The organism is Stenotrophomonas sp. Steno-Z4, assembly GCF_056393145.1.
Genome location: NZ_JBWJPC010000003.1, coordinates 276,999 through 333,356, shown reverse-complemented (window position 1 = coordinate 333,356; position 56,358 = coordinate 276,999). Strand labels below are relative to the sequence as shown.

Here is a 56,358-nt window from a genome sequence, read left to right as displayed (position 1 = left end):
GCCGGGGAAACCCTGCGCGCGCATATCGAGGGGCTGTGGCCGGTGCTGACCCGGACCACCGACACCGTGGACCCGCGTGGTTCGCTGCTGCCGCTGCCCAAGCCGTATGTGGTGCCCGGCGGGCGCTTCCGCGAGGTGTACTACTGGGACAGCTACTTCACCCTGCTTGGCCTGGCCTCCAGTGGCCGCTGGCAGCAGGTGCGCGACATGGTGGACAACTTTGCCTGGCAGCTGGACCAGTACGGGCATATTCCCAATGGCAACCGCAGCTATTACCTGAGCCGGTCGCAGCCGCCGTTCTTCAGTTTGATGGTGGATCTGCTGGCTACGCATGAGGGGGATGACGCGTATCGCCGGTATCTGCCGCAGCTGCGCACCGAGCATGCGTTCTGGATGCGTGGGGCGGAGGGTTTGGCGCCCGGTGCGGCCAGTGAGCGGGTGGTGCGGATGAATGATGGGAGCCTGCTCAACCGGTACTGGGATGCGCGGGCAGTGCCGCGTACCGAGTCGTGGACGGATGATCTGGCTACGGCGGCCACGGTGCCGGATCGCGCGCCTTCGCAGGTGTATCGCGATCTGCGGGCCGGGGCGGAATCGGGGTGGGATTTCAGTTCGCGGTGGCTGGTGCATTCGGCGGAGCTGGGGAGCATCCATACCACCGAGATTGTGCCGGTGGATCTGAACAGTCTGCTGTTCCACCTGGAAACCACGATCACGCGCGCCAGCCGTGCGGCGGGTGAGCGTTCTGTGGCGCGCGCTTTCGAACGCCTGGCCGAGCAGCGCAAGCAGGCGATCAACGCGCTGCTGTGGGATGAACGGCAAGGCTGGTATGCCGATCGTGATCTGGAGCGCGGCACGCCCCGCCCTGCCCTGACGGCAGCGGCGTTGTTCCCGTTGTGGCTGCAGGTGGCTAGCCCAGCGCAGGCAAAGCGGACCGCAAAGGCGGTGGAGGTGCAGCTGGTGCGTGCGGGCGGGTTGTTGACCACCACCGAGAACACCGGGCAGCAGTGGGATGCGCCGAACGGGTGGGCGCCGTTGCAGTGGGTGGCCGTGGATGGGTTGCAGCGATACCGGCAGGATGCGTTGGCGCAGCAGATTGGCGTGCGGTTCCTGCGAACGGTGCAGACGGTGTATGACCGTGAGGGGAAGCTGGTGGAGAAGTATGTGGTGGATGGGTCGGCTGGGGGTGGTGGTGGCGGTGAGTACCCGTTGCAGGATGGGTTTGGGTGGAGCAACGGGGTGGCGTTGGCGTTGTTGGATCGGTTGTGTGATGAAGGGAAGCGGTGTGAGTCGGCGGGCGATGTCGGGGAGTGATCACGCGAAGAGCGCATCTCCGGCCGGGGTCATGCGTTACAGCAGTGATTGGCGAAGTCGGCAGTCGTTTGGGAACCGACCCTACCAGAGCCGTGCCGTGCCGTGCCGTGCCGGCAGCACAGGTAAAGCCGCCACCACGGCCGCGTCATGCAGGCAGTAATGCCAGTCGTCCAACCCCGGTCATGCCAACAGGTGCGTGCGAGCCGTTATGGGACCGAGCGGGCTATGCAGTATTGCGCTGCGTAGTAGGTGCTTAGTACGCACAGGGTTGCGGCTGGGAGGCCGCCGCCGAAGCGGTCCCAAGCCAGTACGGAGTCGCTGATGACGAACAGCACTGCGCCGATTGCGGCCCAGCGGATGCTTGTGGGTGCCGATGGTGTTGCCGCGTTCTTTGTCCATGCGCGCGCCAGGGCGAGTGTGGCCATCAGCGCGAGCACTACCACGTAAACCACTACCGGGATGCGCAGGTCGTTGGGGAGCAACGGCCATAGGCCGGCCAGGTTGATGCCGGCGAATACGGCCAGCAATGCGGCTGCAAACAGCATGCCCCGCCCTGCCCTGAAGCCTTCGCGGAAGGCGACGATGTAGCAGACGTGCGCGAGCAGGAAGGCGATCAGGCCCGGCACGAAGGCGTCGAACGGCAGCATCAGGGCGATGTCGCCGATGCAGGAAAACGCCATGCCGAGCAGGATCGCGCGGCGGTAGCCAGGCGGTGCGGCATCGGCGCGCCAGACAATGGAGGCGATGAGCAGCGTGGCCAGCGGTTTGGCGATCCAGTGCAGCCAGCGGCCGTCGCCGTCGAGCGACGCGCCGACGATAGCGGCAGTTGCCGCCAGCATAATCGGCACGTCGCGGCGCAGGTTCATCGCGCTTTCCAGAGCTCGGCCAGGCGGTCGGGCTTGCCGGCGATGCGCTGCAGCGAGGGGTACTGCAGGCCGCCGTGGTAATCGAGCTTGACGGTGTCGATGCGGTCGAAGTTGCGCACCAGCAGGGTGAGCGGTGCCTTGTCGGTCTTGGCGGCAGCCACGGCGTCCTTCAGGTCCTCGCCCTTGAACACGCGGCCGTTTAGCGCGAGCACACTCATGCCCGGGGCCAGGCCGGCGTTGAAGGCGGGGCTGTCCCACAGCACGTCGGTGATGGCGCCGCCGTCGGTGACGGCCACGCCCAGCGAGTACAGCAGGTTGGTGTTCTTGGCGCGGGTTTCCTGCGCCTTGTAGGCATCGTTCGGGGTGTCGGTGTAGACCAGCTTCCAACCGGCGGCTTCCAGCCCGCCGGTGAGCGGGCCGTGGCCGTCCAGGCGCTCGCGCAGGAAGCTGGCCCAGTCGTAGGGGGCGATGCCGTTCAAGGTGCTGACCACTTCATCGAAGGTGTACGGATTCACGTTCCAGTCGCCGTCGTGCATGCCGAAGAAGGCCTTGGCGAAATCATCAATGCTGCGCTTGTTGCCGGTCAAGGCGCGCAACTTGCCTTCGACGTCCAGCCACACCATCTGCCCGCCGGAGTAGTAGTCCTCGCTCATCTGGTAATTGCGGAACGCCAGGGCGCGGCGCTGGGCGATGGTGGGGTCGTTGGTGGTGTCCTGCAGGTTGCGCCAGGCCAAGCCGGGGCGGCCGCGGTCATAGGTCGCCGCTACGTTCGCCAGCATGTCGCGGGTCTGGTCGGTGCTCCACAGGCCCGAACGTGCGGCCAGCACGTGGCCCCAGAACTGGGTCTGCCCTTCGTACAGCCACAGCAGGCTGTCGCCCATGGGCACGTTGAAGTTGGCGGTGGTCAGGTCGGCGCCACGGCGGTACTTGCCGTTCCAGGAGTGGTTGAATTCGTGCGGCAGCAGGTCGCGGCCGAGCCAGGTCTTGTCCCACTCGGTGAAGTAGCCGGTATCGCCGCTGTTCTCGCTGGAGCGCTGGTGCTCCAGGCCGATGCCGCCGAGCTTGCTGGTGAGCGCGAGCAGGAATTCGTAGCGGTCGAAGTGGCGTGCGCCGTAGAGCTTGTAAATCTGCTGCACGAGTGCCCGGTGCGCCTGCAGCTGTTCGGGCTTGGCCACCAGCGATTTGGCGTCGTCGGCGAACACGTTGAGGTGCACGGGCACCTTGGCGCCGGGGTCGAGGTCGAACTGCTGGTAGTGGCGCCCGGCGAACAGCGGCGAGTCCACCAGGTGGTCGTAGCTGATCGGCTTGAACACCACGGTGTCGCCATCGCGGCGCTCGGTGTCCAGCGCGGTGGCGTAGGCCCAGCCCGGCGGCAGGGTGACGCTGGCCTGGGCCTGGATGTTGCGGGTGATCACGCCGGCCGGGTACAGCGAGTTGGCGTTCCACTGCAGGTTGAGCATTTCCGGGGTCATCACCACGCGGCCCTGCCCTGCGCCCTGCGAGGAGAGGAAGTTGAAGTTGGCCACGACTTCACTGGCGCCCTGCGGCACGTCCACGGTGAAGGCGTACACGTTGTACGGGTCGCGCTTCCACGCCAGCGGTTTGCCGTTGGCGGTGACCATCAGGCCGGCGAGCTTGTCGATGGGGCCGCTGGGGGAATGCGCGCCGGGCAGCCATTGCGGGTACAGCAGGGTCAGCGGGCCCGGTTGCGCCGGCACGGTGGCCTTGACCTTGAAGATGCGGCGGCCGATGTCGCGTGCGTCCACGTCGATGCGCAGCGTGCCCGGGAAGGCGACGTCCTGCGGCGGGGGTGTCTGCGCGTGCACGTCGGTGGTGGTGGCGGCGAGAAGCACGGAGAGGACGGCGGCACGCAGTTTCATGAAGACGGTTCCGGCATACGAAAGGATCGATGCTAGACCTGCGGGGAGGTGCAGCCCCATGGCCAAAGGTCATGTCTTCGGTGCGAAAGAGCGTACCGACCAACGGTCGGTATCTACCGGGCGATTTCCGCCACGAACGGCAAAGGCACGCACCGTTCGGTAGGTGACGACCGTTGGTCGTCACGCCAGGAACGGTAGGTGACGACCGTTGGTCGTCACGCCAGGAAAGGTAGGTGACGACCGTTGGTCGTCACACCGATCAGGAAATGAGGCGCAGCCTCAATTCCTTCGGCAACGCAAACACCATCGATTCGGGTTCGCCTTCAAGCTCGCCGACGCCGGTGGCACCCAGCTCCTTCAGCCGCTCGATCACGCCATCCACCAGCACCTGCGGTGCGGAGGCACCCGCGGTGAGGCCGATGTGCTTCTTGCCCAGCACCCAGGCCGGGTCGATCTCGTCGGCGCCGTCAATCAGGTAGCTTTCCACGCCATCGCGGCGCGCCAGTTCGCTGAGGCGGTTGGAGTTGGAGCTGTTCGGCGAGCCCACCACCAGCACCAGGTCGCAGCGCTTGGCCAGGTCGCGCACGGCGTCCTGGCGGTTCTGGGTGGCGTAGCAGATGTCGTCGTTCTTCGGGCCCTGCATCGCCGGGAAGCGGGTGCGCAGGGCTTCGATGATGCCGCGGGTGTCGTCCACCGACAGCGTGGTCTGGGTGGTGTAGGCGAAGTTTTCCGGCTGCTTGAGTTCCAGCGTGGCCACCTGCTCCACATCTTCCACCAGGTAGATGGTGCCGCTGCCGGCTTCCTGCTTCCACTGGCCCATGGTGCCTTCCACTTCCGGGTGCCCGGCGTGGCCGATCAGCACCACGTCGCGGCCGGCGCGGCAGTGGCGCGCCACTTCGAAGTGGACCTTGGTCACCAACGGGCAGGTGGCGTCGAACACCTTCAGGCCACGACGGTCCGCTTCCTGGCGCACGGCCTGGGAAACGCCGTGGGCGCTGAAGATCACCGTGTTGCCGTCGGGTACTTCGTCGAGTTCTTCGACGAAGATCGCGCCACGCTGCTTGAGGTCGTCCACCACGAAGCGGTTGTGCACCACTTCATGGCGCACGTAGATGGGCGCGCCCAGCGTTTCGATCGCGCGCTTGACGATCTCGATCGCACGATCGACACCGGCACAGAATCCACGCGGGTTGGCGAGCAGCACATCCATCAGACAGGTCTCCCGGCAGCGGCCGGCGGTGGGTTACGGGTTGGCATTATCCGCCTTTTTGGCGGCCTTGCCGTCGAACAGGCCGAACACCGCGATGCCGATGGCACCGACCACGATGGCGGCGTCGGCGATGTTGAACGAGGGCCAGTAGTGCTCACCCACGTACCACTGGATGAAATCGACCACGTGGCCGTGCACCTGGCGGTCGATGACGTTGCCGATGGCCCCGCCGATCACCAGCGCGTACGGCACGGCGCTGCGCCAGTGCGCACGCGGGGTGCGCGACAGCCAGAACGCCATCAGGCCGCTGATGCCCACCGCCAGCGCGGTGAAGAACCAGAGCTGCCAGCCACCGGCGTCGCTCAGGAAACTGAACGCTGCGCCGGTGTTGTAGGTGCGGTACCAGTTCCAGAAGCCGTCGATGACGGCCACCGGCTGGTACTCGGGCAGGCTGGAGAGGACCCAGGCCTTGCTCCACTGGTCGAGGATGATGATGGCGGCCGACAGCACCAGCCACACCAGCGCGCTCGGGCGCGGACGCGGGGCGGCCATCAGAACCACTTCCGGTCTTCGCCGGCACCGTCGACGTTGCTTGCGCAACGACCGCACAGTTCCGGATGGGCGGCCACGCTGCCGATGTCGGCACGGTAGTGCCAGCAGCGCACGCACTTCTGCTTGGTGGTCGGCTGGGCGCTGACGAACACCTCGTCGGTGGTCGCCGGGCGCACACTGACATCGCCACTGATGAACAGGAAGCGCAGTTCCTCGGCCAGCGGCTGCCAGCGCGCGGCGGTCTCCTCGCTGGCGGCGACGGTGATTTCCGCTTCGAGCGCGGCACCGATGGCACCGTTGGCGCGCATCGGCTCGAGCACCTTGGCCACCTGCTCGCGCAGGGCCAGCAACTGGTCGAAATCGGCAGCGTTGATCGCGGCATCGGCCGGCAGCGGCACCAAGCCTTCGTACCACGTGGCAAACAGCACGTTTTCCTTGCGCTCGCCCGGCAGGTAACCCCACAGCTCATCGGCGGTGAAGGTCAGGATCGGCGCGATCCAGCGGGTGAACGCTTCGGCGATGTGGTACATCGCGCTCTGCGCCGAACGGCGGCCGCGCGAGTCGGTCGGCATGGTGTACAGCCGGTCCTTGGTGACGTCCAGGTACAGCGAGCCGAGGTCCACGCTGCAGAAGTTGAGCAGCAGCTGCACGATTTCGGCCATGTTGTAGCCGGTGTACGCCGCCTTGATCTTCTCCTGCACCTCCCAGGCGCGGTGCACGATCCAGCGGTCCAGCGCGACCATGTCGGCGGGAGCGACCAGGTGCTGGGCGGGATCGAAGCCGTCCAGGTTGCCGAGCAGGAAGCGCGCGGTGTTGCGCAGGCGCCGGTAGGCGTCCGCGTTGCGCTTGAGGATTTCCTGCGACAGCGACATTTCGTTGCTGTAATCGGCCGAGGCGATCCACAGGCGCAGGATGTCCGCGCCCAGGGTCTTCATGATGTCCTGCGGTTCGATGCCGTTGCCCAGGGACTTGGACATCTTGCGGCCCTTCTCATCCACGGTGAAACCATGGGTGAGGCACTGCTTGTAGGGCGCGTGCTTGTCGATGGCCACGCCGGTGAGCAGCGAGGACTGGAACCAGCCGCGGTGCTGGTCGGAACCTTCCAGGTACAGGTCGGCCGGCTTGCCGAAGCCACGCTCCAGCAGCACGCCTTCATGGGTGACGCCCGAGTCGAACCAGACATCGAGGATGTCGGTGACCTTCTCGTACTGCGCCGCTTCATCGCCCAGCAGTTCGGCGGCGTCCAGCGCGTACCAGACGTCGATGCCGCCGGCCTGCACGCGGTCGGCCACCTGCTGCATCAACTCGACGGTGCGCGGGTGCGGCTCGCCGGTTTCGCGGTGGGTGAACAGTGCGATCGGCACGCCCCAGGTGCGCTGGCGGCTGATGCACCAGTCCGGACGGCCATCGACCATGCTGCCGATGCGCGCCTTGCCCCAGCTCGGGAACCAGCCGACGTTGTCGATGGCGGCCATCGCATCGCTGCGCAGGTTGGCCTTGTCCATCGAGATGAACCACTGCGGGGTGGCGCGGAACACCACCGGCGTCTTGTGGCGCCAGCAGTGCGGGTAGCTGTGCACGATTTCCACGAACGACAGCAGCGCGCCGGAGTCGCGCAGCACGTCGACGATCAGCGGCTGCGCCTTCCACAGGTGCACGCCTGCGAGCACCACCTCGCCGGCCGGCGGGGTGGACGGCAGGTACACGCCACGGCCATCCACCGGGTTGATCTGGGCGGCGGTGTAGTTGTCCATCAGCCCGTACTGCTGGCTGACCACGAAATCTTCCTGGCCGTGGCCGGGGGCGGTGTGCACCGCGCCGGTACCGTCTTCATCGGACACGTGCGCGCCGTTGAGCAGCGGGATATCGCGCTGCGGGTAGAACGGGTGGGCCAGCAGCAGGTTTTCCAGCGCGGCACCAGCGGCATGGCCGTGCGCGACGACGTCTTCCACGCCATAGCGGCGCAGGGCGCGCTCGGCCAGGCTCGCGGCGATCACCAGCCAGCGGCGCTTGCCGGCATGGGCCGGGCCTTCGACCAGGGCGTACTGGATATCCGCGCCCAGCGACACCGCCAGCGAGGCCGGCAGCGTCCACGGGGTGGTGGTCCAGATCGGCACGGCGACCTCGACATCGGCCGGCAGGCTCACGCCGAAGCGCGCAGCCAGCTGCGCCGAATCGCGCGCTACGTAGGCCACGTCGATGGCCGGCGAGGTCTTGTCCTGGTACTCGATTTCCGCTTCGGCCAGGGCCGAGCCACAATCGAAGCACCAGTGCACCGGCTTGGCGCCGCGCACGATGTGGCCGTTGGCGAAGATCTTGGACAGCGCGCGGATTTCATTGGCTTCGAAATCGAAGCTCAAGGTCTTGTACGGGTTGTCCCAATCGCCGATCACGCCCAGGCGCTTGAAGTCGCGGCGCTGCAGGTCGATCTGCTCTTCGGCGTACTCGCGGCACTTCTGGCGGAACTCGACGGCATCGAGCTTGACGCCGACCTTGCCCCACTTCTTTTCGACCGCGATTTCGATCGGCAGGCCGTGGCAATCCCAACCGGGCACGTAGGGCGCATCGAAGCCGGCCAGGTAGCGCGACTTGACGATGATGTCCTTGAGGATCTTGTTGACCGCATGGCCCAGGTGGATCTGGCCATTGGCGTACGGCGGGCCGTCGTGCAGCACGAACAGCGGGCGACCCTGCGCGTTTTCGCGCAGGCGGGCGTACAGGCCCTCGTCTTCCCAGCGCGACAGAATGCCCGGCTCGCGCTTGGGCAGGTCGCCGCGCATCGGGAATTCGGTGGCCGGCAGATGAAGGGTGGCTTTGTAGTCCTGGCTCACGCAGTGGCTCGCAATCTGTGTTCGGAAAGGATGTGACGGGCCTGATCGGCGTCACGGTGCATCTGGTCGGTCAATGCCGCCAGATCATGGAACTTTTCTTCGTCGCGCAGCTTGGCGACGAACTCAACCTGGATATGCCGACCGTACAGGTCGCCCTGGAAATCAAACAGGTGCGCTTCCAGCAGCGGCTCCACCCCGTCCACGGTCGGCCGGGTGCCGAAGCTGGATACCGACGGCCACGGCTGGTCGAACACGCCGTGCACCCAGGTGGCATAGATCCCCGCCAGCGCCGGCGTTTTCGGGAAGCGCAGGTTGGCGGTGGGGAAGCCGAGGGTGCGGCCGAGCTGGCGCCCGCGCACTACCCTGCCCCCGATCGCATACGGGCGCCCGAGCAGATCAGCCGCATGGGCGAAATCGCCCTCGCGCAGCAGCTGGCGGATGCGGGTGGCGGAAATGCGCTCGCCGTGGAAATCCACCGGGTCGATCTCGCCGGCGCTGAAGCCGCGTTCGGCGCCCATGGCCTGCAGCAGGGCCAGGTCACCGCGGCGGCGGTTGCCGAAGCAGAACTCCGGCCCGATCCACACTTCGCGCGCGCCCAGCCGGTTGACCAGCAGCTGTTCGACGAAGGCTTCGGCGGGCATGGCGGCCATGGCCGCATCGAAACGCAGCAGGCCGATGGCATCCACGCCGAAATCGCGCAGGATGGTGACCTTGTCGCGGGCCAGGGTCAGCCGCGGCGGCGGCTCGCCCTGGGCGAAGTATTCGCGCGGCAGCGGTTCGAACGCGACCGCCACGGCGGGAACGCCCAGCGCGCGGGCACGCGCGGCCGCATGCCGCACCAGCGCACGATGGCCAAGGTGCAGGCCGTCGAATGCGCCGATGCAGACCACGCTTCCGTACGGGAACAAAGGCCCGCCTTCGATGCTTCTGAACAACCTGGTCATCTACTGGGAATCCGGCCCGTCAGGACCGATGCGTTGCAAGGGATAGCCATGAAGTATAGCCGGGGTGCCCATGGATCAATGCTCGCGCAGGTGACGGGGGCGGAAGCCCATGGCGACCAGGGCCAGCAGGTAGGTCAGGCCACCCCCGCCGACCAGCAGCGCGAGGTTGCCGATCCGGTGCCATTTGTCCATGTCGGTGAAGTCGGTCATCAGCTGCAGCAGGCCCAGCAGTACCGCCACCATCGCCGCGCAGGCCAGGCCCAGGCGGGTCACGTAGCCGCCCCAGCCGGCCTTGGGCTGGTACACGTCGGTCTTGCCCAGCCAGTACCAGAGCAGGCCGAGATTCAGGTAACTGGACAGCGCGCTGGCAATGCCCAGCGCCAGGTGCAGGCCCGGCTGCTTGCCCAGTGCGACCCACACGCCCTGCGCCTTCAGCGCCTCGGGCACCATCACGTGGTACAGCACGGCCAGCAGGATGAAGTTGAAGACCATGTTGGCCACCAGCGCGACCAGGCCGGCGCGCACCGGGGTACGGGTGTCCTGGCGGGCGTAGAACGCCGGCAGCACCACCTTGAGCAGGGCGAAGGCCGGCAGGGCGAAGCTCAGGCCGTACACCGACAGCGCGGTCATGCGGGTATCGAAGGCGGTGAACTGGCCATGCTGGAAGATCGTGGCGATCAGCGGCTCGGCGCACAGCATCAGGCCGAGCATGGCCGGCACGGCGATCAGCAGCGTGGTGCGCAGGCCCCAGTCCAGCGCGCTGGAGAAGCCGGCCTTGTCGGTACTGACATGGTGGCGGGCCAGCGCCGGCAGGATCACCGTACCCAGCGCCACCCCGAACACGCCCAGCGGCAGCTCCAGGAAGCGGTCGGCCAGCGACAGCCAGGACTGCGAGCCGTCGGTCAGCTTGGCCGCGATCACGGTATCCAGCAGCAGGTTGATCTGGGCCACCGAGGAGCCGAACAGGGTCGGCACCATCAGGGTCAGCACCTTGCGCACGCCGGGGTGGCTCCAGCCCCAGCGCGGCAGGGTGAGCAGGTTGATGCCTTTCAGCGAGGGCAGCTGGAACAGCAGCTGCAGCACGCCGGCGGCCAGCACCGCCCAGCCCAGCGCCAGGATCTGCTTTTCGGGGGTGCCGCCCAGCCGCGGCGCCAGCCACAGCGCGCCGGCGATCATGCACAGGTTGAGGATCACCGGGGTCAGCGCCGGCATGGCGAAGCGCTGGAAGCTGTTCAGCGCGCCACCGGCCAAGGCGGTAAGCGAGACGAACAGCAGGAACGGGAAGGTCAGCCGGAACAGATCCACCAGCAGGCCGTGCTTGGCCGGGTCGGTCTCCACGCCGCTTGAGAACAGGGTGGCCAGCTGCGGCGCGAAGATCAGCGCCAGCGCGGTGACCAGCAGCAGCACCGCGCCCAAGGTGCCGGCCACGCGCGACATCAGCTCGCGCAGCTCCTCATGTGAACGGGTTTCCTTCACTTCCGTGAACACCGGCACGAAGGCGGTGGCGAACGAGCCCTCCGCGAACAGGCGGCGCAGGAAGTTGGGCACCCGGAAGGCCACCCAGAAGGCGTCGGTCACCGCATTGGTGCCGAACGTGGTGGTGACGGCCAGGTCGCGGACCAGACCCAGCACCCGTGAAATCATGGTCATGCTGCTGAAAGACAGCAGGCCCCGCAACATCCTTGGTGAACTCACCCGTGTTTCCTCTTGACAATTGACTTGACGTACATTTTTCGAGCCATCATACTTTCCAGCTTGCTGTTCCCATTACACCGATTTTTCAGGAAACCACCACTGTGGCCAATATCAAGTCCGCCAAGAAGCGCGCCAAGCAGACCGTCGTGCGCAACGCGCGCAATACGGCTCAGCGTTCGATGCTGCGCACCGCTGTCAAGAAGGTGATCAAGGCGCTCGACGCCAACGATGCCGCCGGCGCCGAGGCAGCCTTTGCCGTCGCCCAGCCGATCCTCGACCGTTTCAGCTCGCGTGGTCTGATCCACAAGAACAAGGCCGCTCGCCACAAGAGCCGCCTGACCGCGCGCATCAAGGCCCTCAAGGCCGCCTGATACGGCGCAACGCCGCGCCTGGCGCGGCGTGCGGTACAAAAACCCGGCCCTGGCCGGGTTTTTTGCGTGGTTGGCGGCCCCACAGAAAAACCCGGCCGAAGCCGGGTTTTCCGAGGAAGCAACGTCAGCGTCAGAGCGCGTTGCGCGCATCCGCTTCGTCTTCCTTCTGGCGGTCGAAGAAGGCCATGATGTTGGTCATGATCGGCCAGGTGCCTTCACGGCCCAGCGCCGAGACCAGGTACCACGGCTGGGTCCAGCCCAGCTCGGCGATGATCTTCTCGGCCGCCGCCTTGGCCTCGTCCTCGAACATCAGGTCGGCCTTGTTCAGCACCAGCCAGCGCGGCTTTTCCAGCAGCTCCGGGTCATGCTTGGCCAGCTCGCGCTCGATCGCACGGACCTGCTCGATCGGCGAGATTTCCACGCCGCCTTCCATGGGGGAGATATCCACCAGATGCAGCAGCAGGCGGGTGCGCTGCAGGTGGCGCAGGAACTGGGCGCCCAGGCCGGCACCATCGGCGGCACCTTCGATCAGGCCGGGAATGTCGGCAATCACGAAGCTGCGGTAGTTCTCCACGCGCACCACGCCCAGGTTGGGGTAGAGGGTGGTGAACGGGTAATCGGCCACCTTGGGGGTGGCAGCGGACACAGCCCGGATCAGGGTGCTCTTGCCGGCATTGGGGAAGCCCAGCAGGCCGACGTCGGCCAGCAGCTTCAGCTCCAGCTTGAGCAGGCGCTCCTCGCCCTCCTCGCCCGGCAGCGACTGGCGCGGCGAACGGTTGGTGGAGCTCTTGAAGTGCATGTTGCCCAGGCCGCCCTTGCCGCCCTTGGCCACCAGCAGGATGTCGTCGTGCTGGGTCAGGTCACCGATCACTTCGTCGGTGGCCACGTTCATCACCACGGTGCCGACCGGCACGGTGATGACCAGGTCTTCGCCGCCCTTGCCATAGGCCTGGCGGCCCATGCCGTTCTCGCCGCGCTGCGCCTTGAAGATGCGCTCGTGGCGGAAATCGACCAGGGTATTGAGGTTTTCGTCGGCGCGGATGTACACGCTGCCGCCATTGCCGCCGTCGCCGCCGTCCGGGCCGCCCAGCGGAATGAACTTCTCGCGACGGAAACCGACGCAGCCGTTGCCGCCATTGCCGGCGGTAACCTGGATTTCTGCTTCGTCTACAAGTTTCATGATTCTGGATGCCAACTGGAGGCGGTGGGCAACGGGTGCGCCCGACCGCAGAGTCTAACGTGAAAAACAAAAACCCCGCCGAAGCGGGGCTTTCGTCAGCGGCCCCACGCCGGGGCGGGGGCGCCTGCGTGCCGCGAAGCTCAGGCTTCGGCGACGACGCTGACGGTACGACGCTTCTTCGGGCCCTTCACCGAGAACTCCACCTTGCCGTCGACGAGCGCGAACAGGGTGTGGTCACGGCCGAGGCCGACGCCGGTACCCGGGTGGAACTGGGTGCCGCGCTGACGCACGATGATGTTGCCGGCATCGATGGCCTGGCCACCGAAGATCTTGACGCCGAGGTACTTCGGGTTGGAGTCGCGACCGTTGCGCGATGAGCCTACGCCCTTCTTATGTGCCATGACTGCTTCTCCTTATTACTTCTTGCCACCGGCGATGCCGGTGATCTCGATTTCGGTGTAGTACTGACGGTGACCCTGGCGCTTCATGTGGTGCTTGCGGCGACGGAACTTGATGATCCGGACCTTGTCGGCACGACCCTGCGACACGACCTTGGCGGTGACCGAAGCGCCGCTCAGAGCGTCGCCCAGCTTGATGCCATCGCTGTCACCCAGCATCAGGATTTCTTCGAACTTGATCTCGTTGCCGACTTCGACTTCGAGCTTTTCAACGCGGAGCGTTTCGCCCTGCGCCACGCGGTATTGCTTACCGCCGGTTACCAGTACTGCGTACATGACCAGACTTCCTCTGTAGTTATTGTGGTCTATGGACTGCCGCCATCGAGGGCGGACAGAAGCGGGATTTTAATGACTCACCCCAGCCCGGGTCAACCCACCCCCTGCTTTGAGCCGTCCTCCCCTGAACCCCGTTCAGGTTCAGGGCCCGCCGGTCTCAATAGATGAGACAAGGGGCTGGCAATGTCGCTGATTGCCCCCAAATCCCAAGCTCGGTAGGCTGACCGATTGCCGTCTCCGCTTGCCCCACTTTCAACGGATCCCCCATGGCGATGGATTTCATCCGCATCCGCGGCGCGCGGACGCACAACCTCAAGAACATCGATCTCGACCTGCCCCGCGACAAGTTGATCGTCATTACCGGCCTGTCCGGCTCGGGCAAGTCCTCGCTGGCGTTCGACACGATCTACGCCGAAGGCCAGCGCCGCTACGTGGAGTCGCTGTCGGCCTATGCCCGCCAGTTCCTGAGCGTGATGGAAAAGCCGGACCTGGACCATATCGAAGGCCTGTCGCCGGCGATCTCCATCGAGCAGAAGTCGACCTCGCACAACCCGCGTTCGACCGTGGGCACCATCACCGAGATCTACGACTACCTGCGCCTGCTGTACGCCCGCGTGGGCAGCCCGCGCTGCCCCGACCACGGCTACCCGCTGGAAGCGCAGACCGTGAGCCAGATGGTGGACCACGTGCTGACCCTGGACCCGGAACAGCGCTACATGCTGCTGGCCCCGGTCATCCGCGAGCGCAAGGGCGAGCATGCCCAGGTGTTCGACCAGCTGCGCGCGCAGGGCTTCGTGCGCGTGCGGGTGGACGGTGCGCTGCATGAAATCGATGCGGTGCCGCCGCTGGCACTGCGCCAGAAGCACACCATCGAAGCGGTGATCGACCGCTTCCGCCCGCGCGAGGACATCAAGCAGCGCCTGGCCGAAAGCTTTGAAACCGCGCTGAAGCTGGGCGACGGCATGGTCTCGGTGCAGTCGCTGGACGTGGAGGACGCCCCGGCCCACCTGTTCTCGTCCAAGTACAGCTGCCCGGTCTGCGATTACTCGCTGCCGGAGCTGGAACCGCGCCTGTTCTCGTTCAATTCGCCGGTGGGCGCCTGCCCGGGCTGCGATGGCCTGGGCATGGCCGAATTCTTCGATCCCTCGCGCGTGGTGGTGCACCCGGAACTGTCGCTGTCGGCCGGTGCCGTGCGCGGCTGGGACCGCCGCAATGCGTACTACTTCCAGCTGATCGCCTCGCTGGCCAAGCACTACAAGTTCGACACCGACGCGCCGTGGCAGAGCCTGTCCGAGCCGGTGCGCAAGGCGGTGCTGTACGGCAGCGGCGATGAAACCATCACCTTCACCTACTTCACCGAAGCCGGTGGCCGCACCCAGCGCAAGCACCGCTTCGAGGGCATCATTCCGAACCTGGAACGCCGCTACAAGGAAACCGAATCGGCGGCGGTGCGCGAAGAGCTGGCCAAGTACATCAGCGAACGCAACTGCCCCGAATGCCAGGGCCAGCGCCTGAACCGCGCCGCGCGCAACGTGTTCGTGGCCGACCGCGCGCTGCCGGAACTGGTGGTGCTGCCGATCGATGAGGCGCTGAAGTTCTTCAGCGGCATGACCCTGCCCGGCTGGCGCGGCGAGATCGCAGGCAAGATCGTCAAGGAGATCGGCGAGCGCCTGGGCTTCCTGGTCGACGTGGGCCTGGATTACCTCACCCTGGAACGCAAGGCCGACACCCTGTCCGGTGGTGAAGCCCAGCGCATCCGCCTGGCCAGCCAGATCGGCGCCGGCCTGGTCGGGGTGATGTACGTGCTCGACGAGCCGTCCATCGGCCTGCACCAGCGCGACAACGAGCGCCTGCTGGGCACCCTCACCCGCCTGCGCGACCTGGGCAATACGGTGATCGTGGTCGAGCATGACGAAGATGCGATCCGCCTGGCCGACTACGTGCTGGACATCGGTCCGGGCGCCGGCGTGCACGGCGGCGAAATCGTCGGCCAGGGCACCCTGCAGGACATCCTGGACGCGCCGCGTTCGCTCACCGGCCAGTACCTGTCGGGCAAGCGCGCGATCGAGATTCCCGCGCGCCGGCACAAGCCGAACCCGAAGATGACGCTGCACCTGCGCGGTGCCAGCGGCAACAACCTCAAGGGCGTGGACCTGGACATTCCGTCGGGCCTGCTGACCTGCATCACCGGGGTGTCCGGTTCGGGCAAGTCGACCCTGATCAACGACACCCTGTTCTCGCTGGCCGCCAACGAGATCAACGGCTCCTCGCACCCGATCGCGCCGTACAAGGACGTGGAAGGCCTGGACCTGTTCGACAAGGTGGTGGACATCGACCAGTCGCCGATCGGCCGCACCCCGCGTTCGAACCCGGCCACCTACACCGGCCTGTTCACCCCGCTGCGCGAGCTGTATGCGCAGGTGCCCGAAGCACGTGCGCGCGGCTATTCGCCGGGCCGTTTCAGCTTCAACGTGCGCGGCGGCCGCTGCGAAGCGTGCCAGGGCGATGGCCTGATCAAGGTGGAAATGCACTTCCTGCCGGACGTGTACGTGCCCTGCGATGTGTGCCACGGCAAGCGCTACAACCGCGAAACGCTGGAGATCCTGTACAAGGGCTACAACATCAACGACGTGCTGCAGATGACCGTCGAAGATGCGCTGAAGCTGTTCGAACCGGTGCCGAGCATCGCGCGCAAGCTTGAAACGCTGGTGGACGTGGGCCTGAGCTACATCAAGCTGGGCCAGAGCGCGACCACGCTGTCCGGTGGTGAAGCGCAGCGCGTGAAGCTGTCCAAGGAGCTGTCGCGCCGCGATACCGGGCGCACGCTGTACATCCTGGACGAGCCGACCACCGGCCTGCACTTCCACGACATCGAAGCGCTGCTGGGCGTGCTGCACAAGCTGCGCGACGAAGGCAACACCGTGGTGGTGATCGAGCACAACCTGGACGTGATCAAGACCGCGGACTGGATCGTCGACCTGGGCCCGGAAGGCGGCCACCGCGGCGGCACCATCCTGGTCACCGGCACGCCCGAGGACGTGGCCGCGCACCCGGCGTCGTACACCGGCCAGTTCCTGGCCAAGATGCTGCCCTCGGTCAGCGCGCGCCCGGAACGTCCGGCCGCGGTGGCCAACAAGCCCGACGCCCGCCCGCCGCGCAAGGCCAAGCCGGAAAAGCCGGCCAAGGTGGCCAAGAAGGCGGTGGCCGCCAAGCGCGCCACCACCCCCAGCAAGACCAGCCCTGCCAAGACCACGAAGGCGAAGAAGAAGTAATGAGCGACGAACACAAGATCCTGGCCCGCGTACCGATCAGCGTGCGCTGGCGCGACATGGACAGCATGGGCCACGTCAACAACGCCAAGTACATCTCCTACCTGGAAGAGGCGCGCGTACGCTGGATGCTGGGCGTGGAAGGGGTTGCCATGACCGACCGGATCGCGCCGGTGGTTGCGGCGACCAACGTCAACTACCGCCTGCCGATCGTGTGGCCCAACGACATCGTGGTGGAGCTGTTCGTCGAGCGCCTGGGCAACAGCAGCGTGACCATCGGCCACCGCATCGTGGACCAGAAGAACGACAGCACGTTGTATTCGGACGGCAACGTGGTGGTGGTGTGGATGGACACCCAGACGGGCAAGAGCGCCCCGCTGCCGGACGCGCTGCGCGCGGCCTGCAGTTGAGCATGTGCCGACCAACGGTCGGCACCTACCAGGGCGTACCGACCAACGGTCGGCACCTACCGAGGCGTACTGAGCATGTGCCGACCAACGGTCGGCACCTACCGAGGCGTACTGAGCATGTGCCGACCAACGGTCGGCACCTACCAATGCGTACCGACCAACGGTCGGTACCTACCCCTCCCGGGTAGCGCCCGACCGTTGGTCGGGCGGCGGCGCAACGCGCCGGGCGCCATGATCAATGCGTGCGCACAACCAGCGTTGCGTCGACCTTGCCCCCGTCTTCCAGGCTGAGTCGCAACGGCAACGCCTTGCCAACGCCCAACGCCACTTCCGGCTGCATCAACATCAGGTGCAGGCCACCCGGCTTGAGCACCACGCTCGCACCCGGCGCAATCGGCAACCGCTCCACCGCGCGCATCCGGCTCACGCCGTCGACCAGCGTGGTTTCATGCAGCGAGACGTCCCCGAAGGCCTTGCTGCCGGCGGCCACCACGGTCACCGGCGTCCTGCAGCCGTTATGGATCTCGCCGTAACCGGCCGCCATCGTTACCCCCGGCGGCGGCAACCGCACCCAGCCCTCGCGCACCGTCACACACGACGGCTCCGCCGCTGTGGCCGATGCTGCAGCCGCACACATCGCCAACAATACGCACACGAATGGTTTGGTTATCATCGCCTCAGTTCCCTGCCCGCAACGAGATCGCAGCATGACGACGCTTATCGAGGTGATCAACCATGGCCCCATCCGCGAGCTGCGGCTGGCCCGCCCGCCGGTCAATGCGCTGGACACCGAGCTGTGCCGTCAGCTGATCCACGACATCAACCAGGCCATGGCCGATGACGTGCACGGCATCGTGCTGTCGGGCAGCGAGCGCATCTTCAGCGCCGGCATGGACGTGCCGCACCTGCTCAGCCACGGCGAGGACCGGCACAAGCTGCTGGACAGCTGGCAGGCGTTCTTCGGCGCGGTGCGCACCCTCGCCGAGAGCCGCGTGCCGGTGGTGGCCGCGCTGACCGGCCACGCCCCAGCCGGCGGCTGCGTGCTGGCGCTGTGCTGCGATTACCGGATCCTGGCGCGCAGCCCGGACCCGGCCCAGCCCACGGTGATCGGCCTGAACGAGGTGCAGGTGGGGCTGGTGGCGCCGGAAGGCATCCAGCGCCTGATGCGCCGGGTGGTCGGCCACCACCGCGCCTCGCAGCTGCTGATCGGCGGTGAAATGGTGCCGGCCGAACGCGCACTGGAGATCGGGCTGGTGGATGAGCTGGCCGCCCCGGCCGACGTGGTGCCGCGCGCGGTGGCCTGGCTGGGTCGCCTGCTGAAGCTGCCGCGCCAGCCGATGCTGCTCACCCGCGCCATTGCCCGCGAAGACCTGCACGAAGCACTGCATGCCGACCTGATCCGGCTGGACCGGTTCGTCGAGGCCTGGTATGCCCCGGATGCGCAGCAGGCGTTGCAGACGCTGGTGGCACGGCTGGGAAAAGCGTAAGCCAAGGCCACCCGACCAACGGTCGGGTGCTACCGGCGATGGGGCGGTGTCCCCGGTAGCGCCGGACCGTTGGTCGGGCGGCGGCGCACGGCGCCGACAGTTGGCGACTGGCCACCACCGGTATAATTCCCGTCCGTCCCAACGCCAGGCCGCCGCCTTGTCCCAGCCGCAAGAACCCGTCGTTTCCGAGCTGATCGACCTGCTCACGCTCGAGCGCCTGGAAGACAACCTGTTCCGGGGCCAGAGCCGCGACATCGGCACCAAATACGTGTTCGGCGGCCAGGTGCTGGGCCAGGCCCTCTCGGCGGCCCAGGCCACGGTCGAGAACGGCCGGCATGTGCATTCGCTGCACGCCTATTTCCTGCGCGCCGGCAACATCGACCACCCGATCGTGTACGACGTGGACCGCACCCGGGATGGCGGCAGCTTCTCCGTGCGCCGGGTCACCGCGATCCAGCACGGCAAGGTGATCTTCTTCTGCGCCGCCTCGTTCCAGCAGGCCGAAAGCGGGGCCGAGCACCAGCACAAGATGCCCGAAGTGCCGCAGCCGGAAGACATCGAACCGAACCGGCCGCTGCCGCCGGAAGTGCTGGAACGGCTGCCGATCAAGGTGCAGCGCTGGCTCTCGCGCGGCGGCCCGTTCGAGTTCCGCCACGTGTACCCGCGCGATGAGCTGCACCCGCCCAAGCGCCCGCCCTACCACCAGGTGTGGCTGCGCCTGAATGAAACGGTGGGCGATGCGCCCGAGCTGCACCAGGCGCTGCTGGCCTATGCGTCGGACTTCCACCTGCTCGGCACCGCAACCTTCCCGCACGGCATCAGCTATTACCAGCCGCACGTGCAGATGGCCTCGCTGGACCATGCGATCTGGTTCCACCGCCCGTTCCGCGCCGACGACTGGCTGCTGTATTCGCTGGACAGCCCCAGCGCGCAGGATTCGCGCGGGCTGGCCCGTGGCCAGTTCTTCACCCGCAACGGCATACTGGTTGCCAGCACCGCGCAGGAAGGCCTGATCCGCGTGGTGGATGACAGTGCAGCGGCCGCCGCCGTACCGGCCAAGGAATAATTCGATATGCGTCAGATCTTCACCAGCCAGCGCGTGGAAACCGTGGAAGGCGTGGCCAAGCTGCTGCACGATGCCGGCATCGAGGTGCGCATCACCAACGGGCGCTCGTACCACAGCAAGCGCGGCAGCCAGTTCAGTTACCTGGACACCAGCAAGGCCACCACCCACCCCACCCTGTGGGTGGTACACGCCAACGACCAGCCGCGCGCGCGCGAAATCCTGCGCGATGCCCGCCTGCTGGAAACCACCCGGCGCGACCACCCCACCGCCGAATTCGCCTTCCGCGACCAGGCCGACGACGTGGCCCCCCGCCGCAACTGGGCCTGGCGCATCCGCATCGGCCTGCTGCTGATCATCGCCGCCGTGGCAATGGTGGTGGTGATGCGCCACCGCAGTGCCCCGACGGCTGCGCCGGTACAGACGCAACAGGCACAACCCCAGGCCCCGGCGGCCGAACCAGCGCCAGCGCAGGAAGAAGAAGAGGTCCGAGTCCGGATCACACCTCCGACCCAACAACCGTGAGCCGACCCGACGTATCCGGATCTCCCTGCGCACGTAAAAATTCGTAGTGCCGACTGTCAGTCGGCAACCGCGCGCCAGCGCGGCCCAAGCGTCCGAAGACCGTAACGCACCACGCCGATGGTGTGGTCGGCGTTTACCGCCTGCCGAAGCCACCTGTCAGGCGCTCATGATGCCGGAACGAAGAGCAGCCGACTGACAGTCGGCTCTACCGCGCCCCTCGCGCGACCCCGCCCCGCCCCCCCCCCGGTCACATTCCCCGCCCCACCCCGTCATGATGTCACCACCCACAGGGACCGACGCCATGACCACGCTGCCGCTGATCGACACGCTGGACCGCGAACTGCCTGCCGCCGCCGGCGGCTGCCAGCAGTCGTACGGGCGCATCGTGCTGGCCTGCCAGAACACCGTGACCGCGATCGCGCTGGCGATCACCCGCGACGTGCAGGCCAGCGAGGACATCGCGCAGGAAGCCTTCATCAAGGGCTGGCAGCAGCTCAACCAGCTGCACAACCACGGCAGCTTCCTGCCCTGGCTGCGCCAGATCACCCGCAACCTGGCCCGCGACTGGCTGCGCGCCAACCGCGGCCGGCCGCTGTCGGGCGAGGCCGCCGAGATCGCCATCAGCATGGCCGCCGACCCGGGCCCCTCCGCGCCGGAATACCTGCAGCGGGTGGAGGAGGAAGTGGCCGCCGAAGAGATCATCTCCGCGTTGCCCGAGGACAGCCGCGAAACGCTGCTGCTGTACTACCGCGAAGGCCAGAGCTCGCAGCAGGTGGCCAACCTGCTGGGGCTGAGCGACGCCGCCGTGCGCAAGCGCCTGTCGCGGGCACGCGCCAGCGTGCGCGAGGAAATGTTGCGGCGCTTCGGTGAGTTCGCGCGTGGCAGCGCGCCCAGCGCGGCCTTCGCGACCGCGGTGGTTTCCATGGTGATGGTGGCCGCACCGGGCACGGCGAGCGCAGCGATCCTGCTGGGCACCAGCGTGGGCGTGGGCAGCAGCAAGCTCGGCCTGGGCGGTGCCAGCCTGTCCGGCGGTGCGGCAATGGGGTCGCTGGGCGCGGCGGCCAGCCAGAGCCACCTGCTTGGCCCGGAGTTCAACTGGACGATCGCCATCGGCGCGATGGCCGGCGGCGTGATCGGCAGCTACCTCGGTGGCCGCTACCTGCTCTGCTACACCCAGACACTGGCCGAGCGCGCGGCGGTGCATCGCTTCGTGCACTACAGCACGTTCACCGCGATGCTGGTCTGCGCCGCGGTGCTGGCGCTGACGGTGCTGGATGCACCGGTGTTTCTGTCGCTGGCCGCGATGGTGCTGGGCACCGCCCTGGTGAACTACCAGATCCTGGTGCCGCTGCAACGGATCATGGCGCCGATGATCGCGCGTGATGCCGCACGCAAGGGACGCACGGGACCCAGCTGGGTGTACCAGTCGATGTACGGACGACCTGCTTTGCTGATCACCAACCTGGTGATCGTCGGCCTGATCCTGACCGTGGCCGGCGAGCGCGGGTTGATCTGACGCATGAAAAAAGCGCCGGTCGGTGACCGGCGCTTTTCTGGTTGCCGGGCAGGGCCCGACGCTACGTTACTTTGCCTTCGGCGGCATCGGCGGCTTGTCGCCGCGGTGTTCGCCGCGCGGGCCACCGAACGGGCCCTTGGCCGCGTCGAATTCGGCCTTGCTCAGCTGGCCGTCCTTGTTGGTATCGGCCGCAGCGAACCACGCATCACGGTGCTGCTTCATGCCCAGCTCGCGGTCGGCCTTGTCCAGGTAGCCGTCCTTGTTGAGGTCCATCTGGTCGAAGCGCGCGGCCAGCTTCGGGTCGGCCTTGGCTTCATCGCGGCTGATCCGGCCGTCCTTGTTCGCGTCCAGCTTTTCCAGGCGCGCATGCCCGCCACCCGGGCCACGGCCGTGGCGCTTGCCCTGCCAGCGCGGCAGTTCCTCGCGGGACAGCTTGCCGTCCTTGTTGGTGTCCAGGCTGTCGAACTTCCCGGCCAGGCGCGGCGCCTTGGCGGCCTCGGTACGGTCGACGAAACCATCGCCATTGGTGTCCAGCGTCGCGCGGGCCGGCTTGGCGGGCGTGGCCGGGGTATCGGCGGCCACCGCCAGGCCGGCAGCGCCGGTGGTCATCAGCAGGGCCAGCAGCAGAAGGGGTTTGCGGTTGCGCATGGGTCACTCCGGTGTTTGGGGGATGTTTCGTGCGGTGCGTTGGCACCCACGGGAGAGAAAACGCGCGGGCGCCCGCCGCGTTGACCGCGCCACCGGCCGTGTTCATTCGCCAGACAGTCGCGCCGCCTGCGACGCCCCGGCGCTATGCTGTGGGCATGGCGATCCACACCGACCGCGACGACGAGCTGCGCCTGTTCCAGACCGGGGACCATCCCTGTGGCTACTGGCCGGAGCGGGCTGCGCGCGACCTGGTGCTGGACCCGCACGACCAGCGGCTGGGCACGCTGTACCCGATGGCGCTGAGCTGGGGCTTCCGCCGTTCCGGCGACCTGGTCTACCGCCCGCACTGCGCCAACTGCCATGCCTGCGTGTCGGTGCGGGTGCCGGTGGCCCGTTTCGCACCCGACCGCAGCCAGCGCCGCTGCCTGGCGCGCAACGACGACCTGGAAGTGCGGATCGTGGCTGCCGAGCAGACCGATGAGCAGTTCGCGCTGTACCACCGCTACCTGACCCATCGCCACGCCCAGGGCGGCATGGACGAACACGGCCCGCACGAGTTCGACCAGTTCCTGATCGGGCAGTGGTCGCAGGGTCGCTTCCTGGAAATCCGCGGACCGGCCGAAGATGGCCACCGGGGCCCGCTGCTGGCGGTGGCGGTCACCGATGTCACCCCGCAGGGGCTGTCGGCGGTGTACACCTTCTTCGACCCGGACCACGCACACCGTGGGCTGGGCACCTTCGCGATCCTGCAGCAGATCGCCTGGGCCCGGCGCGAGCAGCTGCCGCACCTGTACTTGGGCTACTGGATCCGCAACCACCGCAAGATGGACTACAAGCGCCGCTTCCGGCCGCTGGAGGCCTACGACGGCCGCCGCTGGCACGAGTTCGACGAGGCGCTGGACGGCATCTGACCCGCCATTGCAATGCCCGCCCGTGCAGAATAGCGGGATGAAAGCTCATCCCCTGATCCTCGCCCTGGCCCTGCTCTGCGGCGCCTGCGCCCAAAACCCGACCAAGACCGCCGCCATGCCGGAAGCCACCTCCGCGCCGCTGCGGATCGCCACCTACAACACCTCGCTGTACAGCGACGAGACCGGCGGGCTGATCGCCGAACTGGAAGGCGACAGCGCGCACGCGCGCAAGATCGCCGCGGTGCTGCAGCAGGTGCGCCCGGACCTGGTGCTGCTCAACGAATTCGACTACGACGACGCCCACCGCGCCGCCGACCTGTTCCAGCAGCGCTACCTGGAAGTGGCCCAGCCCGGCGGCGGTGAGCCGCTGCACTTCGCCTACCGCTACCTGGCCCCCGTCAACACCGGCGTGCAGAGCGGGCTGGACCTGGACAACAACGGCCAGATCGGCGGCGACGGCCGCAACCGCGGCAACGATGCCTGGGGCTACGGCCTGCACCCGGGCCAGTACGGCATGCTGGTGCTGTCGCGCTACCCGATCGATGAGGCCAAGGTGCGCAGCTTCCAGCTGCTGAAGTGGAGCACGCTGCCCGGCGCGCTGCGCCCGATCGACCCGCGCAGCGGCAAGTCGTTCTACAACGACCACGTGTGGTCGCAGCTGCGGTTGTCGTCCAAGTCGCATTGGGACGTGCCGGTGCGCACTCCCAACGGCGTGGTGCACGCACTGGTCTCGCACCCCACCCCGCCGGTGTTCGACGGCCCGGAAAAGCGCAACGCGGCGCGCAACCACGACGAACTGCGGCTGTGGCAGGAATACCTGGCGGCCGGCGACAAGCCGTGGCTGTGCGATGACCAGGGCACCTGCGGCGGGCTCGCACAGGACGCGCGCTTCGTGATCCTGGGCGACCTCAACAACGACCCGGCCGACGGCGATGGCCGCCATGACGCGATCGTGGAGCTGATCGAAAACGCGCGCGTGCTGCGCTACCCGACGCCGCGCAGCGTGGGTGCCGAGCAGACCAGCCTGGCCTATGCCGAAAAGGGCATTCTGCGAAAAGGTGCGCCGTTCCACGCCACCGGCGATTTCGGGCCGAAATCCGGCACCATGCGCCTGGATTACGTGCTGCCGTCAGTGGGCTTCGAGTACATCGGCAGCGGCGTGTTCTGGCCGGCCAACGAAAGCCCCGAAGCGAAGATCGCCGACGGCAGCGACCACCACCTGGTGTGGGTGGACGTGCGGTAAGAGCGTATCGACCAACGGTCGATACCTACCGGGTTGATGATTGCAATGCGTTAGCGGCCATGCTTGCCGTTCGTTCCGCACAACGCCATCTCTCGGGGGCGGCCCGACGGCCGCCCCAGCACGTAGAAACAAAGACGCCAACGCCTTACGCGGGCAACTCGATCGAGATCGCTTCCGCCGCCTCGCGCGCGATCTTCCGCGCTTCGTCGATGGACTCAGCCCGCGCCAGCGTCACCCCAACCCGGCGGTGCCCATGAACGCTCGGCTTGCCGAACAGGCGCAGCGCCGTGTCCGGATGCGCCAGTGCCGCCTCTACGTTGCTGAAGACCGGCACGCCTTCGCCGTGCGCCAGTATCGCGCAGGAAGCCGACGGGCCACTCTGGCGGATCAGCGGGATCGGCAGGCCCAGGATGGCGCGGGCGTGCAGCGCGAATTCGCTCAGTTCCTGCGAGGCCAGCGTGACCAGGCCGGTGTCATGCGGGCGCGGCGAGACTTCGCTGAACCACACGTCGTCGCCCTTCACGAACAGCTCTACCCCGAACAGGCCCCAGCCGCCCAGGTCATCGGTGATCGCCTGCGAGATCTCTTCGGCACGCGCCAGCGCGGCCGGCGACATCGGCTGCGGCTGCCAGCTTTCGCGGTAGTCGCCATCCTTCTGCCAATGCCCGATCGGCGCGCAGAACGAGGTGCCCCCGGCATGGCGCACGGTCAGCAGGGTGATCTCGTAATCGAAATCGATGAAGCCTTCCACGATGCAGCGGCCGGCACCGGCACGACCACCGGTCTGTGCATATTCCCAGGCCGGCGCGATGTCGGCCTCGTCGCGCAGCGTGCTCTGGCCCTTGCCCGAGGAGGACATCACCGGCTTGACCACGCACGGCAGCCCGATCGCCGCCACGGCGGCGCGGTACTCGGCCTCGGTGTCCACGAAGCGGTACGGCGAGGTCGGCAGGCCCAGGGTTTCGGCGGCCAGGCGGCGGATGCCTTCACGGTCCATGGTCAGGCGCGCCGCGCGCGCGGTCGGCACCACCCGCTGGCCGGTTTCCTGCTCCAGCTGGACCAGGGTTTCGGTGTGGATGGCTTCGATCTCGGGCACGATCAGGTGCGGTTTTTCCTCGGCGATCAGCGCGCGCAGCGCCATCGCATCGAGCATGTCGACCACGTGCGACCGGTGCGCCACCTGCATGGCCGGGGCGTCGGCATAGCGGTCGGCAGCAATCACCTCCACCCCCAGCCGCTGCAGCTCGATGGCGACCTCCTTGCCCAGTTCGCCCGAGCCCAGCAGCAGGACACGGGTGGCGGAGGGGGACAGCGGCGTGCCGAGCGTGATCATGGCGATATTCCGGACATCAGAGGCGGGACGCCATTTTATGGGATGGGGCCCTTGCAGGAGTGATATCAATTTGATATCAATATTCCAAACCCACCCGCAAAGGATGCCCCCATGAAAGAAAAGCCCGTCCCCTCCCTCTCCGGCATCCCCTTCCTGCTGGCCGTGCTGGCCCTGCTGGTGGTCTCCGCATGGCTCTTCTTCTCCGGGATCGAGCCCGGCAACGTCAACCTGCTGCTGATGCTCGGCGGCGTGCTGCTGGGCCTGATTGCCCTGTTCAGCCTGACCGGCCTGTACACCGTGCAGCCCAACCAGGCGGCGGTGCTGAGCCTGTTCGGCAAGTACGTCGGCACGGTCAAGGACAACGGCCTGCGCTGGAACAACCCCTTCTTCAGCAAGAAGAAGGTCAGCCAGCGCGTGCGCAACTTCGAAAGCGGCAAGCTCAAGGTCAACGAACTGGACGGCAGCCCGATCGAAATCGCCGCGGTCATCGTCTGGCAGGTCGTGGACGCCTCCGAGGCGGTCTACAACGTGGACGACTACGAAAGCTTCGTGCACATCCAGTCCGAATCCGCCCTGCGTGCGATGGCCACCAGCTACCCCTACGATCAGCACGAGGACGGCCAGCTCTCCCTGCGCAGCCACGCCGCCGAGATTTCCCAGCACCTCAAGGACGAACTGGCCGAACGCCTGGCCGATGCCGGCGTGCAGGTGCTCGATGCGCGCATCAGCCACCTCGCATACGCCCCGGAAATCGCCCAGGCGATGCTGCAGCGGCAGCAGGCCAACGCAGTGATCGCCGCGCGCACGCGCATCGTCGCCGGTGCCGTGGGCATGGTCGAAATGGCGTTGGTCGAACTGCAGAAGAACAACGTGGTGCAGCTGGATGAAGAGCGCAAGGCGCAGATGGTGGGCAACCTGCTCACCGTGCTGTGCTCGGACCGCGGCACCCAGCCGATCGTCAACGCCGGTTCGTTGTACTGAGCATGAGCGAAAAGAAAGCCTACCCGCTGCGGATCAATGCCGACGTGCTGGCAGCGGCGCAGCGCTGGGCCGACGACGAGCTGCGCAGTCTCAACGCGCAGATCGAGTACGTACTGCGCGACGCACTGCGCAAGGCTGGACGCCTTCCCAAACCCGCACCTGATCCGGAGAGCAAGGAATGAGCAAGCGCTGGAGCTACCTCACCGTCGAAGTTAAGCCCTCGTGGACCGGCCTGAAGCCGGAAGACCTGCAGGCCGAACTCAACCGCCAGGGCCAACTCGGCTGGGAGCTGGTGAACGTAATGCAGGGCACCCCCATGGGCGTGGCGTTGCTGTTCTTCAAGAAGGAGCTCTGACGTGGCAGCCCGGACGACGGCCGTGCCCGCCACTGAATTCGCGGTGGCGCCGGCCCCGCTGTGGCGCCTGCTCTGGCTGTGGCTGCCGCTGCTGGGCGTGGCCGTGCTGCTGGTCACCACGCACCTGCAGGAACAACGCACACCGATGGACATGGCCATCACCCTGCCGTTCCTGCTGGTGCTGGGCGGTGTGCTCAGCTGGGCGTTCCTCCGTCGCCGCATCACGCTGGAACATGGCGAGCTGCTGGTGACCTCCACCTTCTACCGCCGTCGCACGGCGGTATCGTCGATGCTGCTGGACCAGGCGCGCATCGTCGACCTGGCCGAACACAGCCAGTTCAAGCCGGGCATGAAGATCAACGGGTTCGGCATGCCGGGGTTCCAGTCCGGCCATTACCGGATGGGCAAGCACAAAGCGTTCTGCCTTGTCACCGATCCCAGCCGCGTGCTGTACCTGCCGCTGCGCGACGACCGCGTGCTGCTGCTCAGCCCCGAGCACCCGCGCGCCCTGCTGGATGCGCTGAACGCGCAGGCTGCGCGATAAGCTGTACGCATGCGCCGACACCCTGCCCTGCTGATCAACACCGCCGATATCGAACTGTGGCCCGGCGGCCTGCTGCGCGCGCGCAGCAACGCCGATGCACGGGCGCTGGCCCGGGCCCGCTGGGTACTGCGGCGCAAGCGTGATGGGCAGTACCTGGCCGCCGCCACCGCGCACGGCCTGTTGCCGCTGGTGCCGCACCTGATGCGCGAGCCGGGGATCGAGGAAGCACTCGATGCCCTGGACCTGGCGCTGCATGGCGCGCAGCGCGCGCATGCAGCCGATGCGCTGCTGCCGCTGAGCGGACTGCAGGATCGGCTGGAAGAGCTGGGCATCGATGCGGCGCGCTATGAGCAGGACACCGCGCTGGGGCTGGAAGCCGAACCGGCACGGCTGGCGCTGGCCGGCTTCGACCGTTACCGCCGCCCGCTGTGGCTGCAGCAGGGCGCCGCGCGCGCCTGGCAGCGCATGCAGCAGCAGGCAGCGCGCGAGGGCATCGTGCTGGAGGCCATTTCGGGCTACCGCAGCCACGATTACCAGCTGGGCATCTTCGCGCGCAAACGCGCACGCGGTCTGGAGGTGGATGCGATCCTGCAGGTCAACGCCGCGCCGGGGTACAGCGAACACCACAGCGGGCGGGCGCTGGATATCAGCAGCCCGGGGGAAGCGCCGGCCGAGGAGAGCTTCGAGTCCACCGCTGCGTTCGCGTGGCTGCTGGAGCACGCGGGAAGCTACGGCTTCCACCTGAGCTACCCACGCGACAACCCCCACGGCATCGTGTACGAGCCGTGGCATTGGTGCTGGTCTGGGCCGTAACGCCACGCCCTGCGTGGCTCAGTCCTGGGAGCGGTTGGTGCTGGCCTCCGGGCTTTCGGTGAAATCGGCGATGCGCCACAGGTACAGGCTGGCGTAGGTCCGGAACGGGCCCCACTTTTCGCCGCGGGCGGCCAGTTCCTTTGGGGTGGGCATTGCTTCTGCCTTGTCCACCCGCTGGGCGCCCTTGCGCACCCCGAGGTCGTCGATGGGCAGGATGTCGGGGCGGCCGAGCCGGAACATCAGCATCATTTCCACGGTCCAGCGGCCGATGCCACGGATCGGCACCAGTGCGTCGATGATCGCGTCGTGCGGCATCACCGACATCCGCCGCAGGTCGGGAATCTCGCCCGCCGCCTCGCGCCGGGCCAGGTCACGCAGGGCCAACGCTTTGTTGCCGGAGACACCACAGCTGCGCAGGCCGGGGTCGTCGATCCGGGCCAGGGTGTCGGCGTGCAGGCGGGTGCTGCCGATGGCCGTCTCTACCCGGCCCACGATGGTGGAGGCGGCCTTGCCGCTGAGCTGCTGGAAGAGGATCGCGCGGGCCAGGGCATCGACCGGATCGAAACTGCGCGCCCAGCCGGGCGGCGCCGCCACCGGCCCGAGCCGCTTCATCCAGCTGCCCAGCCGACGGTCGCGGCGCGACAGCCAGTCGTGCGCCTCGTCCACATCAAAGCCCCGGCGGAAGCGCGGCATGTCAGCGCCTCAGGGCATTGAGCGCGTACACCACCCACCCGATCATCAAGGCCGTGCCACCCACCGGGGCCAGCCCGGTGCGCAACTGCCACAACGCGCCGGCCACCAGGCTGCCGGAGAACAACAGCGTGCCCAACAGCAGCACGTACAACGCCAACTTGCCCACGCTGTTCTGCTGGGTGGGGCCCAGCACGGCCAGGGCCACGCCATGCCCGAAGGCGAACAGCGCCGCAGTGTTCACATGCGACTGCGCCAGCGGTTCGGCGATACCGTGCGATGCATAGGCCGACAGGCCCACGGCCGTGGCCGCCAACAGGCCGCCCAGGCAGGCCAGCAGTGAAGGTTTACGCGCGCGTCGTTCCAGGTTGAGCATGGCTGCATCTTCCTCCAAAAAAAAACGCGCCGCAGGAAGCGGCGCGTTTTCTGTTCTACGTTACATCCGTGGCAACCGTCGGTTTACTTGACGGCCCAGTAGATGTCGTACGTACCTTCCTGCGTGAACGACTTCTCCAGACCGCCGTTCCAGGTTTCGTACGGACGATCGATCACTTCGTTGCCGCCAGTCACAGCCCAGGCACGCAGTGCGTTGCGGGCGATGTCCAGGCCAGCCATGTGGCCGGTGTACTTGGCGTGGGCGGTACGGTGCGGAGCAACGTGCACGTACTTGACCGGGGCACCACCATCGATCTTCACCGTCAGGGCTTCAGCCGAAGCGCCTGCAGTACCCTTCTTCTTGACCGGCTGGGCCACGTCGAAGGCGTACTTCTCCTGACCGAAGTCAGTGGTGATGATGCGGAACGGACCGGCGGCTTCGAGGTCATTGGCCTCCATCACGCGCTTGATCCACTCCTGGTTGTCCTTGATGGACTTGGTGATGGTCGCTTCGCCGCGATCAACGTTACCGGCGGTGACGACCAGCAGGTCTTCGGCCGGGGCATCGACGATGGCCAGGTCGACCAGCGGGGCTTCGGCGGTGCGGTAGTCGATGTTCGGCACGGTAGCCAGCATGTTGGCCATGCGCGACAGACCCAGCTTCAGGTCGTCACCGACGTGACGGCTGACGTACAGACCGGCGTAACGACCAAACAGGTTCCAGCCGTACTTGATGCTGTAGTCCTGGGTGATCTTGACGTTGCGGCCACCCTTGCCGGTCGGCTCAAGCGTGAAGCTGGTCTTCTTGTCGTGGCCCTTGGTCTGGTCCTCGATGGCGATGGCCACGCGCTTGTTCGGCTCGGACTCGGTGATCGTCCAGCTGCCCTGGCCCAGCGACGATTCCTTGGAGGAATAGTCCAGGCGGGCACCCACGCCGGCGGCGGGGCCGGAGTGCTTCAGTTCAACGGCGGGATCGCGCAGGACGAGCGGGTTCCAGTCCTTGAAGCGGCGCAGGCTGTTGACCGTGTCGTACACGATCGTCATCTTGCGGTTGGTCTCGATGCTTTCGGTAATGTGACGCTCGCCCGGCAGCACAACGCCAATGATGACGAACAGGCCAGCCACGATCCCCAAGGCGATCAGGAACTCGATAATACGGGTCATTCAGGAGTCTCCGGGGCCGATCCCACGGCCGGGTTGATTGAAGCGAAGCGCCAATCCTAGCAGGCTTCGCGGGTGTTGTTGATCAGGATTGGCGCACCGGTTTCCATACCAGCAGCGGTTTTGAATAGACAAGGAGCGGAAAGATAGCGCATCGCGCGGGCCAGCATGTGGCCGTTGGCCATATTTATTTGCCGGTTTCGGCAACGAGGCCTGCAACGACCGCCGCAGGCCTTGCCCCACAAGGCTTTCAACTGGCGTTCATGTTCACACCAGTTGCAGCTCGAATGCCTTCAGCACGGCCCGGGTGCGGTCGCGCACGCCCAGCTTGGACAGGATGTTGGACACATGGTTCTTGATGGTGCCTTCGGCCACGCCCAGCGAATTGGCGATCTCCTTGTTGGAGAACCCGCTGGCCATCAGCCGCAGGATCTCGGTCTCGCGGTCGGTGAGCGGGTCGGGCCGGTCCAGGCTCACGAACTCGTTGCGCATGTGCTCCAGCCCCGACAGCAGGCGCTGGGTGACCGCCGGCTGCACCAGCGAACCGCCATCGGCCACGGTGCGGATGGCACCGACCAGCTGTTCCAGGGTCACGTCCTTGAGCAGGTAGCCCTTGGCGCCGGCCTTGAGCCCGGCCAGGACCAGCTGGTCATCGTCGAAGGTGGTGAGGATGATGGTCGGCGGCAGCTGGCCCAGCCGCGACAGCGACTGCAGCGCCTCCAGCCCGGACATCACCGGCATGCGCATGTCCATCAGCACGACGTCGGGGCGGATCTGAGGCACCACCTCGACGGCCTGGCGGCCATCGGCGGCTTCGGCCACCACTTCGATCCCGTCATCCAGGGCGAGCAGCGAGCGGATTCCCTGCCGCACCAGGGTTTGGTCGTCGACCAGGCAGACGCGAATCATCAACGCACTCCTTCCAGGATGGCACCCAGCATCAGCACTGGCACGCCGGGAACCGAGGCGCGCAGGCGGAAGCCCTGACCCCGGTGGGTTTCAATCTGCAGCTCACCGCCGCATTGTTGCAGGCGTTCCCGCATGCCACGCAAGCCGTTGCCGATCACGATGCCATCGGCGCCCACGCCATCGTCGTGCGCCTGCACCACCACCTGCCCCGGCGGCTCGCGGAATACCTGGATCCACAGGTTGCGGGCGCGGGCATGGCGCACCGCGTTGGTGATGATCTCCTGGGTGCAGCGCAGCAGGACGTGGGCCTGTTCGGGGTCTTCCACGCTCAGCGGTTCTTCGATGTCCAGGTGGATGTCCAGCGAGGGCACCTGCTCGGTCAGCGGGCGCAACGCGGCGGCCAGGTCGATGGCGCCGCTGTCGCGCAGCTGGCTGACCGCTTCGCGCACGTCGGTGAGCAGCAGCTTGGCCAGGGTATGGGCCTGGTGCACATGCTCCTGGGCCTGGCCCTCGGTGATGTGGCCGGCCACTTCCAGGTTCAGGCTCAGCGCGGTGAGGTGGTGGCCGAGCAGGTCATGCAGCTCGCGCGAGATCCGGGTGCGCTCGTTGACCCGTGCGCTTTCGGCCAGCAGCACGCGGGTGGCGCGCAGCTCGGTATTGAGCCGGCGCTGCTCTTCGCGGGCGTCGGTCTGCTGGCGGGCGACCAGGCTGGTCACGAAGATGAACATGGAGAAGCCGCCATACAGCAGCGATTGCATCACCGCCTCGAACAGCGAGAACGGCAGGAACAGGTAATAGACCGGGGCGACCGCCAGCTGGCTGACCAGCAGCCAGATCACCCCGACCCGGGCCGGCAGCATCCACGGGATGACCCCGGCGGCCACCATCATCAGGATGCTGCCCAGGCCCGAGCCGCTCAGGAAGCTCACGGCCAGGGCGGAAATGGTCAACAGGACCAGGATGGCGCGGTCATACCAGGCCGAATGGCCGCCGTTGCGCAGGCCGCGGGTCAGCCACAGGTAGCCGCCGCCGAAGGCCAGGTAGGACACGAACAGCAACAGGGGCGGCACGTCGATGCCGCCGCTGCGGCGGACCGCTTCGTACTGGGAATAGACCAGCGGCAAGCCAAGCATGACCCAGGTGAACAGGCCGGCCAGTCGCAGTACTCGGGTTTGGCTGAGGTATCCCAACATGGACGCATCTTAGGCTGAACCTGCGCCGCTGCACCCGGACATAAGTCATGGCTGGCCTGTGCCCTGCCCGGCCACCCATGCAATAATCACCGGCAGGGCCCCTAGACGGGCCAACCGCGTTACCCCACGGAGTCACAATGTCGATTGTCATCCGCGACGTGCGCGAGCACGAGCTCGATTCCGTCCTGGCCCTGAACAACAACGCCGGCCTGGCCATCCTTCCGCTGGATGCCGCCCGCCTGCGCCTGTTCTATGAAACCGCTGAATACTTCCGCGTCGCCGAGCGCGACGGCAACCTGGCCGGCTTCCTGATCGGTTTCGGCAGCGACAGCCAGCACGACAGCAGCAACTTCGCCTGGTTCAAGCAGCACCTGACCAGCAAATTCTTCTACATCGACCGCATCGTGGTGGCCAGCCGCCGCCGTGGCGGTGGTGTGGGCCGGGCGTTCTACGCCGATGCCCAGAGCTACGCCGAGCTGCGCTACCCGCAGCTGACCTGCGAGGTGTTCCTGGACCACGGCGCCGATGCGGCGCTGCTGTTCCATGGCAGCTTCGGCTTCCGCGAGGTCGGGCAGAACAACATGCCGCACGTGGATGTGCGGGCCAGCATGCTGCTCAAGGACCTGTGCAGTTACCAGTGGGTGCACGACACCTACGGCGACGCGCTGCCGGACGTGCCCTGGGTGGGCCAGCGTCGCGAGCCGCTGCGCGCGCATCGACCGACGGGGACCTGAGGTGGCGGCGAACATGGATTTTGAACAGGCCGGTGAACTGAAGATCGGCCAGGTGGGCATCGCCAACCTGCGCATCCGCACCCTGGATGTGGAACGCCTCACCCGCGAAATGCACGACCGAGTGGCCCGCGCGCCGAAGCTGTTCGGCCGCGCTGCGGTGATCCTGGACTTCGGTGGCCTGAGCCAGATGCCCGACGTGGCCACGGCCCAGGCGCTGCTGGATGGCCTGCGCAGTGCCGGCGTGCTGCCGGTGGCGCTGGCCTACGGCAGCAACGAAACCGACCTGCTCTCGCAGCAGCTGGGGCTGCCGCTGCTGGCCAAGTTCCGCGCGCAGTACGAGCGCGCCGAGGCTGAGCCGGCACCGGCGCCGGCTGCAGCCGCACCGGCCCCGGAACCGGCACGCCGCGCGCGTGCCGCCGCACCGGCCCCTGCCGCGGCGGTGGACGCGGGCAATGCGCCCAAGCCCGGCCGCATGCAGACCAGCAACGTGCGTTCGGGCCAGCAGCTGTACGCGGAGAACTGCGACCTGACGGTGATGGCCACGGTCGGCGCGGGCGCCGAAGTGATCGCCGATGGCAGCATCCATATTTACGGTACGCTGCGGGGCCGTGCCCTGGCAGGTGCCCAGGGCAACACCACGGCGCGCATTTTCTGCCGTGACTTCCACGCTGAACTGGTCGCCATTGCCGGCCATTACAAGGTACTGGACGATGTCCCGGACAACCTGCGCGGCAAGGCCGTGCAGGTGTGGCTGGAACAGGACCAGATCAAGATCGCTGCGCTGGACTGACGCGGCAACCCAACAGAATCATCAGGAGAAGTCCTTTGGCTGAAATCATCGTAGTCACCTCCGGCAAGGGCGGCGTCGGCAAGACCACTTCCAGCGCGAGCCTTGCCTGCGGCCTTGCGCGCAGGGGCAAGAAGGTGGCGGTGATCGACTTCGACGTCGGCCTGCGCAACCTCGACCTGATCATGGGCTGCGAGCGGCGCGTGGTGTACGACTTCGTGAATGTCGTGCACGGCGAGGCCACGCTCAAGCAGGCCCTGATCAAGGACAAGCGTTTCGACAACCTGTACGTGCTGGCGGCATCGCAGACGCGCGACAAGGATGCGCTGACCCAGGAAGGCGTGGGCAAGGTGCTGAAGGACCTGGCCGCTGACGGTTTCGATTACATCATCTGCGATTCGCCGGCGGGTATCGAAAAGGGTGCGTTCCTGGCGATGTATTTCGCCGACCGCGCGGTGGTGGTGGTGAACCCGGAAGTGTCGTCGGTACGCGACTCGGACCGCATCATCGGCCTGCTGGATTCGAAGACGCACAAGGCCGAATCGGGCCAGGCCGTGCCGGCCTTCCTGCTGCTGACCCGTTACAGCCCGGTCCGGGTGGAGTCGGGCGAGATGCTGAGCATCACGGACGTGGAAGAGGTGCTGGGGCTGAAGGCGATCGGCGTGATCCCGGAGTCAGGGGATGTGCTGAACGCGTCCAACAAGGGCGAGCCGGTGATCCTGGATGCAGAATCGCCGGCAGGCCAGGCATACGATGATGCGGTGGCCCGCATCCTCGGCGAAGAGCGCCCGATGCGCTTCACCGTTGTTGAGAAGAAGGGCTTCTTCAGCAAGCTGTTCGGAGGGTAAGCATGGGCCTGTTCGATTTCCTCAAGACGAAGAAGACCACCGCCGAAACGGCCAAGAACCGCCTGCAGATCATCATCGCGCAGGAACGCAGCCACCGTGGCGGCCCGGATTACCTGCCGCTGCTGCAGCGCGAGCTGCTGGAAGTGATCAAGAAGTACGTGAACATCGACGCGGACGCGGTCAAGGTAGACCTGGTCAAGGACGGCGAGCACGACGTGCTGGACATTTCGGTGGCGCTGCCGGAAGGCCCGCAGCAGCCCTGATCGTAAAGGCCCCTTCCCCACCGGGAAGGGGCGCAGGACGCACACGCCATGAACACCGCCGCCGAAGCAGAACCGCAGGTCACCCGGGTGGGCGACATCGCCTTCGAGGATGCGGCGGCGTTGCTGGCCCGCCACGCGCTGCAGCTGCACCACGTGGCCGATGGCGCACCGATTCCGGGCAGTTACTGGGGCGAGCCCGAGGCGGGCATCATCGCCAGCGACGTCTATGTGCGTAACGACACGCCGGTGCACTCGATGCTGCACGAGGCCTGCCACCTGATCGTGCTGCCGCCGGAACGTCGCGCGCTGGTGCACACCGACGCGACCGATTCGGTCCCCGAAGAAGACGCCACCTGTTACCTGCAGATCGTGCTGGCCGGTCAGCTGCCGGGCGTAGGCAGTGCGCAGCTGATGGCCGACATGGATGCCTGGGGCTACACCTATCGCCTCGGCTCCACGCGCGCCTGGTTCGAGCAGGATGCCGAAGACGCAAAAGCCTGGCTGATCGAACGCGGCCTACTCGCCACGTAAAACAGTGTACGAGCGCACGCGCGAATGAGCGCGGTAGGGTCGGTCGTCAGACGACTGCCGATACGAACGATCGGCACGGCGACGCATTGCGCCCCGGCGGAGAAACGCTTCCGGCGGCTCCGTATCCGCGCGTAAAGCGTGGCTGTTCTGTTCTTCCCGCGCAGGGCGAGGACGGGGGTGCCCTGGCCGGACACGCGTGAACCCATCCATGGGGCTTATCGCAGCATCCATGCTGCTCAAAGTCCGGCCAGGGCACCCCCGCCCTCGCCCCCTCAGTTCTCTGCGACGACCGGACACGAGATCAAAAGCATCGCGAACCCGCACATTCTGGTTGCCGCTCAGCCACGCATGGCGTGGCTCTACGGCGAAACAATTCGATCGACCTGACGCCATCTGCCTTTGACTGCCCGTCCGTCGACGCATGACCGTCTGGGGGAGCGGGGTGGAGGGGGTAGCGGGGCTTTGAGCAGCATGGATGCTGCGATAAGCCCCATGGATGGGTTCACGCGTGCCCCGCTACCCCCTCCACCCCGCTCCCCCGCGCGCAGAGAACGAAAACGCCAGCGCTTCTACGCAGGAGAACTCAGCCGCCTGCCAAAGCGCGCAACGTAATGCCAACGATGTAAGCGAGATACGTACCAGTCGCATACCCCATTGTCCCGAGCAGCACGCCAACAGGCGCAAGGGACGGATGGAACGCAGCCGCAACCACGGGCGCAGAAGCCGGCCCGCCGATGTTGGATTGCGAGCCGATGGCGAAGTAGAAGAACGGCACCTTGAGCGCCATGGCCAGTGCGAGCAGCAGCAGGATGTGCACGGCGATCCAGATCAGGCCCAGTGCGAACAGCCAGGGGCGTTCCAGCAGGGCCAGCAGGTCCATCTGCATGCCGATGCAGGCGATCAGGAAGTACAGCAGCAGCGAGCCCAGCTTCGAAGCGCCCGCGCCTTCCAGGTTGCGCGCGCGGGTAAAGCTCAGTGCCAGGCCGCAGGTGGTGGAGATCACCACGACCCACACGAACGGTGCGTCGAGGCTGAACTGCGAAGCCCAGGCCACGTGGCCCTTGAACCAGGCCGATACCGGGCCGGCAATGGCGTGCGACAGGCCCACCGTGCCGAACGCTACCGCCACGATCAGCATCAGGTCGGTCAGGCTCGCCACGCGTTCGTGCTCGGCCTGGAATTTTTCGATGCGCAGTTTCAGTTCATCGATCGCGGATGTATCCGCGCCGGTGCGCGCGTCGATCTTCGCCGCGCGGCCGGCCATGAAGATCAGCACCGCCATCCATACGTACCCTACGCCCACGTCCACTACCGCGAACTGGCCGAAGGTGGTGGCGTTGACGTCGAAGACCTCGCGCATGGCCAGCATGTTGGCGCCGCCGCCGATCCAGCTGCCGGCCAAGGCGGCCATGCCCGCCCAGGTATCGCCGGCGACCGTTTCCGGGTGCGCCCATTTCATCAGCATGAAGGCCACTACCGCACCGATCATGATGCTGAAGGACGCGCCCAGGTACATCACGATCAGCTTCGGGCCCAGCCGCAGGATACCCTTGATGTCCACCGCCAGCGTCAGCAGTACCAGCGCGGCCGGCAGCAGGATGTCGCGCGCGATCGGGTTGTACAGGCTGGTGTTCTGCCCGTCGATCAGGCCCACCGTGTTGTAGATGCCGGGAATCATGTAGCACAGCAGCAGTGCCGGCACGAAGGTGTAGAAGCGCTTCCACAGCCCCGTCTCGCGTGAGGCGGTCCAGAACACGGCACCCAGGGTGGCGGCGATCAGGCCGAAAACTACGATGTCGTTCTGGATCAGAGCGGGTGCTTTCACGGGGCGATAGGTTCGATGGCAGGTAGCGACGGGGGTAGAGCCGACTGTCAGTCGGCTGCCGGTACACGGGAAAATTCAGGAACGGGTGTTTTCATTGCACCCCGGAGGTCAGCCGCCCGGTAGGGCGGCCGCTCCACATCATTCGCCGATGTGCTGCTTCAGCCAGCCGTTCACGGTGTCGTGCCACTGCACGCTGTTCTGCGGCTTGAGCACCCAGTGGTTCTCGTCCGGGAAGTACAGGAACTTCGACTCGATGCCCTGGCGCTGCGCGGCCGTGAAGGCGCCCAGGCCCTGTTCGACCGGAATGCGGAAGTCGAGCTGGCCGTGGATGATCAGGATCGGCTTCTTCCAGTCCGCCACGTGGTTCACCGGGTTGAACTTCTCGTAGTTCTGCGGCTTGGCGAACGGCGTGCCGCCCTGCTCCCATTCCGTGAACCACAACTCTTCGGTGGCGTATCCCATCATGCGCTGGTCGAACACGCCGTCATGGTTGACCAGGCACTTCCACGGCTCGTTCCAGTTACCGGCGATCCAGTTGACCATGAAGCCGCCGTAGCTGGCGCCCAGCGCGCAGGCCTTGTCGCCATTGAGGAACGGATACTGCTTCTGCGCCGCCGCCCAGCCCTTCTGCAGGTCTTCCAGCGGGCGGTCGCCCCAGTGCTGGCTGATTGCATCGGTGAACGCCTGGCCGTAGCCGGTGGAACCGTGGAAATCGATCATCACCACCGCGTAGCCCTGGCCCGCGTAGGTCTGCGGGTTCCAGCGGTAGCTCCAGCCATTGCCGAAGCTGCCCTGCGGGCCGCCGTGGATCAGGAACGCTACCGGGTAGGTCTTGCCTTCCTGGTAGTTGTACGGCTTGACCACGTAACCGTGCACGGTTTCGTTGTTCCAGCCCTTGAACTGGAACTGCTCGTAATCGCCGAAGGCCACGTCGGGCAGCATCTGGCCGGCGCTCGGGGTGATCTCGCGCGGGCTGCTGCCGTCGGCCTGGGCCACCACGATCTGGTCGCCGCTCTTCAGGCTGTTCTTCGTGTAAGCCAGCGTGCTGCCGGCGATCACCGGCGAGCCGATGCTGCCGCCTTCGGCGACCACCGTGGCCTTGCCGGTGGCGATGTCGATGTTGAACAGGCGGTGCTCGCCCAGGTCATCGGCCGCGGTGTAGAAACTCTTTTCGTCCTGCGACAGCACCACTTCGCCGGCCGAACGGTCCCAGCCCGGGGCGATTTCGCGGGTCTTGCCCGAGGCCAAGTCGAGCGCGATCACGCCGAAACGGTCCGCCTCGAAGCCCGGGCGCTTCATCGCGCGGTAGTACAGGGTGTTGCCGTCGGCGCTGAACACCGGGCCGGCATCCCAGGCCGGGTTGGCCGCGGTCAGGTTGACCGGGGCCTGCTTGCCCTCGGCATCCAGGCGGTACAGGTCGAAGTTGGTCGACCACGCTTCTTCGCGGCCGGCCACGCGGATGCTGGCCACCACGCTTTTGCCATCCGGCGCCCAGGTGAAGTCGTCATTGCCGCCGAACGGCTTGGACGGCGCATCGCCGGCCAGCGTCGCGCTGATCGCCGAGGCGCCCTTGACCGCAGCGGCCTTGGCGGCCGGCAGCGGGGCCACGAACAGGGTGTTGCGGCGGCCGTCGTTCCAGGTGTCCCAATGGCGCACGAACAGGCTGTCGAACACTTCACCGGTGTTCTTGCGCGCCTTGTGCGCGTCCAGCTTCTTGCTGGTGCAGGCCAGGTCCGAACCGCAGTCCTGGAACACGCCGGCGCTGAAGGCCACGCGGTCGCCCTGCGGCGAGACCTGGAAGCTGTCCACGTCCACTGCGAAATCGGTCAGCTGGCGCGGGGTGCCGCCGGCCAGCGGCATCGAATACAGCTGCTGGCTGCCGCCCTTGGCGCTGAGGAAGTACACCGTCTGGCCGTCGGCCGACAGCGCGGCCGAATTGACGTTCCAGCCGGCCGGGGTGAGCGGCTTGGGCGGGGCCGCATCGCGGGTGCGCAGGTTGCGGATGAACAGGCCGGTGCTGGCCTTGCTGTCGGTGCCGACTACGCGCTTGGCGAACACCACGTTGCCGCCATCGGCGGTCAGCAGCGGGGCCGAAACCCGATCCAGCGCGATCATGTCGCGCACATCCAGGCCACGCGTGGCGGCCAGCGACGGCAGCGCGGTCAGCAGGCACAGCGGCAACAGGGCGTAACGAAGCTTCATCGGGTTCTCCGCGGAACGGCAAAACGCCGATGGTAGGGGGCGGGAGCCTCCCAGCGCAAAGGCCACACGTCATGCCCCGGAAACAACAAACCCCGCCGTGGCGGGGTTTGTCGGGTTCACATTGGCTCTCGATCAGACTGCGGTGGCTTTCTTGCCCGTGCGGTAGATCAGCCAGCCCACCACGAACAGCACCGCCAGACCGATCCACTGCGCGGCCGGCAGGTGGAACGGCACGGCCAGCACGTCGGCACGGCTGCTGACCACGATCGGCACGGCGATGGCGATGCCCATCAGTGCTTCACCGGTGATCAGGCCGGCAGCGAACAGCACGCCCGGCTTGTGCACGCGGTCGCGGCCTTCTTCATCGTCGGCGCGCACCTTGTGGAAACGCTCGACCAGGTAGGAGATCAGGCCGCCCAGGAAGATCGGCACCATCAGTTCCAGCGGCAGGTAGATACCAATCGCAGCGGCCAGCACAGGCACGCGGAAGCGGGCGTTGCGCGACTTCAGCCAGCTGTCGAAGGCGATGATCGCCGCACCGACCACGGCACCAATGCCGATGAAGGTCCACGGCAGTTCGCCACCGAACAGGCCCTTGGCCACCGACGCCATCAGGTTGGCCTGCGGTGCGGCCAGCGCGTTCGGGTGCAGCTCCGACTTGACGCCGATGCCGTACGCGGTAGCCAGCAGGTTCAGCACCGGTGCCATGATCAGCGCACACGAGAACGCACCGATGCCCAGCATCAGCTGCTGCTTCCACGGCGTTGCACCCACGATGTAGCCGGCCTTGAGGTCCTGCAGGTTGTCGCCGCCGACGGCAGCGGCGCAGCACACCACCGCACCGATCATGATCGCGGCCACCGCACCCAGCGGCGCGCCACCGACGCCCACCGGCGTCAATCCATCCTTGCCCAGCAGCAGCACCAGCACCGCCGAGGCGAACAGGATGGTGGAGATGGTGATGCCCGAAACCGGGTTGTTGGACGAACCGATCAGGCCGGCCAGGTAGGCCGAGACCGAGACGAACAGGAAGCCGGCGACGATCATGATGAGGGTCATCGGGATCGACACATGCCACTGGCCCACGATGGCCTGGTACAGCGCCAGCAGCGGCAGGGTGAAGGCCACCAGCGCCACCAGCATCCACTTCATCGGCAGGTCGCGTTCGGTGTGCGCCAGCGCCGGGCCGCCGCTCTTGCGCGCGGCGGCAAAGCCGCTCTTGACGCCGTTGAGCAGCGACTTGCGCAGCGAGATCAGGGTCCACACGCCGCCGATCAGCATCGCGCCCACGCCCAGGTAGCGCATCTTCGCGCCCCAGATGGCGAACGCCGCCTCGGTGGACGAGGCGGTGGCGATCGACGCGGCCAGGGCCGGATCAGTGTTCATGAAGAACGCCTGGTACAGCGGGATGGCGATGTGCCAGGTCAGGATCGAGCCGGACACCACCACGATGCCGACGTTGAGGCCGACGATGTAGCCCACGCCCAGCAGCGCCGGCGACAGGTTGGTGCCGATGAACGCGGTGATCTTGGAGCTGCCGACGTAGGCCGAGGTCGCCCAGGCATCGGGAATCAGGCGCATGCCGCTTTCCGCGGCCAGCTTCACCACCGCACCGATCACCGCCGACAGACCGAGGATCTTCAAGCCCGGGCCCGGGTTCTCACCGGCCTTGAGCACTTCGGCCGCGGCCTTGCCTTCCGGGAACGGAAGCGGGTCTTCGACGATCATCGAACGGCGCAGCGGCACCGAGAACAGCACGCCCAGCAGGCCACCCAGGCCGGCGATGCCCAGCACCCACCAGTACTTGAAGTCCGGCCAGTAGCCCATGATCACCAGCGCCGGGATCGTGAAGATCACACCGGCGGCGATCGACGAACCGGCCGAAGCGCCAGTCTGCACGATGTTGTTTTCCAGGATCGTGCCGCCGCCCAGCAGGCGCAGCACCCCCATGGAGATCACCGCCGCCGGAATGGCCGTGGCGATGGTCAGGCCTGCGAACAGACCCAGGTAGGCGTTGGCCGCCGACAGGATCACCGCCAGCACGATGGCAAGCACCACCGCGCGGAATGTGAGCTGTCTGGGCGCAGCGTCGTCGTTGTTCATGGAAGCCCCTGCTGGCAAAAAATCCTGTCAAACCTAGCCTTCATGCCTTGGTAACGCAAGGCGGGTAGCGCCGGCCGCCGCAATCGGTAAACCCCGGCAAATGGCGCGCACCCTGATTTGTAATGTTATATCCTGTCACGCCACCACCGGCGCACCCGTGGCCCCCGCCTCCCCCCGCCTGACCTCCATCGACCAGCTGCGCGGCACCGTGATCGTGCTGATGCTGCTGGACCACGTGCGCGAAACCTTCTACCTGCACCAGCAGGTACCCGACCCCATGGTCGTGGACCAGGTCGAGCCCGCCCTGTTCCTCAGCCGCCTGCTCGCCCACCTGTGCGCCCCCGTGTTCGTGCTGCTCACCGGCCTGTCCGCCTGGCTGTACGGCAGCAGCCAGGCCGCCCCCCGCCGCGCCGCCTCCGCCTTCCTGCTCAAGCGCGGCCTGTTCCTGATCCTGCTGGAACTGCTGGTGGTGAACTTCGCCTGGACCCTGCAGTTCCCGCCGAGCGTGATCTACCTGCAGGTGATCTGGGCGATCGGGATCAGCATGGTCGCCCTGGCCGGCCTGCTCTGGCTGCCCCGCCCCGCCCTCGCCGCCCTGGCCCTGGTGGTGATCGCCGGCCACAACCTGCTCGACGGCATCCACGTCAGCGGCGACGGCCCGCTCGCCGTGCTCTGGAAGATCCTGCACCAGCGCGACTGGATCGCCGCCGGCGATGCCCTGCGCCTGCGAACCTCCTACCCCGTGCTGCCCTGGATCGCCGTCATCGCCTTGGGCTACACCCTCGGCCCCTGGTTCGCCCGAACCGGTGACCCCGCCCTGCGCCAACGCCGCCTGCTCTGGGCCGGCGGCGGCGCCCTGCTCGGCTTCGCCCTGCTGCGCGCCGCCAACGTCTACGGCGACGCCCCCTGGCAGGCCATGGCCAGCGCCGGGCAGACCCTGATGAGCCTCTTCAACGTCACCAAGTACCCGCCGTCCCTGCTGTTCCTGCTGCTCACCCTCGGCATCGGCCTGCTGCTGCTGCGCCTCTACGAAAACCACCGGATCGCCCGCGCACTCGCCCCGCTGGCCAGCATCGGCGCCGCCCCGATGTTCTTCTACCTGCTGCACCTGTATGTGCTGAAGCTCCTCTACGTCGCCGCAGAAGCGCGCTGGGGCCAGACCCACGGCGCCTATTTCGCCGTGGATCATGTGTGGATGCTGTGGCTGATCACCGCCGCGCTGGCGCTGGCCCTGTATTGGCCGACGCGCGGGTTCGCGCGCCTGAAGGCACGCCGCAAAGATCTTGTCTGGTTGCGGTACCTGTAGAGCCACCCCATGGGTGGCTGCGCGGTAGATCGCGAAGAGCAGCCACGCATGGCGTGGCACTACGCGCCTCGGCGCCTGCAATTGACGTTGCTGTTTCCTGCCGCCGCCCGTAGACCTTGAGGGCGCGGGGCGCCCCGCGCCCCAGCCGATAACGGTGAAGACGCCGAAAGCGTGATAATCGCGACCTGTTTTGTCGCTTATCGCCTAATGACCGCCACCGCCCTTTCCGCTTCCGACGACTTCCTTGGCCACCCCAAAGGCGTTTACGTCTGCTTCTTCACCGAGATGTGGGAGCGCTTCTCGTTCTATGGCATGAAGGCGCTGCTGCTGCTGTACCTCACCAAGTACCACCTGTTCGGCGACAAGGCCGGCCTTGACCTGCTCGGCGCCTACGGTGGCCTGGTCTACTGCATTCCCGTGTTCGGCGGCCTGCTCGCCGACCGCTGGCTGGGCATGCGCAAAGCCGTCGTGTTCGGCGGCATCCTGCTCGTCCTCGGCCACCTCGGCATGGCCTTCGAAGGCCACGCCGCCACCCGCATCGACGGCCAGATCGTGCGCGACGATGCCGCCCTCGGCATCACCTACCTCTCCCTTGCCCTCATCATCATGGGCGTCGGCTTCCTCAAGCCCAACATCTCCACCATCGTCGGCAAGCTCTACCCCGAAGGCGACCCCCGCCGCGATTCCGGCTTCTCCCTGTTCTACGCCGGCATCAACCTCGGCGCCCTGTTCGCCTCCCTCGTCTGCGGCTTCCTCGGCGAAGCCTACGGCTGGAAATACGGCTTCGGCGCCGCAGGCATCGGCATGGTCATCGGCCTGGCCATGTTCCTTTGGGGCCAGAAGTACCTGCAGGGCCACGCCGAACCCACCAACGTCGCCGCCCTGCGCCAGCGCATTGCCGGCGTCCCCCGCGAATGGTTGATCTACGGCATCGCCGTGCTCGGCGTCATTCCCGTGGCCGCCCTCATGTGGTCCGCCGCCAACGGCGCCTTCGCCATCGGCGGCGAAATCAGCCTCGCCCTGCTGCTCATGGTGGTCGTGCTCGGCGGCGTCCTGCTCTGGTTCGCCTGGTTCACCGGCACCCGCTGCACCCCCGTGCAGCGCCAGCAGATGATCGCCCTCATGGCATTGATCTTCATGGCCCTGGTGTTCTTCACCCTGTACGAGCAGACCTACGGCTCCTGGGTCACCTTCACCGACCGCATGCTCACCAAGGACCTTGTCCCCGCGCTGGTGATCCAGGGCGGCACCCCGATCCCGTGGTCGATCGCCTCCCTGCTGCTGGCGCCGCTCGGTTTCGTGGTCGCCGCACGCCTGTCCGAACGCCGCCCGGGTTCCACCGCCCCGCGGAACCTGTTCATCGCCATCGTCGCCCTGATGCTGGTGCTCCTGGTCCGCGACTGCCTGGTGATTCCGCAGACCGCCGGCTCGCTCACCTACCTGGGCGGCCTGTTCCTGGTCGTGCTCGCCCCGCTGTTCGCCGTGCTGTGGGCGTGGCTCGACAAGCGCCGGCTGGACCCGTCCAAGCCGGTCAAATCCTCGCTCGGCCTGGTGTTTGCCGCGCTTTCCTTCATCCCGCTCGCCCTCGCTGCCCAGCAGGTCGGCAGCACCGGCCAGATGGCCAGCGTGTGGTGGCTGGTGCTGGCCTACCTGGTGCTGGAGATCGGCGAGATGTGCTTGTCGCCTGTCGGCCTGTCCGCCGTCACCCAGCTGGCCGCGCCGCGCGTGGTGAGCCTGATGATGGGCACCTGGTTCCTGGCCACCGCGTTCTCCGAAACCCTCGCCGCGCTGTTCGGCAAGCTCGCCGCCATTGAAGTGCCAGAAGGCGAAACCATGAACATCGCCGCGGCCGCCGCCAGCTACGAACACCTGTTCTGGCTGCTGATGTGGATCGGCCTGGGCTGTGCTGCCGTGGCATTGGCCGGCTCGCCATTGCTGAAGCGGATGATGCACGGGGTCAAGTAAGCCGCCGCACGCCATGCACATAAACACTTCCTAACACCATTCGATCCGGTCACAGTCCGACGGGATTGGAATAAGTTGTAGATACTCGGTTTGTATCGCTCCCCACCATGGCGCTCCCTGCGTTCATGGAACTTTCCCAATGCGTCACGCTGCTCCGTCCCACCGCCCGCTCGCCGTGCTCATCGCGATGGCATTGTGCACCTCGCTTTCGTTGCCCGCACATGCGGGCAACGCCGATGCAGAAGCTGTCGATTGCGACATCGATCCTGACCACAGCGTGTGTGAGGCGCAGGACGAAGCATCATCCAGCACCACCCCGTGGCTGATTGGCGGCGTCGCGCTGGCAGGTGCCGCCGCAGCGGCGGCAGGTGGTGGAGGCGGCGGTGGTGGCAGTGACGGCGGCGGTGATGGAGGTGGTGTCCCGCCGGGCTCGGAAGGCGGCCAGTACGGCGGCAACCAGTTCCTGGCCGGACCGGGCAGCGAGATCAGCTGGGACCGCAACGTGGAAACCCGCGTCACCGGAGCGGCCCGCAACGAAGGCAGCCTGCGCATCAACGCGGGCACCCTCAGCGTGCGCAATGACGGCCACCTGCGCAACACCGGCACCCTGCGCATCGGCCAGGCCGCCAGCCTGGTGGTGGAGAACGATGGTGACCTGGACAACCATGGCACCCTCGAACTGCACGGCCAGCTGCAGCTGCGCCGCGATGGCAGCCTGGAGAACCACGGCAGCCTGCAGGCGCAGGGTACGACGATCCAGCTGGATGGCGAGTCCGACATCGAGAACCTCGGCGACATGCAGCTGCGCGACACCGTGGTCAGCATGGGCGGCGAGAGCGAATTCGACAACGGCGAACGCCGCCGCAACGCCACGCTCGGCGTCCAGGGCGGCGGCTTTGCGCTGACCGGTATGGCCGAGTTCGAGAACCACGGCACCGTCCACGCCGGCGGCACGCTCAACCAAGGTTCGCTGGTGCATGCGGTTACCGCGCGCGTCGGCAACGAGCGCGACATCATCGAAGCCTTCGACAACCATGGCCTGATCACCCTGCAGGGCAACGCGCGCGTGCTCAGCCTGATGGCCGACAGCCATGCCAGTGCCGGCATCAACCGCGCCGGCGCGCAGATCATCAGCCACGCCCAGCGTCAATCGGCGATGCATGCCGAAGGCGCGCAGGCGACGCTGATCAACCAGGGCACGCTGACCGTGACCGGTGACGGTGCGGTGGCGATGGCCGGTGCGCGCGGCGCCACGCTGATCAACGACGGGGTGATCAACCTCGGCGTGGCCGGCGGCAACAACGGCCAGAACATGGTGGCCATGCAGTCCGACGGCTCGGCCACGCTCAACAACCGCCGCGGCGGGGTGATCAACATCCATGCCGACAACTCGCACGCGTTCCAGATGGGCGCCAGTGGCGGCGGCCGCCTGATCAACAACGGCCAGGTCAATGTGTATGGCAATGGCAGCGGCGTGCACGCCGACCAGCCGACACAGGATGCCGATCGCCCCGCCCCCGACCTGGGCTGGCAGGCACCGCGCGGCGTGTCGGGCTACACGGTGGGCACCCATGCCGATGGCAGCGCCGGGCAGATGGTGCTGCATGAGGGCGGTGAGCTGGTCGACGTCCGTGTCGATACCGGGTTCACCCGCGGCACCGACGATTCGCAGATCCGCCTGGAGGACGTCTTCGTCGGCGCCGACGGCGGTGATGACAACATCGCCAGCGCCACGGTGGTGTGGCAGGCGCAGGCCGAGCGCGACGCGGCCGGCAATGTCGACGTGGTGATGGCCCGCAACGACTACCGCGATATCGCCGATGCCGACACCCAGAGCGTCGCCGCAGCGCTGGAGGCGGGCTACGCCAACAATGCGCTGTACCACAGCCTGGAAGTGGCTGACGCCGCTGAGTTCAACCACGCTCTGCAGCAGCTGTCCGGCAACGGCCTGGCGGCCGCCAGCATGCGCCTGGCCGCCAACGGCGACGCGTTCTGGTCGAGCCTGGCCCGCGCCAGGCCCGGCAACGGCACCCACATGATCGCGTTCGGACCGGGCACGGCCACGGCGTCGGGCGTGCAGGGTACCGGCACCGGCGTGCAGGTCGCGATGGCGCTGGGGGGTGGTCGGCAGCTGCTGCTGGGCACCGGCCTGCTGGGCTCGGATTTCTCCACCGATGGCGGCCAGACGCGTTCGCAATCGCGATTTGCCGGGGTGGGCATGGCCCAGGCGCTGGGCGCGTTCACCCTGCAGCACACGCTGGGCAACGAATGGCACCAGACCGATGGCCAGCGCCAGTTGCATTGGGGCAGCACGCGCATGAGCGCGCACAGCCAGCGCACGCTGTCGCGTACCCGCGTGGGCAGCACGCTGGGCATGGAACTGGCCGGCGGCGGGCTGCGCTGGCAGCCGCGGCTGGGGGCAACGGCGTATCACGCCCGCGAGGGTGCCTTCCATGAGTATGGGGCCGGCGCATTGGGATTGTCGGTTGGCGCAGGAACGCGCAGTGGTGTGCAGCTGGAGCTGGGCACCGCCTTCAGTGGGCGCCTCGGCCATGGGTGGACCCTGCGCGGTGATGCATCCGCATTCCGGTCGGTGGCGTATCGCGCCGACGCGCGCACCGCCACGCTCCACGGTGCAGGCGATCACGCGTTCACCGTTCCAGGGTTGGCGCCGTCCGGACTGGATTACCGGGTGATGCTGGGCGCCGATTATCGCTACCTGCGCGCCGACCTTGGCGGTGCGGTGATGGCGGAACGGCTGATGGGCGTTCGCGATGTGCAGGCGCAGATGCAGGTACGCATGGCGTTCTGATCCGGCCTGCGGATGGCGGGGCGGCAACGCCGCCCCGCCTTCGTCATGGTTGCGCTGCGGTCGACGCTGAAGCGGTCTGGCCGCCGAGGCTGCGCGACAGGAAGGCCAGCAGGCGGGTGTAGTACTCGCGCTGGTGTTCCTGGGTGTAGAAGCCGTGGCCTTCGCTCTTGTAGTACAGGCTTTCAACCGGCGTGCCGGCGCGGCGCAACGCGGCTTCCATTTTCTTCGTGTGCTGGATCGGGGCGCGCTTGTCTTCGCCACCGGCGGCCAGGAACACCGGCACTTTCACCTGCGCGGCCAGGTTCACCGGCGAACGCTCCGCCAATGCTTCCGGTGCGCCGAGCCAGTCGCGCAGGTAGTTCATCCCGGAGCGATCGCTCTGGATGTCGCCGCGCTCGAACATCAGCGGCAGATCGTAGATGCCCACGTACCCGGCCGCGCACTGGTACAGCCCCGGCTCGCGCACGGTGCCCATCAACGCGGCATAGGCCCCGTAGCTGGCGCCGTAAATGCAGATGCGCTTCCCATCGGCAATGCCCTGCTCGATCGCCCAGCGCGTGGCATCGGTCACGTCGTCCTGCATGCGCAGGCCCCACTGGTGCCTGGCCGCTGCGGTGTGCGCGCGCCCGTAGTTGGACGAGCCGCGGAAGTTGATCTGCAGCACCGCATACCCGGCCGCCGCGAGCAGCTGGGTCTCATGCTCATAGCTGCCGTCGTCGAACACGCCGATCGGGCCGCCGTGTGGTACCACCACCATCGGCAGCAGGCGCGCCTCCTTGCCATTGGGCACCGTCAGGAAGCCGTGCAGCGGCAGGCCATCGCGCGCCTTCAGTGCCACCGGGCGCACCTGTGCGCTCTGTGACGGGTCGATCCAGCTGCTGCGGCTGGCCAGCAGCCTGGCCTTCTTCTCCACCGTGTCGTAGCGGTAGAAGTCGCCCGGGTTGCTGCCCGACCAGGTCTGCGCCAGCACGATGCGCCCATCACGGGTGCTGGAGGTGATGTACACCGGGCTGCGCAGTGCGGCCTGCAGGCTGCGGTACAACCTCGCGGTGCTGGAGGTGTCGTCGAAGAAGCGCGCCTTCGGCACGTCCCCGTAGTACAGCGCGCCCACCGGAATGCGGGTACCCGGCTGGTAGATCACCAGGCCCGGGTCCACCACCTCGTCACGCAACAGGGTGTGGCGCTCGTTGGTCTGCGGGTTCCAGCTGACGATGGCATCGGGGCCCTCGGCCTGCTCGATCCACAGGTAGGCCAGGCTGCCGTCGGCGGAGAAGCCCAACGGCTTCTCAACGCGCCGGCTTACCGCTTCGTCGTTGAGCAGCACCCAGTCCTCGCCGCGCTGCACGCGGTAGTACAGCTTCTGCACGTTGTCCGAGCCCGAACCCAGTGCAAACCGCACTTCGCCGGTGTTGTCTGTGGTGAAGTGCGCGCCCTGCACGGGCGAGCGCGCCACGATGATCCGCCGCCCGGTGACCGCATCCATGCGTTCGATGCGGGTGTAGGGATTCTCGGCGAACGGCCACACGGCAATCAGCACGTTGCGCTCGTCGTCGGCGAGCTCGTCGGTCAGGAAGGCCGATACCTGGCTGTCGTTGAGCCCACCAACCCGATAGCCGACCAGCAGCTCGCCGCTCCTGCCATCGGCGTTGATGCCGTACAGCTCGCCGGTCGGGCGGGGTTTGTCCAGGCGGCCCCACTTCTGCGCCAGTCCGATCACCAGGCGCTCGTTGCTGACCCAGTCGAAGCTGCCGGCGTGGTTGTCGCGCGGCGGACGGAACGAGCCGACCATCGCCATGTCGGACGTGCGCAGGATCGCGATGGCGGTCGCGTCCTGGAGCGGAACGCTGGCGGCAACATAGGTGCCGTCCGGCGAAATTTTGATGTTGGTGAACGCATCGTCGCGCAGGTAGCGCTCCAGGTCGACCGCGCCGGCCGTCGCCGACAGCAACGCACAGCCGGCGCCCAGCAGCGCGGCCATCAGTGTCTTGCGCATCCTTCCCCCTTGGTCCGGACCCCCTGTCCGGGTCGCCGATTCTAGACAGAACCGCGCGCGCGGCGCCATCCGCCCACGGCCAGAAACACGAACGGCACCCGCAGGTGCCGTTCGTGCGTCATCGTGGTTGCGCTCAGGGCGAGGCGGCGCCTGCCGCGCCCGCGGTCTTGCCACCCAGGCTGCGGGACAGGAACGCCAGCAGCTTGCCGTAATACTCGCGGCGATGCGGGTCGGTGTAGAAGCCATGGCCTTCGGTGGAGTAGTACAGCGATTCCACCGGCACGCCGGCCTTCTGCAGCGCCGCCTCCATGCGCTTGGTGTGCTGGATCGGGGCGCGCTCGTCTTCGCCGCCAGCGGCCAGGAACACCGGCACCTTGATGCGGTCGGCAAGGTTGACCGGCGAAACCGCGGCCACGTCGTTGGGGCTGCCCAGCCATTCCTTCAGGTAGGTGCTGCCCGAACCGCTGCGCTGGACATCGCCGGTGGTGTGCATCATCGGCAGGTCGTACACGCCGACGTAGCCGGCGGCGCAGCGGTACATGCCCGGCTCGCGGGCCGCGCCCATCATCGCCGCGTAAGCGCCGTAGCTGGCGCCATAGATGCAGACCCGGGCGGGGTCGGCGTGGCCCTGGCTGATCGCCCAGCGGGTCGCATCGGTGACGTCGTCCTGCATGGCGGCGCCCCACTGTTTGGCGCCGGCGTGCCGGTACGCACGGCCGAAGTTGCCCGAACCACGGAAGTTGACCTGCAGCACGGCGTAGCCTGCCGCGGCCAGCATCTGCGCTTCGGAATCGTAGCTGCCGTCGTCGAACACGCCGAACGGGCCGCCATGCGGCATCACCACCATCGGCGGCTTCGCCCCTGCCGACGCGGCCGGCAGGGTGAGGTAGCCGTGCAGCTCCATGCCGTCGCGCGCCTTGAAGGCATACGGCTGCACCTTGGCGGCGGTGTCCGGGTCGATCCAGGCGCCGCGGCTGATCAGGTGGTCGGCCTTCTTGGCGACCGTGTCGAAGATGTAGAAGTCACCTGGATTGCTTCCCGACCAGGTTTCCACCAGCACACTGCGGCCATCGCGCGTGCTGGAGGCGATGAACACCGCATCACCGCCGAACGCGGCTTCCAGGCTGCGGTACAGGCGCGCGTCGGCCGAGGTTTCGTCGAAGAAGCGGGTGCGCGGCTTGTCGCCCAGGTAGAGCGCGCCGACCGGAACACGGGTGCCGGGGCGGTAGATCAGCCGGTCCGGGTCCACTACCGCGTCGCGCAGCAACGGGTTGCGGGTGCCGGTGACCGGGTCCCAGGTGACGATGGCATCGGGGCCGTTGGCCTGCTGCACCTGCAGGTAGGCGGTCTTGCCGTCTTCGGAGAAACCGAGCGCGGTTTCGATGCGGCCGGTATCGGCCTCATCGTTCACCAGCTTCCAGGTGTCGCCGATGGCATCGCGGTAATAGAGTTTGTTGACGTTGTCGATACCGGCACCGTGGGCGAAGCGGATCTGCCCGCTCGGGTCGCTGGTGAAATCGGCGCGGCGTACCGGCGAGCGGGCCACCGTGACGCGGCGGCCGCTGGCGATATCCATGCGATCGACACGGGTGAACGGATCGTCGCTGAACGGCCACACCGTGACCAGCACGTTGCGCTCGTCCTGCGGCATCGAGTCGATCAGGAAGGCGGCGACCGCTTCGACCTTCTTCGGTTGGATGCGGGTGCCCGGACCGTTGCCTTCGACTCGATAGCCGACCAGCAGTTCGCCGCGGCCGCCATTGGCGTTCATGGCGTACAGCTCACCGGTGAGCTGCGGCTGGTCGAGGCTGCCGAACTTTTCGGCCAGGCCGATCAGCACGCGCTCGTTGTTGACCCAGTAGAAACTGGTGGCGTGGTTGTTGCGCGGCGGCACGAACGAACCGGTGACCTTGCCGGTGGCGCGGCTGAGGATGGCCAGTGCGGTTCGGTCTTCCATCGGCACGGTGGCGGCGTAGTAGTCCCCGCCCGGGGACAGCTTGATGTCGGTGAACGTGTCTCGCTTGAGATAACGCTCAAGCTCCAGCTCCGCCGCAGCCACCTGCCCCACCGCCCCGCACAGCAGGGCCAAGACGGCAAGGGCCGCCCATTTCGAGTACTTCATCCTTCCCCCTCCAACCAGACACCTTGTCCGTGATGGGCGATTCTAGTCAGTTCGGCGTCGGGCAAGCCAGTGGCGACACTCCCGGGCGTTTTCGGGACAGGAAAGAAAAATGGCACCGCGAACGGTGCCATTTGGACGTGCATTGACGGAGAGAGAGAGAGAGATCAATGCACGCCGCGGAACGCCAGGCTCAGGGCCAGGATGGACAGGATCACGGCGATGGTGCCGTCGAGGATCCGCCAGGTACGGGGTTTGGTGAACAACGGGGCCAGCAGGCGGGCACCGAGGCCCTGGGCGGTCAGCCACAGGCAGCTGGCGGTGACCACGCCGGCGGCGAACGCCATGCGGGCATTGCCGAAGTTTTCGGCAATGGAGCCGATCACCATCATGTCCAGCCAGAAGTGCGGGTTGATCAGCGAGAAACCGACCGCAGCGGTCAGCACGGCGCGGCGCGAGGTGGTGTCGCCGTCATCGACCTGCATGCCGCCGCCACCGGCCAGCGCGCGCCGGGCCGACTGCCAGGCGTACCAGCTGAGGAACGCCACGCCGCCCCACAGCACCACGGTGGTCAGCCAGGGCAATGCCTGGGTCAGGGTGCGCAGGCCGGCCACGCTGGCGAAGATGAAGATCGCATCGATCGCCGCGCAGGTCGCCACGACCGGCACGATGTGCTTGCGCAGGATGCCCTGGCGCAGGATGAAGGCGCTCTGGGCCCCGACCACGGCGAACAGGCCGATGCCGGCTGCGGCACCACTGAGCCACGCGGCCAGACCGGGGCCGCCGGAAATGAAGGAGAACATGGGATACCACCTGTGTTGCTGGGGGGCGGTGCCTCGCCAGGGCGTACAGCACCGTGATGGCGCGTATTGTCGCGCCGCAACATGGAAAAGTAGAGCTAAACTTACTTAACCATCTTTAGCGGAACTTAAGACAATGCGCATCGACCATGCCCAGCTCCGCGCCTTGGCGGCGGTGATCCGCGAAGGCAGTTTCGACCGCGCGGCGCAGTCGCTCAATGTCACCGCCTCGGCGGTGTCGCAGCGGGTAAAAGCGCTGGAAGACCGGGTCGGGCGGCTGCTGGTCAAGCGCTCTTCGCCGGCGGTGGCCACGCCGGAAGGCCAGGTGCTGGTGCAGCTGGCCGAGCAGACGGCGCTGCTGGAGCACGATGCGCTGCACCGGATGGGTATTGCCGATGAGGACCTGCCGCACGCCAGCATCCCGGTGGCGGTGAACCACGACAGCCTGGAAACCTGGTTCCCGGAGGCGGCGCTGAATTTCGCGCGGCAGACCGGGACGACGCTGGACCTGCGCTCGGAGGACCAGGACCACACGGTGGCGCTGCTGCGCCAGGGCGCGGTGCTGGGCGCGGTGACCACGCTGGACGAGCCGGTGCAGGGTTGCCAGATCCACGCGCTGGGCAGCATCCGCTATGCGGCCACGTGCACGCAGGCCTTCCACGACCGCTACTTTGCCAAGGGGGTCAACGCGCAGTCGCTGGCCCAGGCGCCGGTGCTGGTGTTCAACCGCAAGGACGACATGCAGGCACGGTTCGCGCGGCGGCTGGCGGGCGACGACCTGCCGATGACGGCGCCGACCTGGTGGATTCCGTCAACGCGGGCGTTCGTGCAGGCCAACGTGGGCGGGCTGGGCTGGACGATGAACCCGCTGCCGCTGGTCAAGCGCCACCTGGACGCGGGGCGGCTGGTGCTGATGAAGCCGCGCGCGTGGGAAGACGTGCCGCTGTACTGGCAGCACTGGAAGGGCGACGTGCAGACGATGGCGCTGCTGACCAGGGCCGTGCTGGCGGCGTCGGCTACGTTGGTGCGCCGCAGACGGTAGGTACCCGCCGTTGCCGGGTACGCCTTCACGTGCCGACCAGCGGTCGGCACCTACCGTGGCCTTCAAGCATCCAGCGCGGGGCATTCGATGGAATCGGATCCGGTCTATCTGCATATCCGGGTGGTGCTGAGCATCATCCTGGGGTTGAGCATCACCACGCTGGTGAAGGGATTGGCGTCGATCATCGAGCACCCGGCCCGGCGTGGCGGGTGGTCCGGCATCCATCTGTGCTGGCTGCTGTGGACGCTGGTGTCGGTGGTGACGTTCTGGTGGTGGGAGTTCCGGCTGGCGGAGGTGCGGCAGTGGACGTTCGGGCTGTATCTGTTCGTGATCAGCTATTGCGCGAGCTGGTACATGCTGTGCGTGCTGCTGCTGCCCGATGACCTGCGCGAGTACGGCAGTTACGAGACGTACCTGATTGAACGGCGCGCGGGGTTCTTCGGCATGCTGGCGCTGGTGACCCTGCTGGACCTGGGCGACACGGCGATCAAGGGTCACAGCCGCTGGCAGATGCTCGGCGAGGCGTACCCGGTGCATACCGGGATCATGCTGGTGATTGCCGGGGTGGGCATCGCAAGCCGTTCGCGACGGGTGCACCAGGGGCTGGCCGTGCTGGCGCTTGTTTACCAGTGCGGGTATTTCCTCGCTGAATATTTCACCTTGGGGTCCGATTGATCCCTGCGATGCTGCGTTGCACCAAATCCGTACCGATTCGGGCTAAAATTGGGCCATGGATGCGCCAAGAGCTTGTTTCTTCACGCTTCTTCCACGAAGCGCCGTCATCCTGCCCTCATCTCCCCACATGAGATATCCATGAAAAAGTTAGCGAAGGTCGTCCTCGGCCTGCTCGTGCTGTTGCTGATCGCAGCGGCCGTATTCCTGTACTGGCCCCTCCACCAGCGTTCGGTTCCGGCCGCGGGCAACGACAAGCCGGTCGACGTCGTGCTGGTCGGCGGCGGCATCATGAGCATCACCCTGGCCACCTTCCTGCAGGAACTGCAGCCAGACTGGAACATCCAGGTGTTCGAACGCCTCGACGGCGTGGCCCTGGAAAGCTCCGATGGCTGGAACAACGCCGGCACCGGGCATTCGGCCTTCGCCGAACTGAACTACACCCCGGAACTGCCCGATGGCAGCATCGAGACCAAGCGCGCGGTCGGCATCGCCGAGCAGTTCGAGATCTCCCGCCAGTTCTGGTCGCACCAGGTCAAGGAAGGCCGGCTCAGCCAGCCGTCCGACTTCATCAACCCCACCCCGCACATGAGCTTCGTGTGGGGCGATGACAACATCGCCTACCTGCACAAGCGCCAGCAGGCGCTGGTCAGGAACCCGCTGTTCTACGGCATGCAGTACTCCGAAGACCCGGCGCAGATCAAGGCCTGGGCCCCGCTGCTGATGGAAGGCCGCGACCCGAACCAGAAGGTCGCCGCCACCTGGATGCCGCTGGGCACCGACGTCAACTTCGGCGTGATCACCCGCCAGCTCACCGCCGGCCTGCAGCGCAACCCCAACTTCAGCCTGCACCTGGAACATGAAGTCCGCGCCCTGCGCCAGAACGACGACAAGACCTGGAACGTCACGGTCAAGGACCTCAACGCCGGCACCGAGTCCACCCTCAAGTCGCGCTTCGTGTTCATCGGCGCCGGCGGCGCCGCGCTCAAGCTGCTGCAGCTCTCCAACATCCCCGAAGCCAAGAACTACGCCGGCTTCCCGGTCGGCGGCCAGTTCCTGGCCTTCAAGTCCCCGGCCATCGCCGGCCGCCACGGCGTCAAGGCCTACGGCATGGCCGAGACCGGCTCGCCGCCGATGTCCGTGCCGCACCTGGATTCGCGCAAGCTCGATGGCAAGCCGGTGGTCCTGTTCGGCCCGTTCGCCCTGTACAGCACCAAGTTCCTCAAGCACGGCTCCTGGTTCGACCTGTACTCCTCGGTCAACCACAACAACGTGGCCGGCATGCTCGACGTCGGCGCGGAGAACCTGGACCTGGTGAAGTACCTGATGGGCCAGGCCCGCCTCAACGACGAC

At 67.0% G+C, this 56,358-nt stretch carries 50 protein-coding genes (2 of these 50 running past the window's edge); 26 read left to right on the top strand and 24 right to left on the bottom strand.

The annotated features are described in order from the left end of the window. A protein-coding gene (gene treA, locus AC06E7_RS10350; RefSeq protein ID WP_478064498.1) for an alpha,alpha-trehalase TreA crosses the window boundary here: on the top strand, window positions 1-1,314 show its 3' portion. It extends 303 nt beyond the left edge of the window; 1,314 of the gene's 1,617 nt are visible here — the last part of the coding sequence; the start codon falls outside the window, past its left edge; its stop codon occupies window positions 1,312-1,314. Between the two features lie 206 nt (window positions 1,315-1,520). Here treA and AC06E7_RS10345 read toward each other — a convergent pair whose 3' ends face one another. From AC06E7_RS10345 to murJ, 7 genes are all read right to left on the bottom strand, one after another. Further along, window positions 1,521-2,180 carry a lysoplasmalogenase gene (locus AC06E7_RS10345; protein WP_478064497.1) on the bottom strand — a complete coding sequence of 220 codons (660 nt, stop codon included), beginning with the start codon at window positions 2,178-2,180 and terminating at the stop codon, window positions 1,521-1,523. Further along, entirely contained in the window at window positions 2,177-4,060 is a 1,884-nt protein-coding gene (locus AC06E7_RS10340; protein ID WP_478064495.1) for a M61 family metallopeptidase, read from the bottom strand. The genes AC06E7_RS10345 and AC06E7_RS10340 overlap by 4 nt, the downstream gene beginning before the upstream one ends. 259 nt (window positions 4,061-4,319) lie before the next feature. Further along, a complete protein-coding gene (ispH, locus tag AC06E7_RS10335) occupies window positions 4,320-5,270 on the bottom strand; it encodes a 4-hydroxy-3-methylbut-2-enyl diphosphate reductase (RefSeq protein WP_478064493.1) in 951 nt (316 codons plus the stop codon). 33 nt (window positions 5,271-5,303) lie between these two features. Further along, window positions 5,304-5,822 (bottom strand): signal peptidase II, encoded by a 519-nt coding sequence (gene lspA / locus AC06E7_RS10330; RefSeq protein WP_068850210.1) that lies wholly within the window; start codon window positions 5,820-5,822, stop codon window positions 5,304-5,306. Beyond that, window positions 5,822-8,653: an isoleucine--tRNA ligase gene (ileS, locus tag AC06E7_RS10325; RefSeq protein ID WP_306989411.1), complete on the bottom strand. Its 2,832-nt coding sequence runs from the start codon at window positions 8,651-8,653 to the stop codon at window positions 5,822-5,824. The genes lspA and ileS overlap by 1 nt, the downstream gene beginning before the upstream one ends. Next, window positions 8,650-9,597 carry a bifunctional riboflavin kinase/FAD synthetase gene (locus tag AC06E7_RS10320; protein WP_478064490.1) on the bottom strand — a complete coding sequence of 316 codons (948 nt, stop codon included), beginning with the start codon at window positions 9,595-9,597 and terminating at the stop codon, window positions 8,650-8,652. Before AC06E7_RS10320 ends, ileS begins: the two co-directional genes overlap by 4 nt. A 75-nt stretch (window positions 9,598-9,672) precedes the next feature. After that, the gene (gene murJ / locus AC06E7_RS10315; protein ID WP_478064621.1) at window positions 9,673-11,277 is read right to left on the bottom strand and encodes a murein biosynthesis integral membrane protein MurJ; all 1,605 of its coding nucleotides are present in this window, start codon (window positions 11,275-11,277) and stop codon (window positions 9,673-9,675) included. Between the two features lie 116 nt (window positions 11,278-11,393). Between murJ and rpsT the strand changes: the two genes are divergently transcribed. Then, window positions 11,394-11,663, top strand: coding sequence for a 30S ribosomal protein S20 (rpsT, locus tag AC06E7_RS10310; protein ID WP_017354922.1), 270 nt, complete (start codon window positions 11,394-11,396; stop codon window positions 11,661-11,663). A gap of 130 nt (window positions 11,664-11,793) precedes the next feature. On the opposite strand, the gene cgtA is transcribed toward rpsT, so the two are convergent. The 3 genes from cgtA to rplU form a co-directional block, all read right to left on the bottom strand. After that, window positions 11,794-12,843 carry an Obg family GTPase CgtA gene (cgtA, locus tag AC06E7_RS10305; RefSeq protein ID WP_068850197.1) on the bottom strand — a complete coding sequence of 350 codons (1,050 nt, stop codon included), beginning with the start codon at window positions 12,841-12,843 and terminating at the stop codon, window positions 11,794-11,796. A gap of 140 nt (window positions 12,844-12,983) precedes the next feature. After that, window positions 12,984-13,244, bottom strand: coding sequence for a 50S ribosomal protein L27 (gene rpmA, locus AC06E7_RS10300; protein ID WP_019184517.1), 261 nt, complete (start codon window positions 13,242-13,244; stop codon window positions 12,984-12,986). 15 nt (window positions 13,245-13,259) lie between these two features. Next, the gene (gene rplU / locus AC06E7_RS10295; RefSeq protein ID WP_068850193.1) at window positions 13,260-13,577 is read right to left on the bottom strand and encodes a 50S ribosomal protein L21; all 318 of its coding nucleotides are present in this window, start codon (window positions 13,575-13,577) and stop codon (window positions 13,260-13,262) included. 266 nt (window positions 13,578-13,843) lie between these two features. Between rplU and uvrA the strand changes: the two genes are divergently transcribed. Both uvrA and AC06E7_RS10285 read left to right on the top strand, forming a co-directional pair. After that, window positions 13,844-16,849 (top strand): excinuclease ABC subunit UvrA, encoded by a 3,006-nt coding sequence (uvrA, locus tag AC06E7_RS10290; RefSeq protein WP_068850190.1) that lies wholly within the window; start codon window positions 13,844-13,846, stop codon window positions 16,847-16,849. Then, on the top strand, window positions 16,849-17,256 hold the full coding sequence (locus AC06E7_RS10285) for an acyl-CoA thioesterase (protein ID WP_093533084.1): 408 nt from the start codon (window positions 16,849-16,851) through the stop codon (window positions 17,254-17,256). The genes uvrA and AC06E7_RS10285 overlap by 1 nt, the downstream gene beginning before the upstream one ends. Window positions 17,257-17,491: 235 nt before the next feature. Here AC06E7_RS10285 and AC06E7_RS10280 read toward each other — a convergent pair whose 3' ends face one another. Next, window positions 17,492-17,929: a copper chaperone PCu(A)C gene (locus tag AC06E7_RS10280; RefSeq protein ID WP_478064486.1), complete on the bottom strand. Its 438-nt coding sequence runs from the start codon at window positions 17,927-17,929 to the stop codon at window positions 17,492-17,494. Window positions 17,930-17,963: 34 nt separating this feature from the next. Between AC06E7_RS10280 and AC06E7_RS10275 the strand changes: the two genes are divergently transcribed. From AC06E7_RS10275 to AC06E7_RS10260, 4 genes are all read left to right on the top strand, one after another. Beyond that, a complete protein-coding gene (locus AC06E7_RS10275; RefSeq protein ID WP_068850181.1) occupies window positions 17,964-18,743 on the top strand; it encodes an enoyl-CoA hydratase/isomerase family protein in 780 nt (259 codons plus the stop codon). Window positions 18,744-18,900: 157 nt separating this feature from the next. Then, a complete protein-coding gene (tesB, locus tag AC06E7_RS10270) occupies window positions 18,901-19,809 on the top strand; it encodes an acyl-CoA thioesterase II (protein WP_068850178.1) in 909 nt (302 codons plus the stop codon). A gap of 6 nt (window positions 19,810-19,815) precedes the next feature. Beyond that, on the top strand, window positions 19,816-20,331 hold the full coding sequence (locus tag AC06E7_RS10265; protein ID WP_478064483.1) for a putative signal transducing protein: 516 nt from the start codon (window positions 19,816-19,818) through the stop codon (window positions 20,329-20,331). A gap of 301 nt (window positions 20,332-20,632) precedes the next feature. Continuing rightward, complete coding sequence (locus AC06E7_RS10260; RefSeq protein WP_217536841.1) at window positions 20,633-21,847, top strand: RNA polymerase sigma factor; 1,215 nt, start codon at window positions 20,633-20,635, stop codon at window positions 21,845-21,847. Window positions 21,848-21,913: 66 nt separating this feature from the next. Here AC06E7_RS10260 and AC06E7_RS10255 read toward each other — a convergent pair whose 3' ends face one another. Beyond that, on the bottom strand, window positions 21,914-22,495 hold the full coding sequence (locus AC06E7_RS10255) for an EF-hand domain-containing protein (RefSeq protein WP_478064481.1): 582 nt from the start codon (window positions 22,493-22,495) through the stop codon (window positions 21,914-21,916). A 155-nt stretch (window positions 22,496-22,650) separates the two neighbouring features. Here AC06E7_RS10255 and AC06E7_RS10250 point away from each other — a divergent pair, with 155 nt between their 5' ends. Then, entirely contained in the window at window positions 22,651-23,406 is a 756-nt protein-coding gene (locus tag AC06E7_RS10250) for an arginyltransferase (protein ID WP_068850166.1), read from the top strand. Between the two features lie 37 nt (window positions 23,407-23,443). Beyond that, window positions 23,444-24,649, top strand: a complete 1,206-nt coding sequence (locus AC06E7_RS10245) for an endonuclease/exonuclease/phosphatase family protein (protein WP_478064479.1) — start codon at window positions 23,444-23,446, stop codon at window positions 24,647-24,649. 145 nt (window positions 24,650-24,794) lie between these two features. Here the strand turns inward: AC06E7_RS10245 and purT are convergent, their stop codons facing one another. Continuing rightward, the gene (purT, locus tag AC06E7_RS10240) at window positions 24,795-25,982 is read right to left on the bottom strand and encodes a formate-dependent phosphoribosylglycinamide formyltransferase (protein ID WP_478064477.1); all 1,188 of its coding nucleotides are present in this window, start codon (window positions 25,980-25,982) and stop codon (window positions 24,795-24,797) included. 111 nt (window positions 25,983-26,093) lie between these two features. On the opposite strand from purT, the gene AC06E7_RS10235 reads away from it, so the two are divergent. The 5 genes from AC06E7_RS10235 to AC06E7_RS10215 are packed head-to-tail and all read left to right on the top strand — an operon-like array spanning window position 26,094 to window position 28,675. After that, complete coding sequence (locus AC06E7_RS10235; protein ID WP_068850158.1) at window positions 26,094-26,963, top strand: SPFH domain-containing protein; 870 nt, start codon at window positions 26,094-26,096, stop codon at window positions 26,961-26,963. Between the two features lie 2 nt (window positions 26,964-26,965). Continuing rightward, complete coding sequence (locus AC06E7_RS10230) at window positions 26,966-27,145, top strand: type II toxin-antitoxin system antitoxin (RefSeq protein ID WP_070206839.1); 180 nt, start codon at window positions 26,966-26,968, stop codon at window positions 27,143-27,145. After that, the gene (locus tag AC06E7_RS10225; protein WP_083214084.1) at window positions 27,142-27,318 is read left to right on the top strand and encodes a DUF4177 domain-containing protein; all 177 of its coding nucleotides are present in this window, start codon (window positions 27,142-27,144) and stop codon (window positions 27,316-27,318) included. The genes AC06E7_RS10230 and AC06E7_RS10225 overlap by 4 nt, the downstream gene beginning before the upstream one ends. Window positions 27,319-27,340: 22 nt before the next feature. Beyond that, on the top strand, window positions 27,341-27,862 hold the full coding sequence (locus tag AC06E7_RS10220) for a PH domain-containing protein (protein ID WP_217536826.1): 522 nt from the start codon (window positions 27,341-27,343) through the stop codon (window positions 27,860-27,862). Window positions 27,863-27,871: 9 nt separating this feature from the next. After that, window positions 27,872-28,675 (top strand): M15 family metallopeptidase, encoded by an 804-nt coding sequence (locus AC06E7_RS10215; RefSeq protein ID WP_478064473.1) that lies wholly within the window; start codon window positions 27,872-27,874, stop codon window positions 28,673-28,675. 18 nt (window positions 28,676-28,693) lie between these two features. Here the strand turns inward: AC06E7_RS10215 and AC06E7_RS10210 are convergent, their stop codons facing one another. From AC06E7_RS10210 to AC06E7_RS10190, 5 genes are all read right to left on the bottom strand, one after another. Next, window positions 28,694-29,368 (bottom strand): DNA-3-methyladenine glycosylase family protein, encoded by a 675-nt coding sequence (locus AC06E7_RS10210; RefSeq protein WP_478064471.1) that lies wholly within the window; start codon window positions 29,366-29,368, stop codon window positions 28,694-28,696. A gap of 1 nt (window position 29,369) precedes the next feature. Beyond that, a complete protein-coding gene (locus AC06E7_RS10205; RefSeq protein ID WP_068850146.1) occupies window positions 29,370-29,741 on the bottom strand; it encodes a DUF423 domain-containing protein in 372 nt (123 codons plus the stop codon). An 83-nt stretch (window positions 29,742-29,824) separates the two neighbouring features. Further along, complete coding sequence (locus AC06E7_RS10200) at window positions 29,825-30,904, bottom strand: polyketide cyclase (RefSeq protein ID WP_068850143.1); 1,080 nt, start codon at window positions 30,902-30,904, stop codon at window positions 29,825-29,827. Window positions 30,905-31,168: 264 nt separating this feature from the next. Beyond that, window positions 31,169-31,810, bottom strand: a complete 642-nt coding sequence (locus AC06E7_RS10195) for a response regulator (RefSeq protein WP_068850140.1) — start codon at window positions 31,808-31,810, stop codon at window positions 31,169-31,171. Beyond that, entirely contained in the window at window positions 31,810-33,003 is a 1,194-nt protein-coding gene (locus AC06E7_RS10190; protein ID WP_068850134.1) for a sensor histidine kinase, read from the bottom strand. Before AC06E7_RS10190 ends, AC06E7_RS10195 begins: the two co-directional genes overlap by 1 nt. Window positions 33,004-33,140: 137 nt before the next feature. Between AC06E7_RS10190 and AC06E7_RS10185 the strand changes: the two genes are divergently transcribed. Genes AC06E7_RS10185 through AC06E7_RS10165 form a run of 5 tightly spaced genes read left to right on the top strand, consistent with a single transcriptional unit; the run spans window position 33,141 to window position 36,166 of the window. Next, entirely contained in the window at window positions 33,141-33,737 is a 597-nt protein-coding gene (locus AC06E7_RS10185; protein WP_068850131.1) for a GNAT family N-acetyltransferase, read from the top strand. 13 nt (window positions 33,738-33,750) lie between these two features. Beyond that, the gene (gene minC / locus AC06E7_RS10180; protein WP_478064467.1) at window positions 33,751-34,527 is read left to right on the top strand and encodes a septum site-determining protein MinC; all 777 of its coding nucleotides are present in this window, start codon (window positions 33,751-33,753) and stop codon (window positions 34,525-34,527) included. Between the two features lie 35 nt (window positions 34,528-34,562). Then, entirely contained in the window at window positions 34,563-35,372 is an 810-nt protein-coding gene (gene minD, locus AC06E7_RS10175; RefSeq protein ID WP_068850128.1) for a septum site-determining protein MinD, read from the top strand. Window positions 35,373-35,374: 2 nt separating this feature from the next. Continuing rightward, window positions 35,375-35,635, top strand: coding sequence for a cell division topological specificity factor MinE (gene minE, locus AC06E7_RS10170; protein WP_068850125.1), 261 nt, complete (start codon window positions 35,375-35,377; stop codon window positions 35,633-35,635). A gap of 48 nt (window positions 35,636-35,683) precedes the next feature. Then, window positions 35,684-36,166 carry a hypothetical protein gene (locus AC06E7_RS10165; protein ID WP_217536817.1) on the top strand — a complete coding sequence of 161 codons (483 nt, stop codon included), beginning with the start codon at window positions 35,684-35,686 and terminating at the stop codon, window positions 36,164-36,166. Window positions 36,167-36,749: 583 nt separating this feature from the next. Here the strand turns inward: AC06E7_RS10165 and AC06E7_RS10160 are convergent. The 3 genes from AC06E7_RS10160 to AC06E7_RS10150 all read right to left on the bottom strand — a co-directional run bounded on the left by AC06E7_RS10160 (window position 36,750) and on the right by AC06E7_RS10150 (window position 42,296). After that, window positions 36,750-37,991, bottom strand: coding sequence for a DUF819 family protein (locus AC06E7_RS10160; protein ID WP_068854583.1), 1,242 nt, complete (start codon window positions 37,989-37,991; stop codon window positions 36,750-36,752). Window positions 37,992-38,129: 138 nt separating this feature from the next. Next, window positions 38,130-40,193, bottom strand: a complete 2,064-nt coding sequence (locus AC06E7_RS10155; protein ID WP_473168676.1) for a prolyl oligopeptidase family serine peptidase — start codon at window positions 40,191-40,193, stop codon at window positions 38,130-38,132. A 132-nt stretch (window positions 40,194-40,325) separates the two neighbouring features. Continuing rightward, window positions 40,326-42,296: an OPT family oligopeptide transporter gene (locus tag AC06E7_RS10150; protein ID WP_447784580.1), complete on the bottom strand. Its 1,971-nt coding sequence runs from the start codon at window positions 42,294-42,296 to the stop codon at window positions 40,326-40,328. A 100-nt stretch (window positions 42,297-42,396) separates the two neighbouring features. Here AC06E7_RS10150 and AC06E7_RS10145 point away from each other — a divergent pair, with 100 nt between their 5' ends. The 3 genes from AC06E7_RS10145 (at window position 42,397) to AC06E7_RS10135 (ending at window position 48,379) form a co-directional block, all read left to right on the top strand. Then, a complete protein-coding gene (locus tag AC06E7_RS10145) occupies window positions 42,397-43,602 on the top strand; it encodes an acetyltransferase domain-containing protein (RefSeq protein ID WP_478064462.1) in 1,206 nt (401 codons plus the stop codon). 207 nt (window positions 43,603-43,809) lie between these two features. After that, complete coding sequence (locus tag AC06E7_RS10140) at window positions 43,810-45,567, top strand: peptide MFS transporter (RefSeq protein WP_449325023.1); 1,758 nt, start codon at window positions 43,810-43,812, stop codon at window positions 45,565-45,567. Window positions 45,568-45,706: 139 nt separating this feature from the next. Beyond that, window positions 45,707-48,379, top strand: a complete 2,673-nt coding sequence (locus AC06E7_RS10135) for a hypothetical protein (protein ID WP_478064460.1) — start codon at window positions 45,707-45,709, stop codon at window positions 48,377-48,379. Window positions 48,380-48,422: 43 nt separating this feature from the next. Here the strand turns inward: AC06E7_RS10135 and AC06E7_RS10130 are convergent, their stop codons facing one another. From AC06E7_RS10130 to AC06E7_RS10120, 3 genes are all read right to left on the bottom strand, one after another. Continuing rightward, on the bottom strand, window positions 48,423-50,372 hold the full coding sequence (locus tag AC06E7_RS10130; RefSeq protein WP_478064459.1) for an alpha/beta hydrolase family protein: 1,950 nt from the start codon (window positions 50,370-50,372) through the stop codon (window positions 48,423-48,425). 133 nt (window positions 50,373-50,505) lie between these two features. After that, entirely contained in the window at window positions 50,506-52,494 is a 1,989-nt protein-coding gene (locus AC06E7_RS10125; protein ID WP_478064457.1) for an alpha/beta hydrolase family protein, read from the bottom strand. A 164-nt stretch (window positions 52,495-52,658) separates the two neighbouring features. Further along, window positions 52,659-53,294, bottom strand: coding sequence for a LysE/ArgO family amino acid transporter (locus AC06E7_RS10120; protein WP_478064456.1), 636 nt, complete (start codon window positions 53,292-53,294; stop codon window positions 52,659-52,661). Window positions 53,295-53,427: 133 nt separating this feature from the next. On the opposite strand from AC06E7_RS10120, the gene AC06E7_RS10115 reads away from it, so the two are divergent. The 3 genes from AC06E7_RS10115 to mqo all read left to right on the top strand — a co-directional run. Continuing rightward, window positions 53,428-54,333 carry a LysR family transcriptional regulator ArgP gene (locus AC06E7_RS10115; RefSeq protein WP_095363419.1) on the top strand — a complete coding sequence of 302 codons (906 nt, stop codon included), beginning with the start codon at window positions 53,428-53,430 and terminating at the stop codon, window positions 54,331-54,333. An 87-nt stretch (window positions 54,334-54,420) separates the two neighbouring features. Next, complete coding sequence (locus AC06E7_RS10110) at window positions 54,421-55,008, top strand: hypothetical protein (protein WP_478064454.1); 588 nt, start codon at window positions 54,421-54,423, stop codon at window positions 55,006-55,008. A 138-nt stretch (window positions 55,009-55,146) separates the two neighbouring features. Then, window positions 55,147-56,358, top strand: partial view of a malate dehydrogenase (quinone) gene (gene mqo, locus AC06E7_RS10105; RefSeq protein WP_478064453.1) — the 5' portion only. Its footprint extends 486 nt past the window's final position; the window shows 1,212 of its 1,698 coding nt (coding positions 1-1,212); the start codon lies at window positions 55,147-55,149; its stop codon lies off the right edge, out of view.

What these genes read in the sequence shown, in the direction of transcription:
- cgtA (WP_068850197.1), bottom strand. Translation starts at nt 12,843, where the DNA reads ATGAAACTTGTAGACGAAGCAGAAATCCAGGTTACCGCCGGCAATGGC.
- minE (WP_068850125.1), top strand. Translation starts at nt 35,375, where the DNA reads ATGGGCCTGTTCGATTTCCTCAAGACGAAGAAGACCACCGCCGAAACG.
- AC06E7_RS10320 (WP_478064490.1), bottom strand. Translation starts at nt 9,597, where the DNA reads ATGACCAGGTTGTTCAGAAGCATCGAAGGCGGGCCTTTGTTCCCGTAC.
- lspA (WP_068850210.1), bottom strand. Translation starts at nt 5,822, where the DNA reads ATGGCCGCCCCGCGTCCGCGCCCGAGCGCGCTGGTGTGGCTGGTGCTG.
- AC06E7_RS10225 (WP_083214084.1), top strand. Translation starts at nt 27,142, where the DNA reads ATGAGCAAGCGCTGGAGCTACCTCACCGTCGAAGTTAAGCCCTCGTGG.
- AC06E7_RS10110 (WP_478064454.1), top strand. Translation starts at nt 54,421, where the DNA reads ATGGAATCGGATCCGGTCTATCTGCATATCCGGGTGGTGCTGAGCATC.
- AC06E7_RS10195 (WP_068850140.1), bottom strand. Translation starts at nt 31,810, where the DNA reads ATGATTCGCGTCTGCCTGGTCGACGACCAAACCCTGGTGCGGCAGGGA.
- AC06E7_RS10120 (WP_478064456.1), bottom strand. Translation starts at nt 53,294, where the DNA reads ATGTTCTCCTTCATTTCCGGCGGCCCCGGTCTGGCCGCGTGGCTCAGT.
- AC06E7_RS10145 (WP_478064462.1), top strand. Translation starts at nt 42,397, where the DNA reads ATGGCGCGCACCCTGATTTGTAATGTTATATCCTGTCACGCCACCACC.
- AC06E7_RS10150 (WP_447784580.1), bottom strand. Translation starts at nt 42,296, where the DNA reads ATGAACAACGACGACGCTGCGCCCAGACAGCTCACATTCCGCGCGGTG.
- AC06E7_RS10345 (WP_478064497.1), bottom strand. Translation starts at nt 2,180, where the DNA reads ATGAACCTGCGCCGCGACGTGCCGATTATGCTGGCGGCAACTGCCGCT.
- AC06E7_RS10250 (WP_068850166.1), top strand. Translation starts at nt 22,651, where the DNA reads ATGGCGATCCACACCGACCGCGACGACGAGCTGCGCCTGTTCCAGACC.
- ispH (WP_478064493.1), bottom strand. Translation starts at nt 5,270, where the DNA reads ATGGATGTGCTGCTCGCCAACCCGCGTGGATTCTGTGCCGGTGTCGAT.
- AC06E7_RS10190 (WP_068850134.1), bottom strand. Translation starts at nt 33,003, where the DNA reads ATGTTGGGATACCTCAGCCAAACCCGAGTACTGCGACTGGCCGGCCTG.
- AC06E7_RS10155 (WP_473168676.1), bottom strand. Translation starts at nt 40,193, where the DNA reads ATGAAGCTTCGTTACGCCCTGTTGCCGCTGTGCCTGCTGACCGCGCTG.
- AC06E7_RS10135 (WP_478064460.1), top strand. Translation starts at nt 45,707, where the DNA reads ATGCGTCACGCTGCTCCGTCCCACCGCCCGCTCGCCGTGCTCATCGCG.
- AC06E7_RS10255 (WP_478064481.1), bottom strand. Translation starts at nt 22,495, where the DNA reads ATGCGCAACCGCAAACCCCTTCTGCTGCTGGCCCTGCTGATGACCACC.
- AC06E7_RS10200 (WP_068850143.1), bottom strand. Translation starts at nt 30,904, where the DNA reads ATGACCCGTATTATCGAGTTCCTGATCGCCTTGGGGATCGTGGCTGGC.
- AC06E7_RS10210 (WP_478064471.1), bottom strand. Translation starts at nt 29,368, where the DNA reads ATGCCGCGCTTCCGCCGGGGCTTTGATGTGGACGAGGCGCACGACTGG.
- AC06E7_RS10235 (WP_068850158.1), top strand. Translation starts at nt 26,094, where the DNA reads ATGAAAGAAAAGCCCGTCCCCTCCCTCTCCGGCATCCCCTTCCTGCTG.
- purT (WP_478064477.1), bottom strand. Translation starts at nt 25,982, where the DNA reads ATGATCACGCTCGGCACGCCGCTGTCCCCCTCCGCCACCCGTGTCCTG.
- AC06E7_RS10125 (WP_478064457.1), bottom strand. Translation starts at nt 52,494, where the DNA reads ATGAAGTACTCGAAATGGGCGGCCCTTGCCGTCTTGGCCCTGCTGTGC.
- minC (WP_478064467.1), top strand. Translation starts at nt 33,751, where the DNA reads ATGGATTTTGAACAGGCCGGTGAACTGAAGATCGGCCAGGTGGGCATC.
- AC06E7_RS10265 (WP_478064483.1), top strand. Translation starts at nt 19,816, where the DNA reads ATGCGTCAGATCTTCACCAGCCAGCGCGTGGAAACCGTGGAAGGCGTG.
- murJ (WP_478064621.1), bottom strand. Translation starts at nt 11,277, where the DNA reads ATGTTGCGGGGCCTGCTGTCTTTCAGCAGCATGACCATGATTTCACGG.
- AC06E7_RS10340 (WP_478064495.1), bottom strand. Translation starts at nt 4,060, where the DNA reads ATGAAACTGCGTGCCGCCGTCCTCTCCGTGCTTCTCGCCGCCACCACC.
- AC06E7_RS10130 (WP_478064459.1), bottom strand. Translation starts at nt 50,372, where the DNA reads ATGCGCAAGACACTGATGGCCGCGCTGCTGGGCGCCGGCTGTGCGTTG.
- AC06E7_RS10115 (WP_095363419.1), top strand. Translation starts at nt 53,428, where the DNA reads ATGCGCATCGACCATGCCCAGCTCCGCGCCTTGGCGGCGGTGATCCGC.
- rplU (WP_068850193.1), bottom strand. Translation starts at nt 13,577, where the DNA reads ATGTACGCAGTACTGGTAACCGGCGGTAAGCAATACCGCGTGGCGCAG.
- AC06E7_RS10205 (WP_068850146.1), bottom strand. Translation starts at nt 29,741, where the DNA reads ATGCTCAACCTGGAACGACGCGCGCGTAAACCTTCACTGCTGGCCTGC.
- AC06E7_RS10230 (WP_070206839.1), top strand. Translation starts at nt 26,966, where the DNA reads ATGAGCGAAAAGAAAGCCTACCCGCTGCGGATCAATGCCGACGTGCTG.
- AC06E7_RS10140 (WP_449325023.1), top strand. Translation starts at nt 43,810, where the DNA reads ATGACCGCCACCGCCCTTTCCGCTTCCGACGACTTCCTTGGCCACCCC.
- AC06E7_RS10275 (WP_068850181.1), top strand. Translation starts at nt 17,964, where the DNA reads ATGACGACGCTTATCGAGGTGATCAACCATGGCCCCATCCGCGAGCTG.
- rpmA (WP_019184517.1), bottom strand. Translation starts at nt 13,244, where the DNA reads ATGGCACATAAGAAGGGCGTAGGCTCATCGCGCAACGGTCGCGACTCC.
- AC06E7_RS10245 (WP_478064479.1), top strand. Translation starts at nt 23,444, where the DNA reads ATGAAAGCTCATCCCCTGATCCTCGCCCTGGCCCTGCTCTGCGGCGCC.
- AC06E7_RS10215 (WP_478064473.1), top strand. Translation starts at nt 27,872, where the DNA reads ATGCGCCGACACCCTGCCCTGCTGATCAACACCGCCGATATCGAACTG.
- AC06E7_RS10165 (WP_217536817.1), top strand. Translation starts at nt 35,684, where the DNA reads ATGAACACCGCCGCCGAAGCAGAACCGCAGGTCACCCGGGTGGGCGAC.
- uvrA (WP_068850190.1), top strand. Translation starts at nt 13,844, where the DNA reads ATGGCGATGGATTTCATCCGCATCCGCGGCGCGCGGACGCACAACCTC.
- AC06E7_RS10285 (WP_093533084.1), top strand. Translation starts at nt 16,849, where the DNA reads ATGAGCGACGAACACAAGATCCTGGCCCGCGTACCGATCAGCGTGCGC.
- AC06E7_RS10280 (WP_478064486.1), bottom strand. Translation starts at nt 17,929, where the DNA reads ATGATAACCAAACCATTCGTGTGCGTATTGTTGGCGATGTGTGCGGCT.
- AC06E7_RS10260 (WP_217536841.1), top strand. Translation starts at nt 20,633, where the DNA reads ATGACCACGCTGCCGCTGATCGACACGCTGGACCGCGAACTGCCTGCC.
- AC06E7_RS10185 (WP_068850131.1), top strand. Translation starts at nt 33,141, where the DNA reads ATGTCGATTGTCATCCGCGACGTGCGCGAGCACGAGCTCGATTCCGTC.